At 50.2% G+C, this 57,671-nt stretch carries 49 protein-coding genes and 1 tRNA gene (2 of these 50 cut by a window edge); 38 read left to right on the plus strand and 12 right to left on the minus strand.

The window, feature by feature from the left end:
• On the plus strand, positions 1–4 hold the final stretch of the coding sequence (locus tag BZG77_RS04225) for an MlaA family lipoprotein (protein WP_077646321.1). Its footprint begins 755 nt before the window's first position; only the last 4 of its 759 coding nucleotides appear in the window; its start codon lies beyond the left edge, outside the window; the stop codon is at positions 2–4.
• Positions 5–114: 110 nt separating this feature from the next.
• Here BZG77_RS04225 and BZG77_RS04230 read toward each other — a convergent pair whose 3' ends face one another.
• From BZG77_RS04230 to BZG77_RS04240, 3 genes are all read right to left on the minus strand, one after another.
• The gene (locus BZG77_RS04230; RefSeq protein ID WP_077646322.1) at positions 115–1,422 is read right to left on the minus strand and encodes an outer membrane protein transport protein; all 1,308 of its coding nucleotides are present in this window, start codon (positions 1,420–1,422) and stop codon (positions 115–117) included.
• Positions 1,423–1,714: 292 nt separating this feature from the next.
• Entirely contained in the window at positions 1,715–2,413 is a 699-nt protein-coding gene (locus tag BZG77_RS04235; protein ID WP_077646323.1) for a DUF3379 family protein, read from the minus strand.
• On the minus strand, positions 2,400–2,915 hold the full coding sequence (locus BZG77_RS04240) for a sigma-70 family RNA polymerase sigma factor (RefSeq protein ID WP_077646324.1): 516 nt from the start codon (positions 2,913–2,915) through the stop codon (positions 2,400–2,402). The genes BZG77_RS04235 and BZG77_RS04240 overlap by 14 nt, the downstream gene beginning before the upstream one ends.
• A gap of 482 nt (positions 2,916–3,397) precedes the next feature.
• Between BZG77_RS04240 and fadI the strand changes: the two genes are divergently transcribed.
• Entirely contained in the window at positions 3,398–4,708 is a 1,311-nt protein-coding gene (gene fadI, locus BZG77_RS04245) for an acetyl-CoA C-acyltransferase FadI (protein ID WP_077646325.1), read from the plus strand.
• Positions 4,708–6,846: a fatty acid oxidation complex subunit alpha FadJ gene (fadJ, locus tag BZG77_RS04250; protein ID WP_077646326.1), complete on the plus strand. Its 2,139-nt coding sequence runs from the start codon at positions 4,708–4,710 to the stop codon at positions 6,844–6,846. The genes fadI and fadJ overlap by 1 nt, the downstream gene beginning before the upstream one ends.
• 84 nt (positions 6,847–6,930) lie before the next feature.
• On the opposite strand, the gene BZG77_RS04255 is transcribed toward fadJ, so the two are convergent.
• Positions 6,931–9,708 carry an insulinase family protein gene (locus BZG77_RS04255; RefSeq protein WP_198532385.1) on the minus strand — a complete coding sequence of 926 codons (2,778 nt, stop codon included), beginning with the start codon at positions 9,706–9,708 and terminating at the stop codon, positions 6,931–6,933.
• Positions 9,709–9,850: 142 nt separating this feature from the next.
• Here BZG77_RS04255 and sixA point away from each other — a divergent pair, with 142 nt between their 5' ends.
• The gene (sixA, locus tag BZG77_RS04260; protein ID WP_077646327.1) at positions 9,851–10,336 is read left to right on the plus strand and encodes a phosphohistidine phosphatase SixA; all 486 of its coding nucleotides are present in this window, start codon (positions 9,851–9,853) and stop codon (positions 10,334–10,336) included.
• On the opposite strand, the gene smrB is transcribed toward sixA, so the two are convergent.
• Positions 10,333–10,863, minus strand: coding sequence for an endonuclease SmrB (gene smrB, locus BZG77_RS04265; protein WP_021023101.1), 531 nt, complete (start codon positions 10,861–10,863; stop codon positions 10,333–10,335). The genes sixA and smrB overlap by 4 nt on opposite strands.
• 121 nt (positions 10,864–10,984) lie before the next feature.
• On the opposite strand from smrB, the gene prmB reads away from it, so the two are divergent.
• The 4 genes from prmB to BZG77_RS04285 all read left to right on the plus strand — a co-directional run bounded on the left by prmB (position 10,985) and on the right by BZG77_RS04285 (position 14,071).
• Positions 10,985–11,917, plus strand: a complete 933-nt coding sequence (gene prmB / locus BZG77_RS04270; RefSeq protein ID WP_077646423.1) for a 50S ribosomal protein L3 N(5)-glutamine methyltransferase — start codon at positions 10,985–10,987, stop codon at positions 11,915–11,917.
• 161 nt (positions 11,918–12,078) lie between these two features.
• The gene (aroC, locus tag BZG77_RS04275) at positions 12,079–13,140 is read left to right on the plus strand and encodes a chorismate synthase (protein ID WP_021023103.1); all 1,062 of its coding nucleotides are present in this window, start codon (positions 12,079–12,081) and stop codon (positions 13,138–13,140) included.
• Positions 13,141–13,236: 96 nt separating this feature from the next.
• Positions 13,237–13,782, plus strand: coding sequence for an elongation factor P hydroxylase (locus BZG77_RS04280; protein ID WP_077460331.1), 546 nt, complete (start codon positions 13,237–13,239; stop codon positions 13,780–13,782).
• Positions 13,783–13,792: 10 nt separating this feature from the next.
• Positions 13,793–14,071: a YfcL family protein gene (locus BZG77_RS04285; protein ID WP_021023105.1), complete on the plus strand. Its 279-nt coding sequence runs from the start codon at positions 13,793–13,795 to the stop codon at positions 14,069–14,071.
• Between the two features lie 145 nt (positions 14,072–14,216).
• On the opposite strand, the gene mnmC is transcribed toward BZG77_RS04285, so the two are convergent.
• Positions 14,217–16,217 (minus strand): bifunctional tRNA (5-methylaminomethyl-2-thiouridine)(34)-methyltransferase MnmD/FAD-dependent 5-carboxymethylaminomethyl-2-thiouridine(34) oxidoreductase MnmC, encoded by a 2,001-nt coding sequence (gene mnmC, locus BZG77_RS04290; RefSeq protein ID WP_077646328.1) that lies wholly within the window; start codon positions 16,215–16,217, stop codon positions 14,217–14,219.
• A gap of 119 nt (positions 16,218–16,336) precedes the next feature.
• On the opposite strand from mnmC, the gene fabB reads away from it, so the two are divergent.
• From fabB to purF, 11 genes are all read left to right on the plus strand, one after another.
• On the plus strand, positions 16,337–17,551 hold the full coding sequence (gene fabB, locus BZG77_RS04295) for a beta-ketoacyl-ACP synthase I (protein ID WP_021023107.1): 1,215 nt from the start codon (positions 16,337–16,339) through the stop codon (positions 17,549–17,551).
• Positions 17,552–17,719: 168 nt separating this feature from the next.
• Positions 17,720–18,874 (plus strand): 4-phosphoerythronate dehydrogenase, encoded by a 1,155-nt coding sequence (locus BZG77_RS04300; RefSeq protein WP_077646329.1) that lies wholly within the window; start codon positions 17,720–17,722, stop codon positions 18,872–18,874.
• Positions 18,871–19,884 (plus strand): aspartate-semialdehyde dehydrogenase, encoded by a 1,014-nt coding sequence (locus BZG77_RS04305; protein WP_077646330.1) that lies wholly within the window; start codon positions 18,871–18,873, stop codon positions 19,882–19,884. The genes BZG77_RS04300 and BZG77_RS04305 overlap by 4 nt, the downstream gene beginning before the upstream one ends.
• A gap of 280 nt (positions 19,885–20,164) precedes the next feature.
• Entirely contained in the window at positions 20,165–22,735 is a 2,571-nt protein-coding gene (locus BZG77_RS04310) for a FimV/HubP family polar landmark protein (RefSeq protein WP_131826132.1), read from the plus strand.
• Between the two features lie 32 nt (positions 22,736–22,767).
• Positions 22,768–23,325: a FimV/HubP family polar landmark protein gene (locus BZG77_RS14680; protein WP_108743939.1), complete on the plus strand. Its 558-nt coding sequence runs from the start codon at positions 22,768–22,770 to the stop codon at positions 23,323–23,325.
• Positions 23,326–23,462: 137 nt separating this feature from the next.
• Positions 23,463–24,299, plus strand: a complete 837-nt coding sequence (truA, locus tag BZG77_RS04315) for a tRNA pseudouridine(38-40) synthase TruA (protein WP_077460335.1) — start codon at positions 23,463–23,465, stop codon at positions 24,297–24,299.
• 116 nt (positions 24,300–24,415) lie between these two features.
• Positions 24,416–25,348, plus strand: a complete 933-nt coding sequence (gene accD, locus BZG77_RS04320) for an acetyl-CoA carboxylase, carboxyltransferase subunit beta (RefSeq protein WP_077646331.1) — start codon at positions 24,416–24,418, stop codon at positions 25,346–25,348.
• Positions 25,349–25,413: 65 nt separating this feature from the next.
• Positions 25,414–26,664 carry a bifunctional tetrahydrofolate synthase/dihydrofolate synthase gene (gene folC, locus BZG77_RS04325; protein ID WP_077646332.1) on the plus strand — a complete coding sequence of 417 codons (1,251 nt, stop codon included), beginning with the start codon at positions 25,414–25,416 and terminating at the stop codon, positions 26,662–26,664.
• A 12-nt stretch (positions 26,665–26,676) separates the two neighbouring features.
• Positions 26,677–27,234: an SPOR domain-containing protein gene (locus BZG77_RS04330; RefSeq protein WP_077646333.1), complete on the plus strand. Its 558-nt coding sequence runs from the start codon at positions 26,677–26,679 to the stop codon at positions 27,232–27,234.
• A gap of 61 nt (positions 27,235–27,295) precedes the next feature.
• Complete coding sequence (locus BZG77_RS04335) at positions 27,296–27,793, plus strand: CvpA family protein (protein ID WP_021022877.1); 498 nt, start codon at positions 27,296–27,298, stop codon at positions 27,791–27,793.
• A gap of 31 nt (positions 27,794–27,824) precedes the next feature.
• Entirely contained in the window at positions 27,825–29,339 is a 1,515-nt protein-coding gene (purF, locus tag BZG77_RS04340) for an amidophosphoribosyltransferase (protein ID WP_077646334.1), read from the plus strand.
• 55 nt (positions 29,340–29,394) lie between these two features.
• Here the strand turns inward: purF and BZG77_RS04345 are convergent, their stop codons facing one another.
• The gene (locus BZG77_RS04345) at positions 29,395–29,994 is read right to left on the minus strand and encodes a Yip1 family protein (RefSeq protein ID WP_077646335.1); all 600 of its coding nucleotides are present in this window, start codon (positions 29,992–29,994) and stop codon (positions 29,395–29,397) included.
• 508 nt (positions 29,995–30,502) lie between these two features.
• On the opposite strand from BZG77_RS04345, the gene BZG77_RS04350 reads away from it, so the two are divergent.
• Positions 30,503–31,558 (plus strand): response regulator, encoded by a 1,056-nt coding sequence (locus BZG77_RS04350; protein ID WP_077646336.1) that lies wholly within the window; start codon positions 30,503–30,505, stop codon positions 31,556–31,558.
• Positions 31,559–31,718: 160 nt separating this feature from the next.
• Positions 31,719–32,219, plus strand: a complete 501-nt coding sequence (gene rfaH / locus BZG77_RS04355; protein WP_077646337.1) for a transcription/translation regulatory transformer protein RfaH — start codon at positions 31,719–31,721, stop codon at positions 32,217–32,219.
• Between the two features lie 109 nt (positions 32,220–32,328).
• On the opposite strand, the gene folD is transcribed toward rfaH, so the two are convergent.
• Entirely contained in the window at positions 32,329–33,189 is an 861-nt protein-coding gene (folD, locus tag BZG77_RS04360) for a bifunctional methylenetetrahydrofolate dehydrogenase/methenyltetrahydrofolate cyclohydrolase FolD (protein WP_077646338.1), read from the minus strand.
• 298 nt (positions 33,190–33,487) lie between these two features.
• Between folD and BZG77_RS04365 the strand changes: the two genes are divergently transcribed.
• The 10 genes from BZG77_RS04365 to BZG77_RS04410 all read left to right on the plus strand — a co-directional run bounded on the left by BZG77_RS04365 (position 33,488) and on the right by BZG77_RS04410 (position 45,137).
• Positions 33,488–33,564: transfer RNA gene (locus tag BZG77_RS04365), tRNA-Arg, on the plus strand.
• Positions 33,565–33,904: 340 nt separating this feature from the next.
• Complete coding sequence (gene tig / locus BZG77_RS04370; protein WP_077646339.1) at positions 33,905–35,209, plus strand: trigger factor; 1,305 nt, start codon at positions 33,905–33,907, stop codon at positions 35,207–35,209.
• A gap of 277 nt (positions 35,210–35,486) precedes the next feature.
• Positions 35,487–36,110, plus strand: coding sequence for an ATP-dependent Clp endopeptidase proteolytic subunit ClpP (clpP, locus tag BZG77_RS04375; protein ID WP_021022248.1), 624 nt, complete (start codon positions 35,487–35,489; stop codon positions 36,108–36,110).
• Between the two features lie 144 nt (positions 36,111–36,254).
• Positions 36,255–37,532, plus strand: coding sequence for an ATP-dependent protease ATP-binding subunit ClpX (gene clpX / locus BZG77_RS04380; protein ID WP_077646340.1), 1,278 nt, complete (start codon positions 36,255–36,257; stop codon positions 37,530–37,532).
• A 138-nt stretch (positions 37,533–37,670) separates the two neighbouring features.
• Positions 37,671–40,043 carry an endopeptidase La gene (lon, locus tag BZG77_RS04385; protein ID WP_077460345.1) on the plus strand — a complete coding sequence of 791 codons (2,373 nt, stop codon included), beginning with the start codon at positions 37,671–37,673 and terminating at the stop codon, positions 40,041–40,043.
• Between the two features lie 186 nt (positions 40,044–40,229).
• The gene (gene hupB / locus BZG77_RS04390; protein WP_077646341.1) at positions 40,230–40,505 is read left to right on the plus strand and encodes a nucleoid-associated protein HU-beta; all 276 of its coding nucleotides are present in this window, start codon (positions 40,230–40,232) and stop codon (positions 40,503–40,505) included.
• A 169-nt stretch (positions 40,506–40,674) separates the two neighbouring features.
• Entirely contained in the window at positions 40,675–42,558 is a 1,884-nt protein-coding gene (gene ppiD, locus BZG77_RS04395) for a peptidylprolyl isomerase (protein ID WP_077646342.1), read from the plus strand.
• A 212-nt stretch (positions 42,559–42,770) separates the two neighbouring features.
• Positions 42,771–43,079, plus strand: a complete 309-nt coding sequence (locus BZG77_RS04400) for a ComEA family DNA-binding protein (RefSeq protein ID WP_077646343.1) — start codon at positions 42,771–42,773, stop codon at positions 43,077–43,079.
• 110 nt (positions 43,080–43,189) lie between these two features.
• Complete coding sequence (gene yfbR / locus BZG77_RS04405; RefSeq protein ID WP_021022254.1) at positions 43,190–43,792, plus strand: 5'-deoxynucleotidase; 603 nt, start codon at positions 43,190–43,192, stop codon at positions 43,790–43,792.
• Positions 43,782–45,137, plus strand: coding sequence for an anti-phage deoxyguanosine triphosphatase (locus tag BZG77_RS04410; protein ID WP_077646344.1), 1,356 nt, complete (start codon positions 43,782–43,784; stop codon positions 45,135–45,137). The genes yfbR and BZG77_RS04410 overlap by 11 nt, the downstream gene beginning before the upstream one ends.
• On the opposite strand, the gene BZG77_RS04415 is transcribed toward BZG77_RS04410, so the two are convergent.
• Positions 45,127–45,756, minus strand: a complete 630-nt coding sequence (locus BZG77_RS04415; RefSeq protein WP_077646345.1) for a tRNA-uridine aminocarboxypropyltransferase — start codon at positions 45,754–45,756, stop codon at positions 45,127–45,129. The genes BZG77_RS04410 and BZG77_RS04415 overlap by 11 nt on opposite strands.
• A 76-nt stretch (positions 45,757–45,832) precedes the next feature.
• Positions 45,833–47,053, minus strand: a complete 1,221-nt coding sequence (locus BZG77_RS04420) for a pyridoxal phosphate-dependent aminotransferase (protein WP_077646346.1) — start codon at positions 47,051–47,053, stop codon at positions 45,833–45,835.
• 292 nt (positions 47,054–47,345) lie between these two features.
• Here BZG77_RS04420 and BZG77_RS04425 point away from each other — a divergent pair, with 292 nt between their 5' ends.
• Genes BZG77_RS04425 through BZG77_RS04450 form a run of 6 tightly spaced genes read left to right on the plus strand, consistent with a single transcriptional unit; the run spans position 47,346 to position 54,547 of the window.
• The gene (locus BZG77_RS04425) at positions 47,346–48,644 is read left to right on the plus strand and encodes an isochorismate synthase (RefSeq protein WP_158011413.1); all 1,299 of its coding nucleotides are present in this window, start codon (positions 47,346–47,348) and stop codon (positions 48,642–48,644) included.
• A complete protein-coding gene (menD, locus tag BZG77_RS04430) occupies positions 48,644–50,413 on the plus strand; it encodes a 2-succinyl-5-enolpyruvyl-6-hydroxy-3-cyclohexene-1-carboxylic-acid synthase (RefSeq protein ID WP_077646347.1) in 1,770 nt (589 codons plus the stop codon). Before BZG77_RS04425 ends, menD begins: the two co-directional genes overlap by 1 nt.
• Positions 50,413–51,195: a 2-succinyl-6-hydroxy-2,4-cyclohexadiene-1-carboxylate synthase gene (gene menH, locus BZG77_RS04435; RefSeq protein WP_077646348.1), complete on the plus strand. Its 783-nt coding sequence runs from the start codon at positions 50,413–50,415 to the stop codon at positions 51,193–51,195. Before menD ends, menH begins: the two co-directional genes overlap by 1 nt.
• Positions 51,196–51,255: 60 nt before the next feature.
• A complete protein-coding gene (gene menB / locus BZG77_RS04440; RefSeq protein WP_077576286.1) occupies positions 51,256–52,122 on the plus strand; it encodes a 1,4-dihydroxy-2-naphthoyl-CoA synthase in 867 nt (288 codons plus the stop codon).
• A gap of 8 nt (positions 52,123–52,130) precedes the next feature.
• A complete protein-coding gene (gene menC / locus BZG77_RS04445) occupies positions 52,131–53,165 on the plus strand; it encodes an o-succinylbenzoate synthase (RefSeq protein WP_077646349.1) in 1,035 nt (344 codons plus the stop codon).
• Complete coding sequence (locus BZG77_RS04450; protein ID WP_077646350.1) at positions 53,162–54,547, plus strand: AMP-binding protein; 1,386 nt, start codon at positions 53,162–53,164, stop codon at positions 54,545–54,547. Before menC ends, BZG77_RS04450 begins: the two co-directional genes overlap by 4 nt.
• On the opposite strand, the gene BZG77_RS04455 is transcribed toward BZG77_RS04450, so the two are convergent.
• Both BZG77_RS04455 and BZG77_RS04460 read right to left on the minus strand, forming a co-directional pair.
• Positions 54,544–56,406: an MFS transporter gene (locus BZG77_RS04455; RefSeq protein ID WP_077646351.1), complete on the minus strand. Its 1,863-nt coding sequence runs from the start codon at positions 56,404–56,406 to the stop codon at positions 54,544–54,546. The two genes, BZG77_RS04450 and BZG77_RS04455, sit on opposite strands and share 4 nt — an antisense overlap.
• A gap of 115 nt (positions 56,407–56,521) precedes the next feature.
• Positions 56,522–56,917, minus strand: coding sequence for an NINE protein (locus tag BZG77_RS04460; RefSeq protein WP_021022265.1), 396 nt, complete (start codon positions 56,915–56,917; stop codon positions 56,522–56,524).
• Between the two features lie 188 nt (positions 56,918–57,105).
• Between BZG77_RS04460 and BZG77_RS04465 the strand changes: the two genes are divergently transcribed.
• Positions 57,106–57,671, plus strand: the 5' portion of a protein-coding gene (locus BZG77_RS04465; protein WP_077646352.1) for a Tim44 domain-containing protein. It continues 304 nt past the right edge of the window; only the first 566 of its 870 coding nucleotides appear in the window; the start codon lies at positions 57,106–57,108; the stop codon falls past the right edge of the window.

Genomic DNA, 57,671 nt, shown 5'->3' on the forward strand with positions numbered 1-57,671 from the left:
GTAAGTTAACGTGAGCTCGTTGAGGATAAGCGTGATCAAAAAACACCACGGCGACACCGTGGTGTTTTTATTTAATCACTCGCATCGACTGGCGAGCGGTCATTGGTCTAGCACTTAAAAACGATAGCTGGCCTGCACGCCGACTAACCACACATTACCGGTGGTTTCACCCTCAAAGTCACCACCGAAATCAGAGCCATCTTTGTCCGACGTGATCCCGTCACGGGGCTCTTTTACCGAGGCATCTTTGGCAAAGACATAGGTAAAGGCCGCGTCTAGGGTGAGCTGTGGCGTCATCTCATAGCCAGCGCCCAGGCTTAACCAGGTACGATCGGTTTCTGGGATGGTCAAGGTACGGTTTTGATCACTGACTGCCGAGGTGTCATAGGCAATGCCTGAGCGCAGTGTTAGCTGTTGATCCCACTGATACGTGGTGCCGATCGCAAAGCGGTAGTTATCTTCCCAGTTTTCGACTTTAACCATTTGTGGGTCACTAGACAGCGATGGAATATCTGCCTCTAACTTGTCAAAGCTGCTCCACTCGGTCCAGTTAATGCTGGTGTGTACCGCCCACTGCTCAGTCAGCTGATGCAGGGATGATAGTTCGGCGGTGGCGGGGAGAGTAAGATCCATGCTGCCTGACAAATGGCGCTGAGGCTCGATTGGATCATAACTTAACCCTTCGGCATGCCCATCCAGCGTGAGGTTCACTTCGGAACGGTAATTAAAACCAACACGGTGCTTGTCATTGATGTCGTACACGGCACCCAATTGCCAGCCCCAAGCACGGTCATCGCCCTCCATGTATTTGAGGGTCGTATCTTTAGGTATTATCGTTTCGGTTGGACTCATACCTGAGGGTATAGTGATACTGCTTTTCGCCCCAATACTGCCTTCCCCCAGCACATAACGGATACCAGCGCCAATACGCAACTGGTCGGTGGCTTTCCAGGCAAGGTTTGGGTTGATTTCAAAAGTAGTGACCGCCGCTTCGTTACCAAACTGGGTGCCGGTAAAGTCGTTGCCTAAATCGGTTTCCATGCCAAAGTTGGTGGCCAGCGCGATGCCCGCGGTCAAGCGGTCGTCGAGTTGATGCGAAAAGTAAAAGTTAGGGATCACGGCATCATGGGCGACATCATCGGTTGATGTGGGGCCAGTTAAAGAGTTTTGTCCATCAATATCGACATTGGGATTGACGTAGATGCCACCCGCTGATACCTGGGTGTCCATCAAATAGCTGAGCAGGGCAGGGTTGCGAAATTGCGCACTGGCGTTATCGGCCATTGCGGCTTCACCGGCAAAGGCACGGCCCAGGCCGGTTGCTGAGGTTTCTGCTAACTGAAAACCCGCGCTGTGGGCGGTGGTGGAAAGCGAGCCGAGTGCGGTGGCAACGGCGAGATAAACGATCTTATTATTTTTCATCTGCTTACTTGTTCGCGGTTTAAAAGGGGGTCTAGAGTAAAAGCTCGTGCGCGCAAATCAATTTAGCGCTGCCAAAATGGCTTATAATACAATAATAAGGAATAATCTGATGAGTTGATGGAATTCGCATCAGGTGAAAGGCAACTCAGCGAACAGCTGTAACGAAAGAGAGGGGAGTTAGCGGGTTGGCTAACGTCGATAATGGGAATCGTCGCTAAAAACAGGCACCTGGTTGTCCAGGAGCCTGCCTGTTAACAGCATAAGCTGTCGCTGATTAATCCGCAGCTTGATACTAGATTGCAGTGGGCATGAGTTGTTGCTGTAGTTGCTCAGCCAGTGGAGCGGTCTGGCCGCTGGTCTTGCCCACCACAATGACATTGGCCGATTGTACCGGCAGGCTGACCGAGTGCATTGTGCCATCGCTTTTCTCGGCTGGCGCTTGGCTGGCCGATGGCACCACAAACACCGTATAGGTCTGCCCGCTGGCTCGCATCACCATATGCAGTGCGTGTTGGCCACCAAAGCTGCAATGATTAATATAGGTGATCTCGCCTGGCAACTTACTGAAGGCTTTGCCAAAAGGTTGCAATTTGGCGTTCACTTGCTCAACCGTCGCGGCTTCGTTGATGCCCGCAATAAATGTCTGTTCATGATAATAGTGATCCAGTGCAGTACGATTTAGATCCGGCGTCGTAATGCCCCAATTTAACTGGCCGAGTGTCAGTCCAAACACAAACGCAATGGATGCTGCCATAGCAAGGTACCCGCGAGTTCGGCGCTCGGGTTGCTCGGTATCGTTGGTTTGTGAAAATAGAATTTTATCGGCTAAGTCCTCAGGCACATCAACGCGAAGCGCTTGGTCTATTTTGCTATCGAGATTGGCGACATCCTCGGCATAGCGTTGATGACGGGGAGAGGCCGCCTTCGATGCCTGTAGCTCGGGATCAGACGGGTCGGCCAAAAGACGGCGTCGAAATTCAAGATCGTCCATACTGTTGCCCTCCTGCCGTTGGATTATCAAGCGCTTCTTTGAGTTGTGCACGGGCCCTAAATAAGCGTGTCATCACGGTGTTTTTATTTAAATCTAACAGTTGCGCAATTTCCTCACCGCTAAAGCCGACAATCACTTGGAGCACCAATGGTTCGCGATATTCCGGGGCGAGGGCGGCAATTTGTCGATGTAACCAGCGCTGTTCCATTGAAGCTTCTTGGCTGGGACGGGTTTTATCTTCCCATTCTCCGTCTTGTATATCGACATGATCGTGCTGTTTGCGTTCAAAACGTCGTGCGTTTTCTCGGCGCAAAATAGTGATCAACCAGGCTTTCGCTGCCTTCTCGTCGTGCAAACTGTCCAAGGATCGCCAGGCACGCAGGCACGTCTCTTGAACTAAGTCTTCGGCGATATGTGGATCTTTGGCCAGCCAATAGGCATACCGGTAGAGATCACGGTGCCAAGCGCGTACCAATGCCTCGTAGCGGGCTTGTCGAGTCATGCAGGATGAACCTTTTTTATCGATGCGTCTGTCTATAGACCGAGTGATTTGTCATTTAATTTCAGCTTAGGTGAAAAATCGGCACAAGTTTGATCTGTTTCAATATTGAATCCCTGCAAATCGGTAAAGTTAACCCTGTCGTTATCGGCCATGTGTCGACACTCGTGAGGTTGAGTGAACGGCGTTTCCTTTTTGAATGATATGACTTTCTGTTCGGATCTGGGTGCGGGAAAAGCACTGCACACTTCCCAGATTATCGTTTTGCTTTCCAATCTTTTTTGGGGCTCACGCTAGCGTGTAGCCCCTTTTTTTTATGCCGTAGTTTCTTTTCAATCTGCTGTTATTAAATCACTCTCGGTACAGGGTACACGGAACTGTGCGCTTGTTGGCAATCTTACCAATCAATTAAAACGGGTGTTTTAAGCTAGTAACAACTTGGTTACAATCCTGGTCGGACCTGTAGAACATCCTAAGGAGCAGTGATGACGTCTCAGCAACATCTTAAAACCGGCAATGGCGATCGTATTGCCATTGTGTCTGGGCTGCGTACGCCATTTGCGCGCCAATCAACCGCGTTCACTGATGTGCCAGCGGTTGATTTGGGCAAAATGGTGGTACAAGAACTGCTGAACCGCAGCAGTATTTCCCCAAAAGACATTGAGCAAGTGGTGTTTGGGCAGGTAGTGCAAATGCCTGAAGCCCCCAACATTGCGCGAGAAATTGTATTGGGTACGGGGATGGACATTCACACCGATGCCTACAGTGTCACCCGTGCCTGTGCGACCAGCTTTCAAGCCGTTGCCAATGTGGCAGAAAGCATGATTGCAGGCAATATCCAAGTGGGAATTGCCGGGGGCGCGGATTCATCATCGGTCTTGCCGATTGGCGTAAGCAAAAAGCTCGCCCGTACCTTGTTAGATTTAAGCAAAGCGAAAACCATGAGTAAACGCTTAAAGCTGCTCAGTAAGCTATCGGTTAAAGATTTAGCCCCTGTACCACCGGCTGTCGCCGAATACTCAACCGGCCTCAGCATGGGGCAGACCGCTGAGCAAATGGCGAAGTCACATCAAATTTCACGAGGCGATCAAGACGCACTCGCGCTTCGCTCTCATCAGCTTGCCAGTAAAGCGTGGGATGAAGGCTTGCTCAGTGATGAAGTCATGACGGCGTACCCTGAGCCATACAAAGCGTGGATTGGACAAGATAATAACTTGCGTCCCCATTCCACCCTGGAAGATTATGCCAAATTACGCCCTGCATTTGACCGTAAACATGGCTCTGTGACCGCGGCAAACAGTACGCCGCTTACTGATGGTGCGGCGGCAGTATTAATGATGCCAGAAAGCCGTGCTAAAGCGCTTGGGCTCGAGGTCTTAGGCTATATACGTTCCTACGCGTTTTCGGCGATTGGCGTACAAAAAGATATGTTGATGGGCCCTTCGTATGCGACCCCGATGGCGTTAGACCGAGCGGGGATCACGTTGGCGGATCTCACCTTAATTGATATGCACGAAGCGTTTGCCGCGCAAACCCTATCGAATGTGAAAATGTTTGCCTCTGATACCTTTGCCCGTGAGCACCTCAATCGTGATCGCGCCATTGGTGAAATTGATATGGACAAATTCAACGTGCTGGGCGGCTCGCTTGCTTACGGTCATCCCTTTGCTGCTACAGGCGCGCGCATGATCACTCAAACACTGCGTGAGCTTAAACGTCGTGGTGGAGGATTAGCGCTTAACACCGCGTGTGCGGCCGGTGGGCTAGGTGCTGCAATGATCTTGGAGGCAGAATAATGACAACCGATAATACGCAAGCCTTTACGCTAACGATTGCTGATAATCACATTGCTTGGCTGACCATTGATGTGCCTGGCGAGAGCATGAACACCTTGCAAGCGAGTTTTGTCGAGGGCGTTTCAGCGGTGCTGGATCAACTTGAGGGCAATCAGTCGATTAAAGGACTGGTGATTCACTCTGGCAAACCGGACAACTTTGTCGCAGGCGCTGACGTGCGCATGCTAGAGGCGTGTGAAAGTGCCGAACAAGCGAGTGAGATAGCGGGACAAGGACAAGCCTTATTCTCACGCATTGAAAAACTGCCTTTTCATGTGGTGGCTGCGATTCATGGTCCTTGTTTAGGCGGTGGGTTAGAGTTAGCTCTTGCCTGTCACAGTCGGGTTGCTACTGATTGGGATAAAACGCGACTGGGCTTGCCGGAGGTGCAACTTGGTCTGCTTCCCGGATCGGGCGGTACGCAGCGTTTACCGCGCTTAATAGGCGTCCCCGATGCATTGGACATGATGCTAACCGGTAAGCAGCTTCGGGCGAAGAAAGCGAAAAAACTCGGCGTGATTGATGATTGTGTTCCGAATACGGTTCTGCTTGATGTCGCCGAAGCGTTGGCGCAAAAGTCCAAGCCGAAACGCAGCCGGACATGGCAAAGCTGGATGTTAAGCGGAAATTCGGTAGGGCGTAACCTCGTCTTTGATCAAGCGGGTAAAAAAGCGCGTGCCAAAACGCGGGGTAATTATCCGGCAGCGGATGCTATCTTAGCGGTGGTCAAAAAAGGTCTAGATAAAGGACTAAAAACAGGTTTCGCGGAAGAAGCTCGACAGTTTGGCGAGCTGGTGATGACGCCTGAGTCAAAGTCATTACGCAGTCTCTTCTTTGCAACGACCGCGATGAAAAAAGAAAATGGCGCGGACGCTGAGCCAGGTCAGGTTGAACGAGTCGGTGTTCTCGGTGGTGGCTTGATGGGGGCGGGCATCGCCCATGTCTCCGTTGCCAAAGCCGGTTACCCCGTGCGAGTGAAAGATGTCAGTGAAGACGGCATTTTAAACGCGCTTCGCTACAGTTACGCATTGCTCAACAAAAAGCGGAAACGCAAGCAAATCAGTAAAGCTGAGTTGCAAGCGACCATGATGCAACTGTCTGGTGACACACAAGCCACGACCTTGTCGAATGCTGACGTGGTGGTTGAAGCGGTGTTTGAAGATTTATCGCTAAAACACCGTATGGTGCAAGAGATGGAGTCGATAACAAGTAAAGACGCTATTTTTGCCACCAATACCTCTTCATTGCCTATCCACCAAATTGCCGAAGGCAGCCAGCGGCCAGAGAAGGTTGTTGGCTTGCATTACTTCAGCCCGGTGGAAAAAATGCCTTTAGTCGAGGTAATTCCACATCAAGGGACCAGTGATAAGACGATATCTACCGTGGTCGAGCTTGCTCGCAAACAGGGGAAAACACCGATTGTGGTGGGGGATAGCGCTGGATTCTATGTGAACCGAATTCTCGCCCCATATATGAACGAGGCGGCGCGTGTGTTATTGGCTGGCGAAACGATTGAGCATATCGATAATGCATTGCTCGACTTTGGTTTYCCGGTCGGTCCTATTACGTTGCTTGACGAAGTGGGGATTGATATTGGGGCTAAAATTGCGCCAATTCTCACCCAAGAGCTGGGTAAGCGCTTTGAAGCGCCAGATGTCTTTGATGTGCTGTTAAATGATGACCGTAAAGGGCGTAAAACCGGTAAAGGCTTTTATCGCTACGATGCCAGTAAAAAAGGCAGTAAAGGTAAGCAGGTTGATAAAAAGATCTATAGCTTATTGAATATTAAACTCAATGCGAGTTTATCTGGTCATGAAGTGGCCCAGCGTTGCGCGCTGATGATGCTGAATGAGGCGGCACGTTGCCTCGACGAGGGCGTCATTCGCTCCGCACGAGATGGCGATATTGGTGCGATCTTTGGCATTGGCTTCCCGCCATTTTTGGGCGGACCGTTCCGCTACATGGATCATATTGGTATCGAACGTGTGGTGAGCTTGCTCCAAGCGCATCAAAATCGTTACGGTGACCGGTTTGCGCCTTGTGAACGTCTGTTGGCAATGGCGAAAGAAGGCGATGTCTTCTATCCAGATACCGAATAAGCGCGTCGCTTAAAAAAGAGCGAGCGCCAAGCAAAAAACAGGGCCATAAAGCGCGGCCCTGTTTTTTTATATTTTAACGGTAGGTTAGTCTTCACTGCGCCGACATCGTGCACGGAAAGCCTCAATATCGGTAATAGGGTGAGCGCCGTCTAGGGTGGCATCGTCTTGGTGGTCAATGCCACAGCTGTGCATCACAAGTCTATCGGCGGTTCTTGGTTTTAAGGTATTGACCACAAAGCGTACCATATCAGCGCGTGTGAGCTCAGCCATGGCGTCGGCCACTTGCTCGCGACGTTGATAGTGATAATCTTTGTTGCCAATACTGATCCAGTAACGTTGCGCACGCGCGCGTAAATTATTATCTGGCTCTCGCACCTGGGCGAGTAGGCTCTGTTTGCTGCTCTGCCAACGCGATTCGCTCATCTCCAAGAGCACCATAAAAAACGCATTCAAAAAATCGTCAATCGCCCCCATTAATAACTCAGGGCCTGCCAACGGCGATTGCACGTAAAAAATCAATCCAGGGTGACGATTGAGGGGTAAATTGTTCGCGCCAACCATATAACCAAGTTGTTGTTTAGTCCGTAATTCGTTAAAAAAAGCGGACGACATGAGATGGTTCGCGAGGGTATAGGTCGCCACCGCCTCCGGGTCGGTAGATGCGCTTTGATAATATACCAAGAGTGCGGACTCCGCGTGTCCAAGTGTGCGCTCATAACTGACGGTGCCCACACCGTCGAGCAAGGTCAGCGGTCGTACTGATTCTTGATAGGCTTGCCCTTCTACGCGTAGCGCATCTTTCACGGTGTTGGCCAGTGCTTGCGTATGGTTTAGATGCCAATTGCCATAAACAAACATATCGACGTGGAGGGTAGCGAGCATTGCCTCGACAAATTCAGGCAGATCGCGCAACGTCACCGTCTCTAAAGCGCTTAAAAGGGCATGATACGGTGGGTTATTGGGTTGTAGTAAGCCAGTCATGCTGTTGTATAGTTGACTGAGTGGTTTATTCTTCTCGGCATTTTCCCAGCTTCGTTTTAGCTGCGCTTTGATCGTTTCAAAGCGTTCGGGATTAAAACTGCGCTGAGAAAATCGTTGTAAAATCAGCTTGAGTAATAAAGGTTGCTTATCGTTAAAGCCACTGAGGGTTAAGGTCACGCCGCCTTGGTGCGCATACAAATTGTAATTCATGCCCGCAATTTCGGCCTGATACGCTTGCTCATTCAGTGCTTCTAATAACATCTCAACGCTAAGCCGGGTCATGACAATATTTTTAACCGTCGCGACCGCATGTGGGCTATCAATGGCAATATAGACATGCCCTTTCGGCACGCGGAAGTGTGGCTCTTGGCCATGCCAGAGACGAAAGCCTGGCAACGTCTCTATTAAGTGCGGGGTGTCACTTTGGTCGGGCTCAACGGGGAGCGGGTGCAGTGCATCGGCAATGTAGGGGTTTGGATCCGGTAGGGCGAGCGCTGGCGATATCGAGTCTGTTTTCCATTGTGCGATTTGCTTAGCAGAAAACCGTTTGATGGAATAAGGCGTTTGATACCAGTCTGCTTGCTGATCATGGCTAAAGCCTTTTGCCACCAGCATCACTCGAACGTTATCGACGCTCATATGCTGCAACATGGTTTGAATTTGAGTGTGATCGAAGCCGGCCATCATATAATCCCCATACAAGAGATCGGCCGGTGCGTAATGGTGCATATTCATGACCAACTGACTCACGGTATCAATAGGGCGAAGTGCGTCTTGATAGTGAAAAGCTAACTCTTGCACTTGCCGCTTTTCCTGATAGCGCCAAGCTTGGACACCGTTCTGTCGAATCAATGCGATCGCTTCAAAAACATGGGTGATGATATCGTCGATGTGGCTTAAGCCCAATTCGGTGAGCGCAAAGCCAAGTGTAAACTCGCGAAAGTCTCGCCCACTGATCCCGCCGCCTGCTGAGAGTGTGTTGATATAGCCTTTATTTTTTAATAAAGACATCAGGCTACCCGGGCCTTCATAACCGAGCAGATGGGCAATGTAAGATAAAGGCTTGGTACGATATTGATCAGGGCTTTCTGGCACAGAGAAAGCGAGGGTGAGTTTGCGCACCTCTTTAAGCGGCGCAATGGTGACCCATTGATGGCGCTCGGCCTTGGTCACTAGCGGTGCGTCAACGGTAAGCACGGGATAATCATGATTAGCAATCGCGGCAAAATATTGCTGGGCCAGCGCCTCAAGATCATCGAGCGATTGTGGTCCGGTGAGCGCAACCGTCATCAAATTCGCGCTGTAATTGGCGTGATAAAATGCGATCAAATCATCGCGCACTGATTGATCCGGACGGTCGGCCAATGTTTCTACACTACCGACGGAGAATTTGGCAAACGGATGCTGAGGATTAATGGTTTCTTTGTGAACTTGATAGATACGTCGCACATCATCATTGAGCTTCATGCGATATTCAGCGTCAACTGATTGACGTTCTTTATCCACGGCATCTGCGTCGAAGCGCGGTGAAATAAAGAAAGCGCTGAAGCGATCTAAGGCGGGGGCGAACTGATTGGGACGAATATCGAAAAAGAAGGTGGTATTTTCTGTCCCCGTCCAGGCGTTGTTATGGCCACCATGTTGGCTGATAAATCGCTGAAAATCGCCAATCACTGGATAAGACTCAGTGCCTAAAAATAGCATGTGCTCGAGAAAGTGAGCGAGCCCTTGTCGGTCTACCGGATCATGAAAGTGCCCCACATTGACCGACAAGGCCGCGGCGCTGCGATGCGCCTGTGGATCGTTGATCAGTAAAACACGCAATGCATTAGGCAGCGTGATATAACGGTAGTGTTTGTTGTCGTTTGGGCTGACGTACACAAGCAACTCACTTTTAAAGTAAATAAGTTAAGGTTAAGTATGACTACCACTGACCAGAGTCGCAAACCACTTATTTGGTCTTTGGTGTTTTACCTTGGTAGCATGCAGCAAATCTCAGTATAGAAGTGTGGGTATTAACGCGATGAAATTGATCATAATGCGTCATGGCGAAGCACAAGCGTTCGCGGCCAGTGATAGTGAACGCGGATTGACCGCGCATGGCGAGCAACAAAGCCAACAAATGGCAACCTGGCTCCAGCAGCAGCTTAACGGGCAGGCCATTGATAAAGTACTCGTCAGTCCGTATTTACGCGCGCAACAGACATGGCAAGCATGTGCGCCTCTATTGCCTGCCGCTGGCGAAGTACTCACTGAAGAGGGTATTACGCCGTATGGAAACAGCGATCAGGTCCATACGTATCTAAGCGCGATGATAGAGGTAGATAATCCCGGTGTGATTTTGTTGATCTCACATTTACCGCTGGTTGGCTACTTGACCAATGAATGGATAAAAGAGGGCCAACCGCCAATGTTTGCCACCTCGGCAATGGCGATCATTGACGTTGACACAGCGACGCAACAGGCGTCACTGGCTACCCTGATGTCGCCACGTCAGCTCGGACGCTAACGCTCAGGCACTTCGATTAATACCAAGAGGGCAGCATCGCCACCAAACTCGCGTGGCGCTTGATGAAACGCCATCACGCTGGGATGCTGGGCGAGCCAGAGGGGGATTTTTTCTTTGAGGATGCCTTTACCAATACCGTGCATCACGCTGGCACAGCCGGTCCCCTCTTTGACGCACTCGGCGAGCATCGCCCCGAGCTCTCGCTTTGCCTCGGTTTGGGTCATGCCATGTAAATCTAAATAGATATCGGGCACATAGACGCCACGACGAAGCCGTTTGACTTCGTACTTAGAGACGTCTTGCCGCGCATAGTGCATGGGCCCTGACTCCGTTAAAAGTGGCTCAAACTGATCGGAGAAATAAAAGGCATGGTCGCTACTTTGCCGCTCAAACTGGCGTTGTTTACGTGGTTTGCTCATCTGGCGTTGTGGCGGGTTTATGGTATCCTGCTCCAACTTTTTTGCGCCTTTGACGGCATCACGGAATAGTGCTAACTCCTCTTCCGTCATCGATGGTTTTTTGCTCATAAAAAAACTGTCTCCGAGGTAATAGGCTCATTGTACAATCAGCCAGCTCAAAATGCTGCTTATTGTACTGACCTAGCGTCAAAGGGCGACCCCAAATTGCATGAAGCCGATGGAGGCCAATGTGGATACGATTTTTACTGAAGAAGTGGTCAGTGAGTTACATACGCTGCAAGACATGCTGCGCTGGACAGTCAGTCGTTTCAATGCGGCAGGGTTATTTTACGGCCATGGCACTGACAATGCTTGGGATGAAGCGGTTCAGCTGGTACTCCCGACCTTATATCTTCCTATTGATGTCCCGTCTGAAACCCGTTTTTCTCGCCTAACAACCAGTGAAAAGCATCGTATTGTTGAGCGTGTGATTGCGCGTATTAACGATAAAACGCCGGTCGCGTATTTGACCAATAAGGCCTATTTCTGTGGTTTAGAGTTCTTTGTCGACGAACGGGTATTGGTGCCTCGCTCTCCGATAGGTGAGCTCATCCAACAAGAGTTTGCCGGTATTTTGCCGCATGCACCGAACCGAATAATGGATCTGTGTACCGGCAGTGGCTGTATCGCGATTGCCTGTGCTTACGCCTTCCCCGATGCCGAGATAGACGCGGTTGATATTTCCACCGATGCGCTCGATGTTGCCGAAATCAATATTCAGGATCACGGCTTGGAAGAGCAAGTGATCCCAATCCGTTCCGATTTGCTTAAAGAAGTGCCACAAGACAAATACGATTTAATTGTGAGCAACCCGCCTTATGTCGATGCAGAAGACATGGACGACTTACCGGATGAGTTCCGTCATGAGCCGGTACTGGGCCTCGCCGCGGGGACGGATGGATTGAAGTTAGTGCGTCGAATGCTTGCCAATGCGCCGGATTATCTTAGCGAAGACGGTGTGTTGATCTGTGAAGTGGGCAACTCCATGGTGCATATGCAAGAGCAGTATGGACATTTGCCCTTGCATTGGCTTGAATTCGAGCAGGGAGGCCATGGTGTCTTTATGATCACGCGTCGCGATTTAGTCGCCTGTGCCGATGAATTTGCCCTTTATCGCGATTAATGCGTGCCTTTGCTCGTGTTACTTAGCCAGCCCTTGTGCTGGCTTTTTTCTATTTAGGGGGCGAGTCAGCGGATTTTTTTGCGTCTTTGGTTGCTTTATGGTTAATTGCTAACAAAGTATGCAAAAACACAACAATRCCCATCAGGCAAACAGAGGAAGGCATGGCAGGCAATACGATTGGACAAATTTTTCGCGTCACCACCTTTGGAGAAAGTCATGGCGTGGCGTTAGGCGCTATTATTGATGGCTGCCCACCGGGGTTAGCGCTGACGGAAGCAGACATGCAACAGGATCTGGACCGTCGCCGGCCGGGCACGTCTAAGTACACCACGCAGCGCCGTGAGCCCGATGCGGTCAAAATTCTCTCTGGTGTGTTTGAGGGACAAACCACCGGCACATCGATTGGGTTGATGATTGAAAACACGGATCAACGCTCAAAAGATTATTCCAAAATCAAAGATGTGTTTCGTCCAGGCCATGCTGATTTCACCTATCACCATAAATATGGCGTCCGTGATTATCGTGGCGGCGGTCGTTCGTCGGCGCGTGAGACAGCCATGCGCGTGGCAGCCGGTGCGGTGGCTAAAAAGTACCTTGCGCAAGAGCACGGCATTCAAGTGCGCGCTTATCTGGCGCAAATGGGCGAGGTCACTATCGATACCGTCGACTGGGCGCAAGTTGAGCAAAACCCTTTCTTTTGCCCAGATGTGAATAAACTTGAGGAATTGGATGCGTTGATCCGTCAACTGAAAAAAGACGGAGATTCAATCGGTGCCAAGCTCACCGTGGTGGCAGAAAACCTTCCTGTCGGCCTTGGCGAGCCGGTGTTTGACCGTTTAGATGCCGATATTGCCCATGCATTGATGGGGATTAACGCGGTGAAAGGGGTCGAAATCGGAGATGGGTTTGACGTGGTGAATCAGCGTGGCAGTGAGCATCGTGATGAAATCCACCCGGACGGGTTTGCCTCGAACCATGCGGGAGGCATTCTTGGCGGTATCTCTTCAGGGCAGCCACTGGTCGCGCACTTGGCATTAAAGCCCACCTCTAGCATCACAGTGCCGGGTAAGAGTATTGATGTTCATGGTGACGCTGCCGATGTGGTGACCCGAGGCCGTCATGATCCTTGTGTGGGGATCCGCGCGGTGCCGATTGCCGAAGCCATGGTGGCAATCGTACTGATGGACCATTTGCTCCGTCATCGTGGGCAAGTTGGCCGTTAAAAGCCGGCCCGCCAATTCACACACACCTCATGTATCTTGTTATTTGTTGACGCTCCCCCGCCATTCGTTGGCGGGGCATGTTTGTAACTTTCCCCTATGACTCATAACTATCACGATTTAATTCAACTGTTTAACCAAACCTTTCTCGCGACTTTTAACACCGAGCTGTTACTGGGCGGCGATGAGCCTATTTATCTGCCGGCGAATTCAAATCATCCGCATCACCGCGTGATCTTTGCGCGTGGTTTTTTTGCCTCAGCGCTACACGAAATCGCACACTGGACCATTGCCGGTGAGAAACGCCGTCAACTGGAAGATTATGGCTATTGGTATCACCCCGATGGCCGCGATGCTGACACGCAAGCCGCGTTTGAAGCGGTAGAAGTTAAGCCTCAAGCGATTGAGTGGATCCTTGCGGCAAGCTGTGGCTTTCGTTTTCAAGTCAGCTGCGACAACTTAAGTGGTGTAGAGCCCGATCGCCATGCCTTTGCGGGCAAAGTCCGTCATCAAGTCATTGATTATTTATCTGACGCAGAGGCAAGCCCGGCGTTGCCCGTGCGCGCTAAGCAGTTTTCTGATACCTTGCGAGACTTTTACGGTGTCTCTGCTCTGGGGCCCGATGACTTTACGTTGCCCAGCTAAGGTTAATAAGATGAAAGTTCAAGATTATGAAGCACGCATTTTGGCATTAATCGATGAGATGGTAGACACTGCCTCAGACGATGAATTATTTGCGAGTGGCTATTTACGCGGCCACGTCTCGCTGGCGGCTGCGGATTGTGAGTTAGAGGGCATGGATGAAGTGGCGTCATTAAAAGCGCGCGTGGACACTAGCTTGTCGAAAAATGCGAGTGAACTCTCACCGGGCGATCAACGCTTGGTCGGGGCGCTTTGGGATCTGCTTCAGCAACAAGTCGAAAAATCGGCGTAACACTGCAATACTGCGTTTCTCAATAACTGCGCTTTTCAACGCCTGTTCTGCGGTATCCAGTGATTATCAAGCCATCGCCTCGACGATGGCTTGGTTGTTTTCCCCCACACGTGCTTGTTTTTATTGATATATAACTAATGATTCGCTACACCGCTTTACCTTTTAGCAGTTTGCGGATCCACATGCGTCCCGGGTGCAGGGTATCGAGTACTGACTGTGGCAAAGGCAAGGGCTCATCACATAACTGAGCGACGAGGATTTCTGCGGCGAGAGGGGCGGAGGTAAGACCGCGAGAGCCCAGCCCCAGAAGGCAATATAGCCCAGGGTAAACCGGGACGGAACCGGCTTTTTCCTTGTCTTTTTGCAGGGTTTGGTAGGCTAAAAGCAGTGCGTCGTAATCACACACATTGCCGATAAATGGCAAATGATCGCGACTGGCACAGCGCACACCAACGCGTCCTGTTTTGGCAACAGGCACATGGTGTGCCCAATCAGTGTTAATACAGCCGGTTAAGCGCTGCTGGTTTTCAACCTGATCGGCCGATTGAAATTCAAGGTCGGCATTATTGCGTGCATAGCTTGCGCCTAAGCAATGCTCACCAGCCTGATTTGCCGGTGTTAAATAGCCCTCAAAACATAACACCGTGTTCAGTGCGCGGAGGTCAGCATTGGTGGGAACGTGGCTCACTTGGCCGCGCACGGGGTAAACCGGAATAGGCGCCGTTTGATTAAAGTTATCCGCTTGGTGCCCATTGGCGATAATCACGTTCTGGTGACACAGCTCACCGTTGGCGGTACTCAGGGTCCAACCATTGTCCGTTTGTGTTAACGCATTGATGTGACAATCAAAATGCGCGCTTAGCTGTCCGCGGGTGATAGCGGCACCAATCACGCCTGCGGTAAACTGTTGCGGACTGAGCCAGCCGCCCAGCGGGTAAAACACACCGGCATGCCCAGTTTCTACCCCCACTTTTTCTGTCACTGCGTCTTGGCTTACGCGCATGACCAGTGCCTCAGGAAATGCGCCATGAAGCATTTTTTCGAGCTTAGAGGCGCTTTTCTCGTCATAGCCTAGTTGGGTAACACCACACCAGTCATGTTCAAAGGCGATGCCTTGTTCAGCCTGTTGGCGAATAAACTGCCGAGCAAATAAAAAAGCGGGCGCAAAAAACTGACTCAAGTTGTCGTTGTTACCATTAAGGAGTGGATAAACCGCTCCTTGCTGATTGCCGGATGCGCCTGCCGCTGGCTGCGGGTCTTGGCAATAAAGCGTGACTTGCTTGCCTCGCTGAAGTAATGCGCTAATCAAGGCTGCACTGGCAATACCACCACCAATAATGGCAATGTCATCCGCTGTTGCGGCGGATGTGCGCGCATACCAAGGTGGATGGCTGGCAGTGGCTTGGCGAGCAGGTAAAGCACCCGCTAACATTTCTCGCTTGTGACCAAAGCCTTTTACCTTTTTCATCTCAAAGCCGGCGTCAATCAGTCCACGGCGGACAAAGCCGGCCGCGGTGAACGTCGCGCAGGTACACTGCTCTCGCGCAAGTCTTGCCATGCCATTAAATAAATCCTGGTTCCACATTTCAGGGTTTTTGCTTGGGGCAAAACCATCTAAATACCAGGCATCAACAATCCCTTCCTGACCTGTCGGTACTTGTGGTAACCAATCTTTAATATCCCCAAACCATAAATCGAGTGTAATCTGACCATCAGCTAATACAATACGTTGACAACCCGCTAACGGTACGGGGTAATGGGCGCGGAGTTGCTCAGCATAGTTTGCAAGCTCGGGCCAAGCTTGATGGGCACGCGCGAGATCTTCTACGGTCAAAGGGTACTTTTCAAAACTGATAAAGTGGAGGTGCGTGACGGTGCTATCAAGGTTAGCATGGCGAAATTGGTCAAAGGCATGCCAGGTGGCGAGAAAGTTTAGCCCGGTCCCAAATCCGGTTTCTGCAATCACAAAGCGTGACTGGGATGCCGTATGCCAACGTTCGGGCAGCTGGTTTTGCGCCAAGAACACGTAGCGGGTCTCCGCTAAGCCGTCGTGATTGGAAAAGTAGACGTCGTCGAACTGATCAGCAACAGGCGTACCTGTATCATTCCAGCTGATTTTTGCATGGTCGATTGAGGGAGTGCTCACAAATGCCTCGTACACAGGAAAGAGAAGATGGAAATTGTACTGATAGAAAGGAAAGCTGACCACTTATCAGCTTTAAAAACGCTATCATCCACTGCGAAATTAACGTCTAGGAAAGAATCATGAAACGAGCTGTCATTACAGGCATGGGGATTGTTTCCAGTATTGGTAACAACGTCAAAGAAGTGCTGGAGTCGCTCAAAGCGGGGAAATCTGGCATTAACTTCTCTCAGCAGTTTGCAGATATGAAGCTGCGCAGCAACGTTTGGGGGGATCTCAAACTTAACCCAGCCGACCACATTGATCGTAAAAAAATGCGCTTTATGGGGGACGCGGCTGGCTTCGCCTATTTAGCCATGGAGCAGGCGATTGAAGACTCAGGCTTAGCCCCTGAGCAAGTTTCTAATCCGAGAACGGGCCTAGTTGCCGGTTCTGGGGGCGCATCATCGGTCAACCAAGTCACGGCGGTTGATACCTTACGCGAGAAAGGTGTAAAACGCGTCGGCCCTTATATGGTGCCACGTACTATGTCATCCACGGTCTCAGCGTGCTTGGCGACCCCGTTTCAAATTAAAGGGGTCAACTACACCATGAGCTCGGCCTGTGCGACATCGGCACACTGTATTGGCCATGCGCTTGAGCTGATTCAATTGGGTAAACAAGACGTCGTGTTTGCTGGTGGCGGCGAAGAGCTTGATTGGTCACTCACCATGATGTTTGACGCCATGGGCGCACTTTCAACCAAATACAATGATGATCCACAAAAAGCGTCACGTACCTATGATGCCGATCGCGATGGTTTCGTGATTTCTGGCGGCGGCGGTATGCTGGTGGTTGAAGAGCTTGAGCATGCGCTGGCGCGTGGTGCCACCATTTATGGTGAAATTGTCGGCTATGGGGCAACGTCTGACGGCTATGATATGGTCGCGCCATCCGGCGAAGGGGCGGTGCGCTGTATGAATATGGCGATGCAAGATGTTGATGGCGAAGTGGATTATATCAACACCCATGGCACGTCAACGCCAGTGGGTGATGTCAAAGAGCTTGGTGCCATCCAAGAAGTCTTTGGTGGTAAGAGCCCTGCTATTTCCGCGACCAAGTCGATGACAGGCCATGCACTCGGTGCTGCTGGGGCGCATGAAGCCATTTACTCGACGCTAATGCTGGCGCACGGCTTTGTCGCCCCGAGTATCAATGTTGATAACTTGGATCCGGCCGCTGATGGGCTAGATATTGTGACACAACCACGTGAGCAAGCACTCACTCGTGTTATGTCAAACAGCTTCGGATTTGGCGGAACGAACGCCACCTTGGTGATTGAAAAGTATCGCGGCTAATATCGCGCTTATTTTCAGGTTCTCAATGGACCCGGCCACGGCCGGGTTTTTTATTATTGGCCCGACGTGGGGGCATGCTTTTTGGCGGATGTTTTCTTGCAGGTAGGGCGATACAATGGGCGTTATTTTTCAGCGCTCGTACGCGACGTTAAAAACAGGATGCTGACCGTGAAAATAGTTGTAGATGAAAACATGCCCTACGCCCAGGCATTGTTTAGCCAATTAGGTGAAGTCGTTGCCTTACCTGGTCGGGCGATCGGTGCGGAAGATATCCAAGATGCCGACGCTTTGTTGGTGCGCAGTGTCACGCATGTTAATCACGCGTTGATTAAAGATGCCAAGCAATTACGCTTTGTCGGCTCGGCTACCGCGGGAGAAGATCACCTTGATTTTGATGCACTGCAAGCACAAGGCGTATATGCCACGGCAGCGCCGGGCTGCAACAAAGTTGGGGTCGCGGAATATGTGATCAGTGCCTTATTGGTGTTGGCGCAACAGCAAGCATTTAAATTGACCGACCGAACCGTCGGTATTGTCGGTGTCGGTCACGTTGGGAGTTACTTAGCTGAGCGTTTAGCTGCACTGGGCATTAAAACCTTGCTCTGCGATCCGCCGCGTCAGGCGCGTGAGAATCGCGCGGATATGGTGGATATTGATACGCTGATTGCACAATCGGATGTGGTGACCTTTCATACGCCTCTGACGTCGACTGGTGAGCACCCTACTCATCATTTGATGAATCACGCTCGTTTAAATGCACTCGCACCGGGAAGCATTTTGATTAATGCCGCACGCGGCCCGATTGTTGATAATCAAGCGCTTAAGACACGGCTGGCACGAGGCGATATGGATGCAGTTTTGGACGTGTATGAGCATGAGCCCGAGGTCGATCTTGCGTTGGTCGAACGGCTAACCTTTGCAACGCCACATATCGCTGGCTATGGATTGGAAGGAAAAGCACGCGGTACCACCATGGTGTTTAATGCCTTATGCCAACATTTATCGTTACCACAGCGCGCTGACGCCACCGATCTATTGCCGAAAGCGCCCATTCCTTCTGTGCAACTAGCCGCGCCTTGGCAGCAGACTGAACTTATGGCGTTAACCCAACTTGTTTATGATATCCGTCGCGACGATAGTGATTTTCGCCGAGCGATGACACAAGCAGGGGAGAACAAACCGGCACAGCGTACAGCCTTTGACCAATTACGAAAAAATTACTGGGATCGACGTGAGTACAGTGCGATCACGGTAGCCGGACACGCTGATTTCGGGTTACAGTCGCTGGCTAAGCTGGGCTTTAGTATTGAGGAGCACGCATGACACAAGCATTTGATGTTGCGGTTTTGGGCGCAACAGGTGCGGTAGGCCGTACCATTATCGACATTTTAGAAGAGCGCGATTTTCCTATTGGCACTCTCCACCTGCTTGCCAGCGAGCGCAGTGCCGGTGAAACCATTACCTTCAAAGGCGAAAGTTTGCGTGTGAAAAACGTCGACACCTTTGATTGGACCCAAGTTCAAATTGGCTTGTTTTCGGCAGGCGCGCAAACCTCCGCACATTGGGCGCCTATTGCCGCAGAAGCAGGAGTCGTGGTGATCGATAATACCTCACAATTCCGCTATGATTTCGATGTGCCCTTGGTGGTGCCGGAAGTTAATCCAGCCGCGATTGGTGATTTTCGTAACCGCAATATTATTGCAAATCCCAATTGCTCAACGATTCAGATGCTGGTCGCATTAAAACCCATTTACGATGCCGTGGGGATCGAACGTATTAACGTCTCTACCTATCAATCGGTGTCAGGATCTGGAAAGTCGGGTATCGACGAACTCGCGGGCCAAACGGTGAAACTGCTCAATAGCCAAGATGCCGAACCTTCGCTCTATAGTAAACAAATTGCTTTCAATTGCTTGCCTCAGATCGATCAATTTATGGATAACGGCTACACCAAAGAAGAAATGAAGATGGTGTGGGAAACGCAAAAGATTTTCGCTGATGAGATGATTGGGGTTAACCCTACTTGTGTGCGTGTGCCTGTTTTTTATGGCCATGCAGAAGCGGTGCATATCGAATGCCGTCAACCCATTGACGCAACAGAGGCGATGGCAATCCTTAGCCAGCACGAGCATATTGAAGTCTTTGAAGGCGAAGAGTATCCAACCCAAGTCAAAGAAGGGACGGGATCAGACAAGGTGCTTGTGGGACGGGTCCGTAACGACATTAGCCATCCAAATGGTTTAAACCTCTGGGTGGTTGCTGACAATGTGCGTAAGGGTGCCGCGACCAATACGGTTCAAATTGCTGAAGTCTTAGTGCGCGATTATCTTTAATCGACAGCGTGTGACGATGACAAGAGCGTGATGGTCCACACATCACCATGTCAGTTTGATTGGTACCCCATCCGTTGATGGGGTATTTTTTTAGGCATTAAATTTGCACAGATGACGATACGAGAAGTGTGGGCATGCTATCATCGAGGCAAAACTGAGGCAGAGCGCCCACAGTTTGATCGCGCAACACACTTTTATATCATCAAACTACAGTTTTTCGCATGGCTTCCGATATAGTTAGATATTTAGTGAGGCCATTTCTGCCATAGGGAGTGCGGGTGTGTCCAACGCACAGCAAAGTGAACAGTCTTCTTCTCAAACGCGATTGACGATAATCTTGCACACAGTGAGGCGGCATCTTCTTGCCGTCGTGGGGTTATTGGCGATCAGTCTCGTCAGTGTGTCTACCTTACCGGTCGAGGCGGCCATTCGTATTCTGGGCCCGCAAGAGGAAATGACGACTGAGTCGTCATCCGCACAACAACCGCCTACGGCGCAATCCGCGCAGCAATATGGCCCAACAGGTGCAAACGAAACCTTGTGGTCGATTGCGACGCAAATGCGTCCCAATACACAAGTCAGTGTTTACCAAACATTGGGCGCGATTTTCCGTCTCAATACCGACGCGTTTGCCAATAATAATATCCATCGCTTGCAGCCAGGTAGCACATTAGTGATGCCAACCTTGGAGCAAATCGAACGAGAAAGTACGCAAGATGTCGTAAATCGTCTTGAAATTGATGACGCACGTAAGCAAGCACAAACGACGACACCATTGAGTGAACAAGTCACTCAGCCTGACGCTCAAGCATCAGAGCAAGTCGAACCCGAGCAAGCTGAACCAGAATCGCAACAAAGCGCCTCAGAAACAGAGCAGGCGCAGTACACTGAAGCGAGTGAGCCTGAGACACCACAACCTGAAGTGGTGGAAATGTTGCAATCGCAGCTACAAAACTCAGATCAAGAAATGACCCGCTTGGTTGAGAGTAATCATGTGCTCAAAGTGCGCTTATCCGAAGTTCAGTACGAACTGAATGCGCTGAAAGAAAAAATGAGCAGTGATGACGAGTTGAATCAGGAAATACGTGCTTTCCTAGAACAACAACGTCAGCAGCAGGCGAAACAAGAGACGCAGCCCCCCTCCGCGGTCGACTCTTTATTGGATAATCCACTCCTGCTCGCCATGTTCGCGATCATTCCTGGCGCGTTAATTGTCGGTGGGGTTTTCTTCTTCTTGGCGCGTCGCAAGAAACAAGACGAAGAGCATGACGAGCCCGCCTCACTCGACCATGATGAGCTAGATGATATGCCGGTTATCATGGTGCCCGATCCTGAAGATGAGCAGGAAGGGAAGAGTCACCAAGCTCAATCTGACGATGAGTTAGAGATCACTGAGGATGGTGATAGTGATGAAGACGTGGCATTTGGTGATGACACGGACCTTGATGATCTCAATCTTGACGATGAACTGGACGACATGTCTGGTAACGAATCGAGCGTTGCGCCAACCAGTGACGATGCCATTGGACTCGAGGACATGGAGCGTGCGTTAGATGAATTGGCGAATATACCGCCTGCCGATACCGAAACGTCGACCGACAGCGAAAGTGAAACCGACGACGCAGCCCTCCCTGAAGAGGAAATGAGTGCAGACGAGGCGCTTGCAGCAGAGTGGGCGAAAGCGCTAGAAGAAGGTAACGACAGTGGTGCAGATGACATTGATGCCTTGCTCGCCGGGGAATCGGGCACTGAGTCTGCGCCGGAGGACCCCTCTGAGTCCACGCGTGAATCAGAAGCAGACGTAGAGAGTGATACTGAGGCGACATCGGATGATAACCCTGAATCAAGCGAAGCGTCGGAAGAGCAAGCACCGAATGATGCATTATTTGACTCAGCCCTTGCCGATGAGCCAGCGTTAGATCTCAGCCAAGAAATTGATTTATCAGATGATGACGACGAAGACAGCGTTTCGCTCGACAACACGACCGAGCTTCTTGATGAGCTTGTCGGTGATGATGATGACGATAGCTGGTTGAATGATCAAGATGATACGGAGACTGAGTTTGATGAAAGCAGTGATGCTTTACTGGATGAAGTATTAGACAACGATGATCCGCACCTTGAAGACTCTGACGCCTTGTTGGAGGAAGTGTTAGGTGACGACGACGAATCCGATCCACTTGCGGAGGGAGATGATCCTGTACTGTGGGAAGAAGCTGAAGACAGCGATCCTAATGAAGCGGAACTCGAAAAACTGCTTTATGAATCAGAGGGTGAACCAGAGCCTGATCCCCGCAAGGCAGAACAGCCCGCAGAGCCCGCGACTGACGACGACGCACAGGGTGACACGGATGAAGCGCCAGTCGATGACACTGCGGAATCCGAGACTGAGGACGACGCACAGGATGACGTGGACGAAGCGCCAGGCGATGACACTGCAGAGCCCGATACTGAGGACGACGCACAGGATGACACGGACGAAGCGCCAGGCGATGACACCGCAGAGCCCGATACTGACGACGATGCACAAGATGAAGCGGATGAAGCGCCCGTCGCCAACGAGCAGCCAGATCAAGGCGAAAACCTCGATGATATTAAAGAGGAAGATTTACTCGATTTAACCAATCTGCCTGAATATGACGAAGAAGCCGCACTGGCAGATGCAGAACCGGTTGACGAAGAAGAACAAGCTGCACTTGATAGCGTGCCAGAGCCAGAGCCAGAGCCAGAGCCAGAGCCAGAGCCAGAGCCAGAGCCAGAGCCAGAGCCAGAGCTTATCTCAATGAGCAGCAAGACAATGCGCCAACCTCTGAGGCGCCCGAGCGCGATACACGCAATATCAGTGATCTGAATGACGATGATCACCAGGTCGGTGGTCTGAATATGGAGGCCTTGCTATCGGAATCCGATGACGATGAGCCTCTCGATCTTTCCGCTTTATCCGACGAAGAAGCAGCGGTTTGGCAAGCCGATAATGAGCCAGAGCCAGAAGCCGAAAGTGAAGATTGGAGCCAACAACCCGCCATCGATCCGGCCTCGCTTGAAACCTTTGAACTGGAACAGGCCTTGGATGATGATCTTCTCGGTGAGGGTGATGCTGAGAGTGAGCTTATCGGCGAAGAGCAGGAAGATGACGACTACATTAGTATCGAAGAGCTTATGCGCGATGACGGCTCGACGCCAGATATTGATCCCGATAAGGCGGAGATGAACCTTGACGTAGGGTTGGATGAATTCCCTGATGTGTTAGAAGACATTAGTGCGATTGATGTTGATGGCGACACCGCCAGCACAGAGGCATCGACCAATCTCGACTTGGCGAAAGCTTACTTGGAAATGAATGATATGGATGGCGCGATTTCCTTATTAGAAAAAGTGATCCAGTCAGGTAACAAGGCCTTGCAGCAAGAGGCTCGGCAACTGCTTGAACAACTTAGGTAACACCACAATCAGGTAGCACAGGCTACCTGATTGCTTATTAGGCCTCAGAATAGACAGTCGATGTTAAGACCTGCAACAGGCCGGCTTTATGGGTATAATGCTGCGCCTTGTTGAGCAGTAACTAAAAAGGCACAGGCATGAGATTCGCGTTAGGCATTGAATATGACGGCGCCCAGTTTTACGGTTGGCAAAGGCAACGAGAAGTCACCAGTGTCCAAGAACACTTGGAAAAGGCCTTGTCGACCGTCGCTAATCACCCTGTGGCAGTACAATGTGCGGGGCGTACCGATTCGGGGGTCCACGGCACCGGACAGGTGGTGCATTTTGATAGCGATAGCCAACGGCCATTAAAAGCCTGGACGATGGGAGTGAATGCAAACTTGCCTGATGCGATTGCCGTACGTTGGGCCACGCCTGTTCCAGACGATTTTCATGCGCGATTCAGTGCGACAGCACGCCGCTATCGCTATGTGATATACAACCACTCTTTGCGCCCAGCGATACTGGGTAAAGGTGTCAGTCACTATCATAGCGAGTTGGATGAAACCTTAATGGCGCGAGCGGGTCAGTACTTACTCGGTGAGAATGATTTCTCGTCATTTCGTGCGGCACAATGTCAATCTCACTCGCCATGGCGGAATGTGATGCATTTATCTGTCACGCGTCAGGGGCGGTTTATCGTGATCGATATAAAAGCGAATGCCTTTGTGCATCACATGGTGCGCAATATCGCGGGCAGCCTCATGGCTGTCGGTCGTAAAGAACAGCCGCCAGAGTGGATCGCATGGCTACTGGCACAGAAAGATCGCACCTTGGCGGCCGCGACGGCCAAAGCGGAAGGTTTGTATTTGGTCGAGGTGGATTATCCGGATCAATATGGCTTACCACGCCCGCCGATAGGGCCTTTGTTTTTGCCCGATCAGGTGATGGAATCCGAGAGCATACTCGGCGCAAAGCGTACGGAGACAGAATAGGTAGTACCAGTTTTTTATCCCAAGTCTGGCAGACTTGTGATTTAATTCGGTTTAATTTGTTACGAATCCAAGATGGTTGTCTAATTGTGATAGCCATGACTAAGTAAAGGTTGTCCATGAGCTGGCTAGAGAAAATATTAACCAAAAGTAATATTGGTTCATCACGCAAGGCGTCGATCCCTGAAGGGGTTTGGACCAAGTGTACGTCGTGTGATCAAGTACTTTATCACGCTGATGTCGAACGTAATTTGGAAGTTTGTCCCAAGTGTGACCACCATATGCGTATGCCAGCACGCCGTCGTCTGGATGTCTTTTTGGATCCTGAAGGACGTGAAGAGATTGCCGGTGAACTGGAGCCTAAAGACGTATTAAAATTTCGTGATTCGAAAAAGTATAAAGATCGCTTGTCAGCCGCGCAAAAGTCCAGTGGGGAAAAAGATGCACTCGTGGTCATGAAAGGCAGTGTGCTAGACGTGCCCGTGATTGCTTGTGCGTTTGAATTTAAGTTCATGGGCGGTTCGATGGGCGCAGTCGTCGGCGCACGGTTTGTTAAAGCGGTCGAGCACGCGATCGAAAACCATTGTGGCCTGGTGTGTTTTTCGGCCAGTGGTGGGGCGCGCATGCAAGAAGCCTTGATGTCATTGATGCAAATGGCGAAAACCAGTGCGGCACTTGAGCGTTTGTCACGTCACAACTTGCCATTCATTTCGGTACTCACTGATCCAACGTACGGTGGGGTGACCGCGAGCTTTGCTATGCTCGGAGACATTAATGTCGCAGAGCCAAAAGCGATTATCGGTTTTGCTGGCCGTCGCGTCATTGAGCAAACCGTACGCGAGAATCTGCCAGACGATTTCCAAACCAGTGAGTTCTTGCTTGAGCATGGTGCGATCGACATGATTGTTGATCGTCGTGAGATGCGTCAGCGTTTGGCGGGCCTATTGGCGAAGCTGGGTAACATTAAGTCGCCATTAGTCGTCGATGTTGAGCAAGATAAACCTCAACCTCTAGAAGAGCCTGAAGTGGCACCTTCCTCTCAAGAGCAATAATTGACCGTGTTCCATGGCGTTATCCTTGGTATCATTTGCCCATCATCGAGTAACTGACCAAGTCAATGTCTGAACTACAGCATCCAACAGCCACATCCTCAATGGATACGTGGCTGTCTTATCTAGAAAATATCCATACCAGTGCCATCGATCTTGGCCTTGAACGCGTCGCGGCAGTTGCGGAGCACGCCCAATTGACCAAGCCTGCGCCTAAAGTGATTACCGTTGCAGGGACCAATGGCAAGGGGACCACCTGCGCCTTATTAGAGGCAATATTACAGCACGCGGGTTACCGTACGGGGGTTTACAGCTCACCGCATCTTATTCATTACAATGAGCGGGTCCGTATCAATGGCGACGTGCTGGTTGATAGTGAGCATACTCAAGCGTTTGAGGTAATTAACCAGGCACGCGGCCAAACCAGTCTGAGCTTTTTTGAATTTGGTACCTTAGCCGCGTTACAGCTATTTAAACAGCATGCGCTTGATGTCGTGATCCTCGAAGTGGGTCTCGGTGGCCGTTTAGATGCCACCAATGTGGTGGGTCATGACGTATCTGTGATCACCAGTCTCGCACTCGATCATTGTGATTGGCTGGGCAATGACATTAATCAGATTGGTTATGAAAAAGCAGGCATATTCCGGAAAGATAAACCGGCGATATGTGGTCAGCCTGCACCACCGGCGAGTGTTGCTGCGCATGCTGATGCGATTGGCGCGCAATTAAATCAGTTAGGCTATCAGTACCACTATGCCATGACAGGAGATACGTGGCGTTGGGCGGCCGGTGCTTTTGAACTGACAGATCTACCTATTCCGGCTATTCCGCTACAAAATGCGGCAACGGCTTTAATGGCGCTGGGCGTTGCTGACCTCGACATTGCTGATACACACATTACTGAGGGATTAGCGTCTGTCGCGGTTACCGGTCGGATGCAAGTTATTGCTGACGCCCCTTACACGATTTTTGACGTCGCCCATAATCCGCATGCTGCCGCTTACCTAGCAAAGAAACTCGCTGAGCAAAAAGCGAGATTGACAGGACGCGTGCATGCTGTGGTGGCGATGTTAGCAGACAAAGATATAGAGGGTACCTTAGCCTGTTTTGATCGCATTGTGGATTGCTGGTACCCCGCTTCTTTAGCCGTACCTCGTGGCGCGTCAGCCGATAAATTGCCGGTGGTGGCATCAATGCAATTCAGCTCACCGAGTGACGCCTATCAACATGCGTTGAGTCAGGCTGAACCTGAGCGAGACTGTGTGGTCGTATTTGGGTCGTTCCATACCGTTGGGCAGGTGATGGAAACGCTTAATTAAAACGGAGTCATTGTGGCCAGTAAGTTACAAAAAAGAGTGGTCGGCACCCTAGTGTTAGTCTCTATCGGTGTGATAGTGCTACCTGATGTGCTCGATGGCCAAAAAGAGCATTACCAAGAAAACTATCAAAGCATCCCCCTGCGGGATGACTTTGATGGCACAGTGAGCCAAATGCCGGTTGAAGAACCCGAGGTGATTGAGGTGACAGCGCCCGATACCCAGGTAAACGATACGCCTTCAGCTGACACAAATGCGCAGGCTGAGACGGAAAAAAGTGATCCAACGCCCACGGCATCAAGTGTAGCGTCAGTCAAGGACGGAGACAGCGCATGGATGATCCGTTTGGGGACCTTCCGTAACCAAGAGAATGCTCGTCGCTTGGTTAAGCAATTACGTGACAAAGGATATCAAGCACATATCTTACCCAGAGACATTCAACCCGGTGACTTAGCGAAAGTGGTCGTCGGGCCACATGTTTCTAAAACCACACTCGAATCGCAACTGACTGATCTGCAATCGCTGACAGGATTGAAAGGACAGTTGCGCAAATTTGACCCACTTACCCAATAAGAAAACGTTTGCGTGAGCATTTTTTCTGTTAGAATGCGCACGTCTCGAGCAAGTGAATACGATGAATTGGATTGATTATCTTATTATTGGCGTCATTGGTTTTTCGGCGTTAGTGAGCGTGATTCGAGGCTTTGTAAAAGAAGCCTTGTCATTAGTGATTTGGTTTGGGGCGTTTTTTATTGCCAGCCAATTCTACACGCAGCTAGCGGTGTATTTGACCAATATCCAAGATGCGGTTATCCGTAATGGTAGTGCTATCGCCTTGTTGTTTATTGCCACCTTATTGGTCGGCGCAGTAGTCAATTATGTGATTGCCCAGTTAGTAGAAAAAACGGGATTGTCTGGCACGGATAGAGTGCTTGGTATGGTGTTTGGCAGTGTGCGCGGCGTGTTAATCATCGCGGCGGTGCTTTTCTTCCTCGATGCCTTTACATCGGTCGCCAACAACCAAGCGTGGGGACAATCGCAACTTATTCCTAACTTTGCGGTAGTGATCGAATGGTTCTTCCACTATCTCGAGAACAGTTCCAGTTTCTTACCTGAGATCGCAGGATCTTAGGCTGATATTCGCGTAACAAGGAATCGCTGACATGTGTGGTATTGTTGGAATCGTTGGTAACACTCCGGTCAATCAGTCCATTTACGATGCACTGACTGTGCTTCAACATCGAGGACAAGATGCAGCCGGCATTGTCACCATCGATGACAATCGTTTTCGGCTTCGAAAAGCCAATGGGTTAGTCCAGGATGTGTTTCAACTGAAGCATATGCAGCGCTTACAAGGCCAGGTTGGAATAGGACATGTAAGGTATCCTACAGCGGGCAGCTCTAGTGCATCAGAAGCGCAGCCTTTCTATGTCAACTCCCCGTACGGGATTACTCTCGCCCACAATGGTAACTTGACCAATGCTGAGGCGTTGCGCCAATCTTTATTTGAAAAAGATCGTCGTCACCTTAATACAACGTCTGACTCTGAAATTCTCCTCAATGTCCTTGCCCATCAACTGTCGACTGCGACTTCTCATCCTCTTACTGTTGATGATATGTTTACCGCGGTGAAAGCGGTCCATCGACAAGTCTCCGGCGCTTATGCCGTTGTGGCAATGGTGATTGGGCATGGCGTTATCGCTTTTCGTGATCCTAAAGGCATTCGCCCGCTTTGTTTGGGGAAGCGCGATACGCAAACAGGTACCGAGTATATGGTTGCGTCTGAAACCGTTGCATTGGATGCCGTGGGTTTCGATTTCGTGCGTGATGTCTCACCCGGAGAGGCGGTTTATATCACCTTAGAGGGACAACTTCATACCTGTCAGTGTGCGGACTCACCGAGTCTTAACCCTTGCATCTTTGAGTTCGTTTACTTTTCTCGTCCCGACTCATTTATCGATAAAGTGTCTGTTTATGGGGCCCGTATTCGTATGGGTCAAAAGCTTGGCGCTAAAATTCAGCGCGAGTGGGAAGACGTGGATATTGATGTCGTCATTCCTATCCCTGAGACATCTTGTGATATCGCGTTAGAGATTGCGCAAGTGCTAGGTAAACCCTACCGCCAAGGCTTTGTTAAAAATCGCTATGTAGGTCGTACGTTTATTATGCCGGGGCAGCAGATGCGTCGAAAATCCGTACGTCGTAAACTCAATGCCATCCGTTCAGAGTTTAAAGACAAGCGCGTACTCTTGGTCGATGATTCGATCGTGCGAGGCACAACCTCAGAGCAGATCATCGAAATGGCACGTGAAGCAGGCGCCAAAGAAGTCTATATGGCCTCCGCGGCCCCCGAAGTACGCTTCCCCAATGTCTATGGCATTGATATGCCGAGTGCCAACGAGTTGATTGCTCATGGTCGCGAAGTGGATGAAATTGGCCAATTAATTGGTGCTGATGGCTTGGTTTATCAAGATCTGCCGGATCTCGTCGACGCTGTTGGTGAGGCTAACCCAGCGATTGAGCGCTTCGAAACATCGGTGTTTAGTGGCGAATATGTCACCCAAGATGTGGATCAGGGGTACCTCGATAATTTGCAAAGCTTACGTAGTGATGATGCTAAAACTGTACGAGAGCAGCAACAAGAGCTTGCGAACTTAGAGATACATAACGAAGATTAAACAAATACGCCGCGAGATTATCGCGGCGTATTTGTCTTTTTAGCGAGCGAAGGCCCTAGTGTGTGAAAACAGGCCCCATCCCGACATTCCACAGAATCACGGAGGTGGCAAGGATAGCGACCAACAGGACTAAGCCGCAGGTGACGACGGAGCTTGCATAAATAAAACCGCGCTCTTCAGGGATCTCCATGAGTATCGGCACGCCGGTATACAGCAGATAAACGGAATAAGCGACACCGATCAAGCCGACAATCATGACAAACCATACCACCGGATAGAGCGTTGCAAGCCCGACCATAAAAATCGGCGTCGCCGTGTAAGCGGCCAGCTCAAGGCATTGCGTATAGTTAGGCGCAGAGCCAAATGTTCGACTCATCCACAAGGTTAGATAGGCAAGGGCAGCAACCCCACCGAGTAACGCTAAATACATAGCACTGGCAATAAAAAGCGCGCTTTGTGGCGTCATGAAAATGGACTCTCCCGCGCCGATTTGCCAGCCGATATTGACACTTGCGTAGTAAGCACACACGGGAGGGATCAACGCTAACAAGAGCGCATGTCCGATGCTGCTTGAAACGCCCTCGTGTCGTTCGCCAATTGTCTTCCATTCTTTTTTGGGATGGGTATATAACCCGACTAAGTGACCTAAAATCATAGTAACCCCGCTCGTTATTCCCTAAATATAAACAAAGATGCAATGGTCGGCGCACGACAGCTGGGTAACGGCTAGCTCGGCTGTGCGAAGACAGATGCCCAAATCTTCTTTCCTTACCTAACGAATAGCTCTTGACATCATAATTGGCAAGTTTTGTGCGCTATAACAACCTTCCTCACGAGGCAAAGGGCGAAGCCGCTCGGAAATAAAGCAAGGAGAACATACATTATGTGATGATTGTCATGTATTAATTGTTGAACATCTCACTTTTAATACAGAGTGGCGTACCCTGGAGTGTTGCTGATTTTTAGGTGTTTTTTATCGTACTCCTTGTTGTACGTTAAGATGCATGTGAGTTTATATTGATAAAATTATTATTTTAAACAGCTGTTTATTGTTCGCTATCAAATTAAATATCATAAGCAGGCACGGGGTGTCTGAGTTCAGCTACGATTAGTACAGAGCGATTTAAAACAGCCGCTGCTTTGCAGTCCGGGAGGAGAGCGTCGTGTTGCACAGTAAAGATATTTTAATTGTTGAAGATGATCCCGTCTTTAGTCGAATGATTGCCTCGTTTCTTGAAAGAGAAGGTGCGACGGTCCGTGAAGTAGAAAATGGGCTAGAAGGGCTACAAGCATTGAGGCAATCGATCCCTGATTTACTGATCAGCGATCTTTCTATGCCGGTCATGACGGGGCTTGAGTTCGTTGAGGAAGTCAGTCTCGAATACCCGATGCTGCCCATGATTGTGATTTCAGGTACCGGAGGCATGGCTGACGTTGCTCAGGCGCTTCGCTTTGGAGTAAAGGATTTTTTACTCAAGCCCATTGAAGACATCAAATCGGTTAAAAAAGCCATTGAAGCGGTGATTGATGATGCCAACGATGATGTGCATGCCAGTGATGACTTTAGTCAACAGTGGTTTAAAGTGAATGAAGATGCGGACAAAGGCGCCTCAGAAAGCGAACTAAAATGGCACCTTGATGCGCTACGTCATAATCCTGGTAGTGCGCGAGAGTTGCTGATGGGGTTGATGCCTGAGCCAGACTCACAACAAGGCGCGTGGCGTTTGTCATATCACTCGCTGCAATCGGCAGACGCCAACCCTATTGTGCTCGATTATGCTTGGCTGCTCGGCGGGAAAATGGCGTTCTATGTGGTCGACTCAGCGTCAGCTGAAGAAGATGGGACGGCAACGACTTTGATGATTCGGGCCTTTTTTAATGATTTTGTCCGCTCAAGTGATGTGAATGAACGTGGATTCCTGACGCTGGTAAAACGGATTGAAGATGCGATTCGTGCATCGGCTTATACATCACCGGTTCGTGCCATGTTTGGTGTCTTAAACATGGTTGATAACCAACTCGATATTCTGCCAGCAGGTTTAAAAGCCACGATTGATAGTAGCGGAACCACGAAATTAGTTCGTAGTGAGCATTGGCTAGGTCGCGATGCCTTTAGCAGTGAATTCCAAACTGTGGATATGCAATCAGGCGATGCGCGTGTGTCTTTAAATGAAGTCGGCTTGAATAGCTTTAGTGTTGATATTCAAAAGATTGCCTAATATAGGCCATCAATGATTGTGGTGTCCCGTCATCTCCATATCACCAGTTCAAGCGATGCACGTCCCGCTCTGCTTGCTGGTGATAATTTTCATCCGTATACTCACGTCGCTCTGGATGGGTTGTTACCTTACCTTCGATAGATATCAGGGACAGATCGGCATGAAACATTGGTATTTACTTTATTGTAAACGCACAGAACAACAACGTGCGGAACAAAACTTGAAGCGGCAAGGCGTGGACTGTTACTACCCGATAGTCACAGTCGAAAAGTTGCGTCGAGGCAAATACCGGCAAGTTGAAGAACCGCTCTTTCCGAATTACATCTTTGCTTGTTTTGATCCTGAATCGGTTCAATACACGTCTGTTCGCTCTACACGTGGCGTTGTTGATTTTGTTCGCCAAGGTGCGAAGCCGATCCACGTCGATATTCAATTAATTCAACACTTGATGATGATGGAAGACAGTGATGAGCAACGAGAATTACTGTATCAAGGCTTCAAGCCTGGTCAAAAAGTAACCGTTGAGAGTGGCCAGTTTGCCGGTGCTGAAGCGATTTTTAAAGAAAAAGACGGCGAAAAACGCTGTATCCTTTTAATCAAAATACTCAATCAACAAACCGAGTTACGGATCAATAACTCAGATATAAAAGCGTCATGCTAAGCGACTTACGCGTCGTAGAACGTGCCGATAGGTCGTTGTATCAGGCCAAAAAAGATGGGCGAAATCAATGTGTGAAAGCCAATCAAATTGACTTCGCCACCTTGTGATGCTAGCCAACGTCGTGATACTGCTCGCACGCCATGAGTGTGTTTTCAATCAAGGTGGCGACTGTCATAGGGCCAACCCCGCCAGGTACAGGGGTGATATGACTGGCTCTTTCATACGCGACATCGTACTCAATATCCCCGATTAATTTACCGTCATCCATGCGGTTGATGCCCACATCAATCACGATTGCCCCGGGTTTTATCCAATCGCCAGGGATGAACTTAGGTTTACCGACCGCAACCACGAGCACATCGGCTTGTCGAACATGCGTTTCTAAATCTTGGGTAAATCGATGGCAGGTGGTGGTGGTGCATCCGGCGAGTAACAGCTCCAACGTCATCGGGCGACCAACAATATTGGATGCTCCCACAACCACAGCATGTTTACCACGTAGCGGTACATTATAACGATCGAGAAGAGTAATAATTCCTTTCGGCGTGCACGAGCGTAGTGTTGGCATACGTTGGCACAAGCGGCCCACATTAAAAGGATGAAAACCATCTACATCTTTATCTGGGCGGATTCGCTCCAATACGGACGTGGCATCAATCCCTGCCGGCAACGGCAGTTGAACGAGAATGCCATCAATACAGCCATCGTCATTCAAAGTGTCAATCAACGAGAGGAGCTCATGCTGTGAGCAAGAGGCTGGGAGGTCATAGGAGCGTGATACAAATCCGACTTCGTCACAGACTCGGCGTTTACTCCCCACGTAAACTTGTGATGCAGGGTCCGAGCCGACCAAAATAACGGCTAAACCAGGTGCGCGGCGACCTGCTTCTGTGCGAGCGGCGACGCGTGCAGCGACCTCACGACGCACCGTTTGCGCGATCAGCTTTCCATCAATCAATTGTGCGGCCATAACTATCCTTTGGCTAAAGCAATATTCGTCAGTATTGTGACAAAAATCGCGGCTAAAAGCTATTGCGCAAACGTTTGCTTTGGTTTTGATAGCGGAATATGCCAGATATCCTATTGAGAGAAAATATCACGTCATTGTCTAGCCCTTCGCGTCATTAGGTTGGCAAAGTGGTCCCAAAAAGCGATAGGTGGTGATTGACAATAAACTGGCGCGGTTTTGAGCAACTAGGTCAACATTTTAGGGAAAAGCGTTGACGGGACCTAACGTCGCTTTATAATCCACGCTGCATATCGTTATTGCGCCCTTAGCTCAGTTGGATAGAGCAACGGCCTTCTAAGCCGTGGGTCACAGGTTCGAATCCTGTAGGGCGCGCCATTTTTATGCGTCTCCCCGTATTTGCCTTGTCTGAGTGCTCTGAAAACAATCAATCGCGCACAAAACAGTAAAATCTGTGATCTTACGCGGTTGAATTGTGAGATATCACCCCAATTTCGATATTGAAACGCCATCGGTTGCCCCTTGTCTCGACTCAGTTGACGGGTGCCGCTATAATAGCGCGTCTTAATTTTCAGTCTCGGATGAGATAGCTCGATACGCCAATTGCGTGTATCCGGATTCGCAGGGGCTATGACGGACTCATAGCTCGGATGATGCCACCAGTCAAACTGGTAAACATCACTCAGTACCCCTGAGTAAATTTGAGGTTAAATTTATAATGCAAGTTACCGTTGAAACCACCGAAGGCCTTAAGCGCCAAATGACCATCACAGTGCCTGCTGCCAATATCGATGATGCAGTCACTAAAGAGCTACGCAATATCGCTAAGAATCGTCGTTTTGATGGTTTCCGTAAAGGTAAAGCGCCATTGAAAATGGTGTCACGTATGTACGGTGCTACCGTGCGTCAAGACGTGCTGGGCGAAGTGATGCAGCGTCACTTTATTGAAGCGATGATCCAAGAAAAAGTGAACCCAGCGGGCGCACCAACCTTTACCCCTGTAGAGAACGAAGCAGGAAAAGATCTGGTATTTAAAGCTGACTTTGAAGTGTATCCAGAGGTTGAGCTACAAGGCCTAGACGCGATCAGCGTCGAAAAGCCAAAAGCGGACGTGCAAGAAAGCGACGTTGAAGAAATGCTCACCACCTTGCGCAAGCAACAAGCGAGCTGGGTAGAAGCAGAAGGCGAAGCGAAAGATAACAGCCGTGTGACGCTGGACTTCGTCGGCACCATCGACGGTGAAGAATTTGAAGGCGGAAAAGCCGAAGGCTTCCAGCTAGAAATGGGTCAGGGTCGCATGATCCCAGGCTTTGAAGACGGTCTTGTTGGCAAAAAAGCGGGCGAAGAATTCACTATCGACGTGAACTTCCCTGAAGACTACCATGCTGAAAACTTGAAAGGAAAAGCGGCTCAGTTCGCGATTAAACTGCATCAAGTTGAAGAGCAAGAGCTGCCTGAGCTAACAGAAGAATTCGTTCAGCGCTTCGGCATTGCAGATGGCAGTGTTGAAGGCCTGAAAGCGGAAGTACGCAAAAACATGGATCGCGAACTCAAGCAAGCGATCAAAAACAAGGTAAAAGAACAAGTACTGGACGGTCTGGTTGAGCAAAACCAAATCGACGTACCGTCAGCCTTGATTGACCAAGAAATTGGCACATTGCGTCAGCAAGCGGCACAACGTTTTGGTGGCAACATGGATAGCGCTTCTCAGCTACCGCGTGAGCTATTTGAAGAGCAAGCGAAGCGTCGTGTTAGCGTCGGCCTACTGCTTGGCGAAGTGATCAAGTCTGAAGAGCTTAAAGCCGATGATGAGCGCGTTAAAGCACTGATCGAAGAAATGGCATCTGCGTATGAAGACCCATCAGAAGTTATCGCTTACTATGAAAAAGACGAGAAGCTGATGGAAAATATGCGTAACGTTGCGCTTGAAGAGCAAGCGATCGATGCGTTATTAGCAAAAGCAACCGTTACTGAAGCTGAAGTCGGTTTCAGTGATCTAATGAACGCTTCTCAGCAAGCGTAATTCGGATTAAAAAACGTCTGTGTTTTATTGACACTGCGTAAACGTATCTGCTTACAATGGCCCTAATGACTTGTCATTCGGGCCATTTTTTCCATCTATTGGTCGCAATGGTGATGAAGCCAATCGACGTTAGAGAGCCTTGTTTTTAAGTAAAAACTCTCGATGGATCATCAAGCTGCATACACCGATATAAGATTTTAGTGACCTGTTACAGCATTTTGTGCTAAACCTTGGTTAAGGCAAGAGTGATAACAAATTCGATTAGGGATATTACGTTATGAGCCATCAAGATAGAAATGCCATGCCACCCATTACGGACGCCCTTGTCCCTATGGTGGTGGAACAAACCTCGCGCGGTGAGCGCTCTTACGATATTTACTCTCGCCTACTCAAAGAACGCATTATCTTCCTGACAGGGCAAGTGGAAGACCAAATGGCGAACTTGATTGTGGCGCAGATGCTGTTCTTGGAATCTGAGAACCCAGAAAAAGACATTTATCTGTATATTAACTCACCAGGCGGCGTGGTGACTGCGGGGATGGCGATTTATGACACCATGCAGTTTATTAAACCGGACGTGAGCACCTTATGTACAGGCCAAGCCTGTTCGATGGGCTCTTTCCTGCTTGCGGGTGGCGCCAAAGGTAAGCGTTATTGTTTACCAAACTCGCGCGTGATGATTCACCAGCCGCTAGGGGGCTTCCAAGGCCAGGCGTCTGATATTGAAATTCATGCGCAGGAAATGATCAAAACGAAGCACCGTCTCAACACTATATTGGCTGAACATACTGGCCAGCCGATGGAAGTGATCGAGCGCGATACTGACCGTGATAATTTCATGGCGGCGCAAGAAGCGGTGGACTATGGCTTAGTTGACGCCGTATTGAGTCAACGAGACTAAACCCAATTCGCCGCAGAGCGTTGAAATGAGACAAACTTCGCTCATTAGCCAAGGCTTGATGGTTGTTGGGTCGGAAAAAGTGGCCGATTTGTTGTAAACTCAACATAAGGCAACGACGGGCAAGTGCCCCAAAGAGGTTAGCGAATGACAGACAAGCGAAAAGACGGTGGAAGCGGAAAGCTGCTTTACTGCTCATTCTGTGGTAAGAGCCAACACGAAGTTCGCAAGTTAATTGCTGGGCCATCGGTCTACATTTGTGACGAATGTGTTGACCTATGTAATGACATTATCCGTGAAGAGATCAAAGAAGTGATGCCGAAGCGTGAAGGTGATTCTTTGCCTGCGCCAAGCGAAATTCGCGAGCATCTGGACGATTATGTCATTGGCCAAGAGCAAGCCAAAAAAGTGCTTTCGGTTGCGGTATACAACCACTATAAACGCTTGCGAAACGGCGATAAAAGCGCCGAGGGCGTGGAGCTAGGTAAGAGTAATATCCTGCTGATTGGCCCCACAGGGAGTGGTAAAACACTGCTGGCTGAAACCCTCGCCCGCTTCTTGGATGTGCCATTTACGATGGCTGACGCAACGACATTAACCGAAGCCGGTTATGTGGGTGAAGACGTCGAAAATATCATCCAAAAGCTGCTGCAAAAGTGTGACTACGACGTCGCTAAAGCAGAGCGCGGCATCGTGTATATCGATGAAATCGACAAGGTGTCACGTAAATCGGATAATCCATCGATTACCCGTGATGTTTCTGGCGAAGGCGTACAGCAAGCCCTGCTTAAACTGGTCGAGGGAACGGTTGCATCGATCCCGCCACAAGGTGGACGTAAACATCCACAACAAGAGTTTCTCCAGGTTGATACCTCGAAAATTCTATTTATTTGTGGTGGTGCGTTTGCAGGACTAGACAAAGTGATAGAGCAGCGTGTTGATACCGGCTCTGGCATTGGTTTTGGCGCGCAAGTAAAAGGCGCGACTGAACGGTCAGTCGATGAGTTCTTCGGTAAAGTAGAACCAGAAGATATGGTTAAATATGGCCTGATCCCTGAGTTTATCGGCCGTTTGCCAGTGACTGCTGTGCTTAGAGAGCTTGACGAAGACGCACTCGTACAGATTTTGCGTGAGCCAAAAAATGCCATCACCAAACAATACAGTGCGCTGCTTGAGCTGGATGGTGTCGAGCTTGAGTTCCGTGATGACGCCCTACGTGCGATCGCCAAAAAAGCGATGACCCGCAAAACAGGTGCACGAGGTTTGCGTTCGATTGTGGAATCTGTGCTGCTAGATACTATGTATGATCTGCCATCCATGAAAGGGGTGACCAAGGTCGTCATTGATGACTCAGTGATCCGAGGCGAATCCGCACCTCTATTGATATATGAGCACACTGAGAATCAAGCCGCAGGCGGTGAATAACGCTTTCACTTGTTTTATCAGCGATAAAGAAAAAAGGGAGTTATCACTCCCTTTTTTATTTTCTGACGGTTGAGCCGTTGAAACCTGTCCAACAGACCCCATATACTCTTAATCAGATTGAACGGAAGAGAGAAGCATATGAACTTGGAGCGTTCCGAGCGCATTGACATTCCGGTGCTGCCACTTCGGGATGTGGTGGTTTATCCTCACATGGTGATCCCGCTCTTTGTGGGAAGGGAAAAGTCGATACGCTGCCTTGAAGCGGCGATGGACAACGATAAGCAGATTCTATTGGTGGCGCAAAAAGATGCGGCAACCGATGACCCAAGTATCTCAGATTTATATACCGTTGGTACGGTAGCAACCATCCTACAGCTTCTTAAACTTCCAGATGGAACGGTAAAAGTTCTGGTCGAAGGGATGCAGCGTGCAAGTATTGACCAGTTTAGTGAAGACGATTTCTTCACCGCGCAAGCTGATTATCTGACCACGCCAAGTTTGGATGAGCGCGAGCAAGAAGTCCTGGTACGGACGGCGATCAGCCAGTTTGAAGGCTTTATTAAGCTCAATAAAAAGATTCCGCCGGAAGTACTGACGTCGCTAAATGGGATTGAAGAGGCGGCTCGTCTCGCCGATACCATTGCGGCCCATATGCCGCTTAAGCTTGAAGATAAGCAACAAGTTCTTGAGCTTGTTGATATTTCCGAGCGTCTAGAATATCTGATGACGATGATGGAATCTGAGATTGACTTGCTGCAAGTCGAAAAGCGGATCCGTGGTCGCGTCAAAAAACAGATGGAAAAAAGCCAGCGCGAGTATTATCTCAACGAGCAGATGAAAGCCATCCAGAAAGAACTGGGTGAGCTAGACGATGCGCCGGATGAGTTTGAAACACTAAAGCAGAAAATCGAAGAATCAAAAATGCCGCAGGAAGCACGGGAAAAAACCGAGCAAGAACTGCAAAAGCTTAAAATGATGTCGCCGATGTCTGCCGAAGCCACAGTGGTACGCAGTTATATTGACTGGATGATCAGCGTACCTTGGGCGAAACGCTCGAAAGTGAAGAAAGATTTAGCGCGCGCTGAAGAAGTATTGAATGCCGATCATTACGGCCTTGAGCGTGTCAAAGACCGGATTTTGGAGTATCTTGCGGTTCAAAACCGGATGAAAAAACTAAAAGGTCCGATTCTTTGTTTAGTCGGCCCTCCGGGTGTCGGTAAAACGTCTTTGGGGCAATCTATCGCTCGGGCAACGGGACGTAAATATACCCGTATGGCACTGGGCGGGGTTCGCGATGAAGCGGAAATCCGAGGTCATCGTCGTACCTACATCGGTTCGTTGCCCGGTAAATTGATCCAGAAAATGTCAAAAGTTGGCGTGCGTAATCCACTATTTTTGTTGGATGAGATTGATAAGGTCTCCTCTGACATGCGTGGCGACCCTTCCTCTGCGTTGTTAGAAGTCTTGGATCCCGAACAAAATAACGCCTTCAACGATCATTACTTAGAAGTGGACTATGACCTTTCTGATGTAATGTTTGTAGCAACATCGAACTCGATGAATATCCCTGGCCCATTGTTGGATCGGATGGAAGTGATTCGTTTATCGGGTTACACCGAAGATGAAAAACTGAATATTGCCAAGCGACATTTAGTGGATAAACAAGTTTCACGGAATGGTTTGAAGCCGCACGAGATCACTATCGAAGACTCGGCGATTATCGGCATTATTCGTTACTACACTCGTGAAGCGGGCGTGCGTAATCTAGAGCGTGAAATTTCTAAGCTGTGCCGTAAAACGGTTAAAGAAATTTTGCTCGATAAAGACCTAACGCAAGTCACGGTCACCAATGACAATTTATCCGACTATTTGGGTGTGCGTCGCTTCGATTACGGTAAAGCCGATGAGCAAAATCGTATCGGTCAAGTCACCGGTCTCGCTTGGACCGAAGTGGGCGGTGATCTGTTAACGATTGAAACCGAGTCCATGCCCGGTAAAGGTAAACTGACGCATACCGGCTCATTGGGTGATGTGATGCAAGAATCGGTGCAAGCGGCCATGACAGTGGTGCGTAGCCGAGCCGATAAGTTGGGGATTAATAGTGACTTCTATGAAAAGCGTGACATCCATGTGCACGTTCCAGAAGGCGCGACACCGAAAGACGGCCCCAGCGCGGGCATCGCGATGTGTACAGCTTTGGTCTCAAGCCTCACGGGTAACTCAGTGCGCTCCGACGTGGCGATGACTGGCGAAATCACGCTGCGCGGCGAAGTCCTTCCGATTGGTGGATTGAAAGAGAAGCTTCTAGCGGCACGGCGCGGTGGGATCAAAACGGTGGTGATTCCAAAAGAAAATGAGCGTGACTTGGAAGACATTCCAGCCAATGTGAAAGAAGAATTATCGATTCATCCAGTACGATGGATTGATGACGTGTTAACCATCGCATTAGTGAATAATCCGCTTGGGATTGAGCTGGTTGACGCTGAAAAGAGTGACATGCAGCAAAATTAAACAACGTAAAACGCTGACAGACCGCAAAAGGCTTGTCAGCGTTTTTTTTGCTCGCTAACGTTGTTCTTGTGTACTGTCTGCATGGGGCAGGTAGTTGCTTACAACGTCTTGCGTCGACAAAGCGTCTGTTATTGAAACCGCAATGCGCATAGGGTTTGCGGAGAAGTTATTTAAGGGGATGAAAAAGTGAACAAGTCGGAACTGATTGATCATATTGCAGAGAGTGCTGATATTTCTAAAGCCTCGGCGGGGCGAGCACTGGATGCGTTCGTAGACTCTGTCTCTGACACACTCAAGTCAGGTGATCAAGTCGCACTCGTCGGTTTTGGTACCTTCTCAGTGCGCGAACGTGCCGCCCGTAAGGGACGAAATCCGCAAACCGGTGCTGAAATTGAGATTGCCGCTGCAAAAGTACCGGGCTTTAAAGCCGGTAAAGCGTTAAAAGACGCGGTAAACGAGTAATTATCACGTGAGGTCGTGCCGAATTATTCGCGTTTGACAGGGTGTTGGAGCTGCAAAGCCACTAACAACCGCGTATAATTCGGTACACAAGAGCGTAAAGGCGCATCAAAAGATGCGCCTTTTTAGTTGAAAAACAACCAGTCCAAACCAGTTGGAGTACCGGCCCGTTATGATGGAACGTATACGCGAAGGCACCAATAGTCTTCCGGTTAAGATCATTTTAAGCCTTATTATCTTTTCCTTTGCTTTTGCCGGTGTCGGTAGTTATCTGGCCGGTGGATCCACACCGCCTGCTGCAACCGTCGGTGATAAAGAAATTAGCCGAGCGGAACTGGATCGCGCGTATCAGAATGAGCGTGCACGTATGCAGCAACAAGCGGGCGAGCAATTCAATCAGCTTCTCGGTAACCCCGAATACGTGAAACGTTTTCGCCAAAATATTCTTGATCGTATGGTGAATGACTTGCTTTTAGAGCACGAAGCCAGTGAATTAGGATTACGCGTCAGTGACGCACAAGTGAAAGCGGCGATCCGTGCCATGCCTCAATTCCGTCAGGCGGGTCAGTTTAATAACGAGCGTTATCAAGCGGCATTGCGTCAAACTGGCATGAGTGCAGATGAGTTTGCTAACTATATGCGCACGGATTTAATGCGCCAGCAGTTAGTCAATGGCTTACAAACAACCGCATTCGTATTACCTAGCGAACTAGAAAGCTTATACCGTCTCGAAGCACAGAGCCGCGAAGTGCGCACTTTAACCTTGCCAGTTGAGGACTTTGCCAACCAGGTGTCGTTAACGGATGAGGAGCTGGAAGCGTATTACCAAGCGAATCGTGATGATTATATTCAGCCACATATGGTGAAAGTCGCGTATGTGGAATTAACTGGTGAAGGGCTAGCCAGTGACATTCAAGTCACGGATGAAGACATCGCCACTTACTACCAAGACAACCAGTCTCAGTATGGCTCACAAGAGCGCCGTAAGGTTAGCCACATCTTAATTGAAGGAACAGGAGACGACGCCAAAGCTCGTGCTCAACAAACGTTAGATCGCATCAATCAAGGTGAAGCGTTTGCGACCTTGGTCAAGGAAGCCTCTGATGACACCTTTAGTGCCGAGCAAAACGGATCATTGGATTGGATTGAACCCGGTGTGATGGATCCTGCGTTTGAAAAAGCCGCTTACGCACTGGCGCAAAAAGGCGATATTAGTGGCTTAGTTAAATCTGATTTCGGCTATCATATCATTCGCTTAGATGATATTGACCCAGCCGATGTTACGCCATTGTCTGACGTAAAAGACGACATTCGTCTTGCTCTGCAACAAGAGCAAGCGGCGGATCGTTTCTATGCACAGTCAACGCAACTGGCTGAAGTGGCGTTTGAGGAGGCGAATGGCCTTGAGCCAGCCGCAGAGGCGGTGAATGCGAAGGTGCAGTTTACGGATTACTTTGCGCTCGATAATGCCCAAGGCTTAATGGCGCGCCCTCAAATCCAGCAAGCGCTTGATAGCTATGATGTGCGTGAAAATGCCCTTAACTCTGAGCTGATTGAGCTGTCAGGTGAGCACGCGATTGTGGTGCGTCTCGACGACGTGAAGCCTGAAAAGCAATTGAGTTTTGCTGAAGTAAAAGACCAAGTGCAGGCGACGCTCGCGGCAGAAAAAGGCCGCCAGCAGGCGCAAGAAAAAGCGGACCAATTGGTAGCGCAACTTGAGCAGACCGGTACGCTAGATCAGCGTGATTATGTGTTCAGTGATGCGCAAGTGATCAATCGTGTTTCTCAGCAGCAAGCGGTGTCGGAGCTCGCTTTCTCGTTGCCTCAGCCTAACGAAACAGGCGCAAGTTATGGGGTGACGCAGAACCGTCAGGGCGATATTGTGGTGGTTGCGCTGGATAACGTGATTAACCCTGCGATGCCAGACATTAGCCCACAAAGCCAAATGGCCGATCGCGTTGCACGTGCGATGAGCAATATGTCTTTGTCTGCCACACTCGAAGCGCTGCGTGAGCAAGTGGATGTGACTTATGCAGAGGTTGACGCACAACAATAAGCGAGTGTAGTGAGCGTTTAAACGCGAGAAAGCGCTCAGCGTGAGCGCTTAACAGGATCGCAGAGAGTTAGACGTCTCTCGCATTCGTTTGTGTGAAAATAGAAAAACGACGCTAGGATTTTGTCCTGCGTCGTTTTTCTGTTTGCGGGGACATGAAAAGGCGCAAGCAGTGATTTACCGTGTCGGCGATATTGATGACATGGAGATCAAAAATGAAACACCTACTATCCAGTATTCTATTTGTGTTGGCACTAGTGACTGCACCCACTGTGCTAAGCGCCAGTCAAGATGCGTCTCAGTCCTCTGAACAGGTTGAGACGCGCTCGGTGGATATTAACACTGCCAGTGTACAAATCCTCTCAGAGCAGCTCCGCGGTATTGGCCCTGCCAAAGCGAAAGCCATCGTCGACTATCGCCAGAAACACGGAAAGTTCGCCTCACCAGACGATTTAGTCGAAGTAAAAGGCATTGGCGCATTGACATTGGAGAAAAACCGCGACCGGATTAACGTGTCGTCATAGTGATGGAGAGTTCAGCGCAAAGACGTCACCGTCTTTGCGCGAATAATCCTTGTGTCTGCCGGCCGGAATGCACACAATGAAATCTGGTTGTAGGAACGTAGCAGGACGCAATGACTCACAAACAAAGTCACTTTTTTGCTCATCTTGCCCGGATGAAGCTGATTTACCGTTGGCCTTTGATGCGCAATGTTTCCGTCGAAAATATATCTGAACACAGTTTACAAGTCGCGTTTGTCGCCCACGCCTTAGCGCTTATTCACAATAAACGTTTTGAAGGGCAGTACCAGCCAGAACGTATTGCGGTGCTGGCGATGTTTCATGACTGTAGCGAGGTCATCACAGGCGATTTACCCACCCCGGTCAAATACTTTAATCCGTCGATTGCCGCTGAATATAAAAAAATCGAGAAAATGGCGGAGAAAAAGTTGATCGCCATGCTGCCGCCAGAGCTGCAGGATGAATACAGCGGGTTGATTGATTCAGACCATATTGATCCAGATGATTATTTGTTGGTGAAACAAGCGGATATTTTATGTGCTTACTTAAAGTGTCTGGAAGAAATCGCTGCCGGTAATCATGAATTTGAGCAAGCTAAGAAGCGACTTGAAGCATCACTAGAAAAGCGTCGTTCGCCAGCCACCGATTACTTTATGGCCACCTTCGTGGATAGCTTCACCTTATCGCTGGATGAGATCAGTGACGATGGATTTTGAACTGCCAGATACCTGGCAAACACGCCAGATGAGCAATGAGAACAAGAAGCGCCGTCATGATAAGCGTACCGTTTATCAGCGTGACCGTGCGCGTATTTTACATTCAGCCGCATTTCGCCGCTTACAAGCCAAAACACAGGTGTTGGGGGCTGAGCATAGCGACTTTTATCGCACCCGTTTAACCCACTCGCTCGAGGTGTCACAAATTGGCACCGGCATTGTTGCGCAGCTTAAAGAAAGACAGCCTGAGTTTCGGCCACTTTTACCGTCCACTGGGCTGATGGAAAGCTTATGTCTTGCTCATGATATTGGCCACCCGCCATACGGGCACGGTGGTGAAGTGGCATTAAATTATATGATGCGAAACGACGGTGGCTTCGAAGGCAATGCCCAGACATTTCGGATCGTGACGCTGCTTGAACCTTATACCCAACATCATGGCATGAACTTGGCGCGTCGCACTTTGCTGGGCGTAATGAAATACCCCGCGTTTATCAGCGCCGCACACAATGGTTCACAGCCAACGCCTGTCAGCGATTTTCGTCATCTCAAAGCGCGTGATTGGCAACCTGCTAAAGGTATTTATGATCATGACAGTGTACGCCGAAACTGGGTACTTGAGCCGTTCAGTGCCGCCGATCGGGCGTTATTTTTGACGTTCAGAGACAACACGCCTGCTGACCAGCATCGCAAGACGCGTTATAAGTCGTTGGATTGCTCCATTATGGAGTTAGCGGATGACATCGCTTATGGCGTCCATGATCTTGAAGATGCGATTGTGATGGGATTGGTCACCCGCGAACAATGGCAAGAGGCTGTGGCAAGTTATATCGCTGAATGCGGTGATCCTTGGTTAGAAGCCAATATTGGTGAACTGAGCGAACAAATGTTCGGTCCTCCGTATGAGCGCAAGGATGCGATCGGGGCCTTGGTCAACACCTTATTAACCTCCGTCGAGTTGGCCCCGACGGTTCAAGATGCCACCTACCGCTTTACGTCTCCTTTGTTAGCCTGGAACGCCTATCTAACCGAGGTGATGGCTGGCGTGCTTGAGGTACTGAAGCGATTTGTCAGTGAATTTGTAGTGAAGCAGCCTGAGCTTCAGGTGGTTGAGTATAAAGGTCAGCAATTGGTGATGGAGTTGTTTGACGCCTTTGCCTCTGATCCCGAGCGCCTGTTGCCTAAAGACTATCGACAAGATTGGTTAACAGCACAAACCGCAGGAGAGTCGGGTATGCGCGTGATTGCCGATTACTTATCGTCGATGACAGACAGTTTTGCCCAGAAACTACACAGCACCATGTTTACCGCCGCGAGTAACGGTCCCCTGTACGCTATTCGCTAGGACGGGGATGATTGGATGATGCCGGCATAAAGGCAAGCTGGCGATCGATCATCGCCTCAAAGCTTGTGAGTAAGGGCTGATAATGTTCACGATCACCACTTAACTCACTCAGTGCAGCAAATCCGGCCTCTAAGGTCGAAAGGGCCCCTGGCTTACCACTTTTGCGGATGGTGTATTGGCTCGGTGGCATGGTGGTAATCTTGACTGTGGGTAAATCATGGAGATTCTTTGATAACTGATACAGTTTGTAAGCTTTTTTCCATGTTCCGTCGAGTAATATGATCCCCCATGGTATCTCGCGGTCGCTTTCTTTGGCTGATGCTAATGGCTTGGTCAGCGATGATAGAGCGATAGCATGCTCGCCCGGATATAACACTGCATAGCGGCGCTGGGACCGTGCAAGCCTTTCATTCAGCGCGCGGTGCTCGCTAAAATCTTCTCCTATCCAACGCTCACAATGCTCTAATGCTAACGCGAGCAAACAAGCACTGTTTTTCGGGTGCGAGACTTCATCGGGATGCTGCAAGATAATCACCGGGATTGTATTGGTGATTGGTGTAATGGCATCGCATACGCAAATGGCTTTCGCTTTATGGCAAGATGAGCAGTATCGAGACATGATGGTCACTGTTTAATAACGGAATCAAGCAGCGCTTTACCGCTGCTTGATAATAAACGCAAGGTCGATTAAGCCGTTAGGTAGCTTGGCTATAACCGCAGAGAAAACGCTCAAAACGACTGATTGCCATTTCCAAATCATCCACCCGCGGGAGCGTGACTAACCGGAAATGGTCCGGCAGTTGCCAGTTAAAGCCGGTGCCGTGCACCATGAGGACTTTTTCTTGCAACAAAAAGTCGAGCATCAGCTTTTCGTCGTTATGGATGCTGTAGCGCTTGGTGTCGATTTTAGGAAACAAATACAATGCTCCCTTGGGTTTTTTACAACTGACCCCCGGGATCTGATTGATCAGCTCATAGGCTTTGTCGCGCTGCTCCAGTAATCGACCGCCCGGCAGGATCAATTCGTTAATGCTTTGATAACCGCCGAGCGCAGTTTGAATCGCATGCTGCATCGGTACGTTGGCACACAGGCGCATCGACGCCAGCATTTCAAGCCCATCGATATAACCACGCGCATGCTGTTTGGGCCCGGTCACGAGCATCCAACCGGCTCGAAAACCACAGACTCGATACGCTTTAGACAAACCGTTAAAGGTCAAACAAAGCACATCGGGAGCCAGGGTAGCGATAGAATAATGCTGCGCCCCGTCATAGAGAATTTTATCGTAAATCTCGTCGGCAAAAATGATCAAATTATGCTGGCGGGCCAGCTCGACAACCTGCAACAAAAAGTCACGGCTATAGACGGCGCCGGTCGGGTTATTGGGGTTAATCAACACCAGTCCGCGAGTCTTTGGCGTAATTTTGCGCTTGATATCGTCTAAATCTGGATACCAATCAGACTCCTCATCACACAGATAGTGGACCGGATTACCGCCTGATAACGATGCTGCGGCTGTCCAAAGTGGATAATCGGGCGAGGGCACGAGTAGCTCATCGCCATTATTCAGTAACGCTTGCATGGCCATGACGATCAGTTCGGAGGCGCCATTGCCCAGGTAGACATCTTCGACATCCAGATCCATCAAGCCGCGCTTTTGGTAGTGCTGTACAACGGCTTTTCGGGCTGAATAAAGGCCTTTCGAATCACAATATCCTTGCGAGGTTGGCAAATTCCGAATCACATCGACGAGGATTTCGTCTGGGGCATCAAAACCAAACGGCGCAGGATTGCCGATATTGAGCTTTAAAATCCGGTGGCCTTCCTCTTCTAGCCGTTTGGCTTCTTTCATCACTGGGCCGCGAATATCATAACAGACATTATCCAGCTTGGCGGACATACCGATTGGTTGCATTACCCTTCCTGTCAATCAAAGGTGAAAATTGTTATTAGGCTTTTTAAGTAACTTACACTATTTCTCACCCTCTTAGAAAGATGGTTGATCGATTTGATCAGTATTGGTTGAATCGAGTGCTGTTTCGCTTGTGTCGGCAAAAAATCGGCCAATTTTAACCGAAGACTGATCTAGCGCATATTTGTCTTATGCCCTCACAGGTTAGACTGACAAGCAAGAATAACGTGCTACATAAATAGCAGCAGGTATAGACTTGCGAATAGGACTGCCGCCTAGGCGGTTGGAGGATGTCGTGACTACCTTGATTCAAGCGGCCAATTACTTGCAAAGCCAGTTGGCGATCAGTCAAGCGCCAACACAGTTGCAAACCGATTTTACTTGGCCAGGAGATTTATCACCGATTGCGTGGCTAGACGCCCAGCCTGTCTACCCGAAAAGCTATTGGCAGTCGCGTGATGGCCGGGAAGAGGTGCTAGTACTGGGCGCCTGTCGTCAGTTTACGCAAATTCAGCAGGCGCAGGCTAGCTTATTACCCGAGCAGCGAATCTGGGGATGTGTTGCGTTTGATGATGCACCAGGCAGTGGTGATTTCTTTCTTCCCGTGGTGGAGCTTATTCGTCGCGATAAGCAATGGCAGCTTTGTGTCAATCTCATCGCTGAAACTGACAGCCAAGCTATTCTTAGCCAAATTATCTGGCAAGGCCGACCCCTCGCGCCGATGGCTGGACGGATCCGTCAAGAAGTACATACCCCAAACCATCATCAATGGTGTCACTCGGTGACGCGTGCATTGTCAAACATGGCCCACACTGAGCTGAAAAAAGTGGTGCTTGCGCGGCAAACCCGTTTAACCTTGGACGGGGCGGTGAGCGGTGGACAGCTTCTTAGCCACAGCCAACAACATAACAGCGAGAGTTTCCATTTTCTGTTCGCAACGGGGCCTGACGATGCTTTTGTCGGGTCGACCCCAGAGCGACTCTATCGGCGTCGAGATTGTCGCGTGACCACAGAAGCGGTCGCGGGCACCGTGCGTCGCGGCGCGAGCTTTAGTGAAGATCATCATCTCGGTGAGTGGTTGCTAAACGACAGTAAAAACGTTCATGAGAATCAGTTGGTCGTTGATGATATTTTTGCCGGCTTACGGCGTCATTCGTTAACGATTACCGTTGATCCTGACCCCCATTTGATTGTGCTCCGTCATCTTCAGCATTTGCGTCGTCGTATTAGTGCCATCGTTGGTCCTGGTGTCGATGACAGTGTGATCTTGGGCGCGCTTCAACCGACTGCTGCGGTGGCGGGACTTCCTCGTGATACGGCCCGTGCGTTTCTCGCCGAACAAGGGATCACACGCGGTCGTTACAGTGGAGCCGTGGGCTATATTTCACAACGTGAAAGCCAATTTTGTGTGGCGATCCGAAGCGCGCAATTGACCGATAATACGGTGGATTTATTTGCGGGGGCAGGAATTGTTCCCGGCTCTGATCCTGAGGCTGAGTGGCAAGAGTTAGATAACAAACTGACGACCATGCGTCAGTGTCTCCCTTATCGTCATGCCCACGAGCACGACGACGCCATTGTTGGAGTGTGTTAATGTCGCTGACACTCACGCATATATGGGCCGAAACCCTTATCGACGAGTTATCGCGCTTGGGCGTCAAACATATTTGTATTGCTCCAGGATCGCGATCGACGCCGCTCACACTGGCCGCCGTGAAACAAAGTCAGCGCCCCCAGCGTCCGGTCACCTTACATTGTCACTTTGATGAACGTGGTCTCGGTTACCTTGCTTTAGGCTTAGCCAAAGCCGAACAGGCACCGGTGGCAGTGATTGTCACTTCCGGAACCGCGGTGGCGAATTGTTTGCCTGCGGTAGTCGAGAGCGGGTTAACCGGTGAGCCATTAATCATTCTGTCTGCAGATCGTCCGTTTGAATTGGTCGATTGCGGGGCGAACCAAGCGATTGTGCAGCGCGATCTGTTTTCGTCCCATGTTACTGCCCAACTGGATTTACCTACGCCAGACGCGGGGATGCCACTGAGTGCTTTATTGACCAAGGTGGATCAGGTGCTTGCCCATCAAGCGGCACGTGGTGGCAGTGTGCATATTAATTGCCCGTTTCGAGAGCCATTCTATGGCGAACGAGATGCAGCGCTTGAGGCTGAGATCCGTGCGCCGATTGCTAACTGGCATCAAAGCCAACAAAGCTATACGCGCCATCATGGACGGTTTTCTACGTCGATGGAGCAAGATAGCCTCCCGCCCAGTTTGCCATCCGATCGCCCCGTAAAAACGGTGATTGTGGCGGGTGCGCTGCCGCACGGATTATCAGCATCGGTTAACCGCTTAGCCACAGCGCTGAATGCGGTGGTATTAGCCGACCCGCAATCGGGCATCACGAGCACGGCACCTGGCTACGATCTTTGGTTAAACCATCCCAACTTGCAGGCGCAGTTGTCTCAGGCGCAATGGGTGATCCAGCTCGGCGGGCGTTTAGTGTCAAAACGCTTGGGACAATGGTTGGCGCAAACCTCGGCGCAATATTGGTTGGTGACGGATAACGCGCAGCCACTTGATCCTCATCATCGGGCGGTTGAACAGTGTGTTGTCGACAAGCGCCACTGGTCGTTATGGCTTGATGCACTGACTGACCAGGTGAGTGCGGCGTGCTCAACGTCTGAAGAGCTCACTGTGTCGGCGGACTCGCCCCTTGTTTGGCAACAAACATTGACGTATGAGGCGCGAGCACAGATGGAGAAAGCGACTGACAGGCTCTCTCCCTCATTGCTGTCAGAGCATCGCTTATTTCAACAATTACCCACGATGCTTCCCGAGGACGTCGATATTTTTATCGGCAACAGCCTAGCGATTCGTTTGGCGGATATTTGGTCGCAACTTGGCGCCTATCCGGTGTTTGCCAATCGCGGTGCGTCAGGCATTGACGGGCTATTTGCCTGCGCTGCAGGCGTTCAGCGATGCCGACGTCAGCCGATGCTGGTGGTGCTTGGCGACACGAGCGCGCTTTACGATCTTAATAGTCTTGCACTATGGCGTGAGACGGCTGCCCCGGCAGCCATGCTTATCCTCAATAACAATGGCGGCGGCATTTTTGATTCCTTGCCAGTCGATCCGCAGCTTTGTGACGCCTATTATCGCATGCCGCACGGTCTGCGCTTTGAGCAGGTTGCCGCGCAATTTTCCTTGAACTATCAACAACCAACCTGCGAATCTGATCTCGCGGCTGCGCTCGTCCAAGCGTTTAATACACCAGGGACTGATGTGATTGAAGTGGTGACGCCCGCGGGTGAAGCGGGGAAAATCTTAACAGAGCAACTTGCCAATATGGCAGCGCAGGAGGGGTGATGCTGGGGTATCAGCAGGGGGGCAAGGTGGACGGTCCCAAGGTGGTTTTTTTGCACGGTTTGCTGGGGAGTCAACAAGATTGGCAAGGTGTTACCTCGCGCTTAAAAGCCTGTCACTGGCTCTGTCTTGATTTACCCGGCCATGGTGACAGTGTTGATTGTCCAAGCGTTGATTTTGCCACTACTGTCGACGCGGTGCGCCAGACCTGTGACCAGGTGTGGGGGAATCAGCCAGCGTATTTAGTGGGGTATTCGCTTGGTGCACGCATCGCGATGCATTTAGCCACCGCGTATCCAGCTCGTTGGCAGGGTGTATTCCTCGAAGCGGGACACCCTGGTTTACTGCATCGCTATGAACGTCATCAACGGTTGGTCCATGATCAAGCCTGGGCTCAGCGCTTTACGCATGAGCCGCTCTCGATGGTATTAAACGATTGGTATCAGCAATCGGTGTTTCAATCCCTTGATGCGACGCAGCGCGTCAAACTGATGACAGTGCGTGGTGACAACCATGGGCCCGCGATTGCCGCTATGCTCGATGCCACATCGCTCGGTCGGCAAGCTGATCTGCGTCCCGCATTAGGTGATGCGTTGCGACAAGGGTTGTCGATTGACTACCTTTGTGGGGAGCAAGATCCTAAGTTTATCTCGTTGGCCCACTCGCTACAGCGCACAACCGGGATCCCCTTCACTTTGATAAAAGGGGCGGGACATAATTGTCATTGGGCCAATCCGTCGTCGTTTGTGCAGGTGCTATCAGATAACGATCGGTTATCAGCGTAACGATTTTTATCTTCCAATTTTCGGGGCCTTGTACCCCATCAACCAATTAAGGGGAAAGCCATGGCTGTAACGCCGGGAATGACCGAACAAGAACTGTATGCACCCATTGACTGGATGCCGACTGAGCTAACGTTTAGCGATATTTTGTATCACAAATCCGCTGATGGTATTGCGCGTATCACCATTAACCGCCCTCAGGTTCGTAATGCGTTTCGTCCGCAAACCGTTAAAGAAATGATGCAAGCGCTCGCCGATGCGCGCTATGACAGCCGAGTAGGCGTGATCATTCTGACCGGTTTAGGCGAAAAAGCGTTTTGCTCTGGGGGCGATCAATCGGTACGTGGTGATTATGGCGGCTATCAAGACGACGAAGGCACTCATCACCTGAATGTGCTCGACTTCCAGCGTCAGATCCGCACCTGTCCCAAACCTGTGATTGCCGCGGTTGCCGGTTATGCTGTCGGTGGTGGTCATGTTCTGCATATGATGTGTGATCTAACCATTGCGGCCGATAACGCCCAATTTGGTCAAACAGGCCCCAAAGTAGGCAGTTTCGACGGCGGCTGGGGTGCCTCTTATATGGCGCGGATTGTGGGGCAGAAAAAAGCGCGTGAAATCTGGTTCCTTTGCCGTTTTTACAATGCGCAAGAAGCGTTGGACATGGGACTGGTCAATACAGTGGTGCCCTTGGACGAGCTCGAGCGAGAGACCGTACGCTGGTGTCGCGAGGTGCTGCAGCATAGCCCAATGGCATTGCGGTGTTTAAAAGCGGCACTCAATGCCGATTGCGATGGTCAAGCAGGGCTTCAAGAATTAGCCGGCAACGCCACCATGATGTTTTACATGACCGACGAAGGGCAAGAAGGGCGAAATGCCTTTAACGAGAAACGTCGGCCAGAGTTTGATCGTTTCCCACGCAACCCATAGAGGTCTTTATGAGACAGGCACGGATATATCAATACACCTTGCCGGTCACTGCCGGTCTATTTTTACGTGACCAGCGTTTAACCCAGCGTGAAGGCTTGGTGGTGGAATTAAGCGAAGGCGCACAACGCGGGTGGGGCGAAATTGCCCCTTTGCCTGGATTTAGTCAGGAAACCTTCGCCGAAGCACGGCACGCTCTGATTGCCGCGACTGCTGTTTGGTGTGATCACCGTAATATCGCCATGCCCCAATTGCCACCTTCGGTTGCATGGGGGTTAAGCATTGCCCAAGCGGAATTGGATCAACGCTTGCCGACCCCGTCCTCGTTTCAGACGGTGCCCGTGTGTACCGGCGATCCGGACGCGCTATTCGCCGCACTGGGACATGTGTCGGGTGGCCCGCACTCGGGTGGCCCGCATTCGGGTGGCCCGCACTCGGATGATCCATCCGATGAAGCCAAAGTTAAAGTGGGTGAGTATGAAGTGGCGCGTGATCGCTTAATGGTGACCACATTGCTCGATGCCATTCCTCACCTTAGGTTGCGTCTTGATGCCAATCGCCGTTGGCGGCCTGAACAACTTGCGGCCTTTTGGTGTGGTCTGAGTCAGGCGCATCAAGCGCGAATAAGCTGGATTGAAGAGCCCTGTCGTGATCCTTATCAGTCTCTTGCTCAAGCAGAGGCATTAGGGGTGCCATTAGCATGGGATGAAACCTTGCGAGATAGCGACGACACAGGGTTAAAAGAAAGTGATCGTGTAAGGACTTGGGTGATCAAACCAACAATGATGGGTGATTTTGCGCAGGTGAGTCAATCCGTTACACGCGCACACGCACTCGGTAAAATAGCCGTCATTAGCTCATCACTTGAAACCAGCTTGGGACTGACGCAACTATCGCGCGTTGCCAGCTCGCTCACCCCGAATGTTGTGCCTGGGCTCGATACCTTGGGCGTGTTTGAACAACAGCTAGATCGAACATGGCCTGGCGCCAATCAGCCTTTGATTCCACTCGATGATCAGCCGTTAATTTGGGTCAACACCTTGTGACGTCGCACTGCTTTGCTTTTAACACCTGGCCGTGGCGTTACTGGGCGGCTGACGCGCCTGATGCCATCGCGATAGATAGCGAGACCCCCCTCACATGGCAGGCGTTGCGTGCTTTAGTCGATGCCCAGCAGCGGAGGTTCAATGATGCGCCAATGGTGGTATTAAATAGCCACGATGCCCTGCAGTCTTTGGTGGTCACCTTGTTGGCTGCTTGGCAAGCCGGTAAACAAACCTTGGTATTAAATCAGGCATTAAGTGCGGATGTACAAACGGCAGTGCTCGATAATCTAGGTCCTTTTCAATGGGCCCACGCTCACCAATCGGTGCCTGACGCGCAATCGGCACGCAATATCGCGCCTTGGCATATCGACATGCCGTTAACCCTTACCTTGACGTCAGGATCGACTGGCGCGCCCAAAGCGGTGGTACACGGCGCGCGTCAGCATCTTGCCAGTGCTGCCGGTCTGATCAAGCGGCTACCGTTTACAGGCGTCCGTGCCTCTCAAACGCCGGATCGTTGGTTGCTTTCTTTACCGCTTTATCACGTCTCTGGTCTTGCCATTGTGTGGCGTTGGTTGTTAGCCGGGGGGGAGCTTGGCATTTATCCGTGTCGAGGCGAGCACTTAGTCAATGCGTTAAAACGGGTGACCCATGCATCTCTAGTCCCAACCCAGCTCTATCGCGTCTTGCCCGCATTGAAGGACGAGGCCGAACCACGGCGTTTGGCCCATGTATTATTAGGCGGTGCGGCGATCCCCACCGCTTTAACCCAAGACGCCGAAGCGATGGGCATTGCCTGCTGGTGCGGCTATGGTATGACGGAAACGGCATCAACCGTGACGTTAAAGCGTGCCGATGGTCAAGATGATGTCGGCGCGCCGCTGCCTTTTCGTGATGTGCAGATACGTGACGATGGTGAGATTATCCATCGTGGTGAGACGTTAGCTTTGGGATATTGGCAAGCGGGCCAGCTACACCGCTTAGATGCCGAGCAAGGCCTTGCGTCGCGGGATCTCGGCCGTTGGCAGGCCCAGCAGGCGGTGTCGGTACTACGCATTGTCGGACGTCTAGATAATCAATTTATTTGCGGCGGCGAGAATGTTCAACCTGAAGCGATCGAAGCGCATTTACAGCGGTTGAAAGGCGTGACGCAAGCGATGGTTGTCCCGATTGTCGATCGCGAATTCGGTCATCGCCCACTAGCCATTGTGCAGAGCGCGAGCCCTTTTTCGCCCCGAGTGTTGGCCGATCATTGTGCCTCACTGGCGCCGTATCAGCGCCCGGCTCATTACCTTTGTTGGCCTGAGACGCAACAAGACGGCCAAATCAAACCGTCTCGTCACGCTTTGGCCCAATGGGCGCAAGCTTATATGAAGAGTTAAGCGTTATCTTCTTGGAGGCGAATCACTTCGTCACGCAAATAGTCAGCATTTGCTTGCTCAGGTTCAACCGCTGGCCCGGCGGCAACCGTCACCTTAGACCAAAACCGTTTTGGAAGCTTTAACATCGCTTTGCCGCCATGGCGGCTGAAGTAACTGCCCCACAATCCTTGCAATGCAAGGGGCACAACGGGGACCGGTGAGCGTTGCAATATCATGTCCATACCCCGGCGGAACTGATCAACCTCCCCATCATAAGTAAGGTGTCCTTCAGGGAAAATGAGCACGACTTCGCCATTATCCAGCGCACGTTGGATCTCATTCATCGCGGTACGAATTGTGCGGCCACGATGACTAATAGGGATCACTTTTGAGGTGCGGAAAAACCAATGAAGAACCGGGATCTTGTATAAGTCTTCAAACATCACAAAGCGTATAGGGCGATGACAGGCGCCGGCGAGTAAAGGGGCATCCATGTAACTGACATGATTACAAATCAGCAGTGCGCCCCCTTTGTCGGGAATATGGTGCAGATCTTTGTGCGTCACACGGTATAAGGTGTGCGTGATCATCCAGGTAAAAAAGCGTAGAGCAAAAATAGGCACGAGCTTACTGACGTAAAGCGCGACCACCAGATTGAGTAAAGTGAGCAACAGGAAAAATTCCGCAATCGAGAGCTCAACGACCACCAACATGGTGATCCCCAGTATGGCACTGGCCACCATAAACAAGGCATTAAAGATATTGTTCGCGGCAATCACACGCGCACGTGCGGCTTTATCGGCGCGTTGTTGCATCAAGCTATACAGGGGCACAATAAATATGCCACCAAAAACGCCGATCATCAGCAGATCAATAAACACCCAAGTTAACGCCGGGTCGGTGACAAAAGCGAGCAAATCAGCGTGAGGTGTTGGGTTGGCCGGAGTAGCAAAAAATAGATGCAGTCCAAACACCGTTAAACCAATGCTGCCCAATGGCACAATCCCAGGTTCGATACGATGGCCAGAGAGCTTGTCGCACAATAATGCGCCGACCGCGATCCCGATCGAAAATAGCGTCAATAAAAACGAGACACCCGTTTCACCGCCCCCGAGCAGTGCCGTGTATTTCGGAAATTGTGTGAGATAACTTGCGCCTAAAAACCAAAACCAGCTTATGCCTAGTATCGCTTGCAGGGTTACCTTATCTTTACGCGCAAAGCGCAAGGTTTGCCGCATCAGTGATACGGGTTTGTAGCGTAAGTTGAGTCCGGGGTTACCTGCTGGCGCGGGGGGAATAGCATGAGCGGAGAGCACCCCCAGTAAAGCAAAGACGAGTACCGCAATCCCCGCAATAAGATTGGAATCAGGATGATGGGCGATAAAGCCCGCTAATAATGTCCCGAGCAGAATGGATAAAAATGTCCCCGTTTCTACCAACGCATTGCCAGAGACCAGCTCTTTATCACTCAAGGTTTGCGGTAACAGTGCATATTTCACCGGACCAAAAAAGGCCGATTGAGTGCCCATTAAAAACAAGAGAGCCAAGAGGACGATCCATGCTTGGACATACAGTGCGACGGCTGCACAAGACATAATCAGCACTTCCAGCCACTTTACTCGTCGCATAATCCACGCTTTATCGTGTTTATCGGCAAGCTCACCGGCAAACGCTGAAAACAAGAAAAAGGGAAGAATAAACAGCCCGGCAGCCGCATTGATAAATAAGGTGGCATCCATAGGGAGCTGATCTGCGGAGGCAAACGCGACCATGATCACCAATACGTTTTTATAAACGTTGTCGTTAAAGGCGCCCAGTGCCTGAGTAATAAAATAAGGCAAAAAGCGTCGCTCGCGCAAAAGTTGAAACTGTTGGCTCATGAGTGCATTGGTCCATTTTAGCAAGGCGGTCAGCGCGTTATACTAGCAATGCGAGGCGGAGGCGCAACCCATTAAAGATTGCGCCGTCATAACGTTAGCGGGGGATTAGCGATGATTACGAAAAGGTTTGCATGTTTTTAATCGAGACTTGCTCGTTCAAGGTCCAAAAGTCGTAGAGAATACCTACTAAGAAAAAGCCCCCCGTAAACAAGTAGATAATTCCCGTGATCCACTTTCCCATATACATACGGTGAATGCCTAAGACCCCTAGAAAAGTCAGCAAAAGCCAAGCAATGGTAAAGTCAGTCGAACCGCTACGAAAACGAAGGTCGGCTTCTTTATCCATGGCCGGAATTAAGAACAAATCGACAATCCAACCAATTAAAAACAGCCCTAGAGTAAAAAACCAAATAGTGCCGGTCACCGGTTTACCGTAATAAAAGCGGTGTGAACCAAGAAAACCAAAGATCCAGAGTAGGTAACCGACGACTTTGCTGTGTGTATCATTCATGGTTCGGGCCTGTATGTGTCTTTAAGTTAGATAATGGCTTGGAGTGCAGTGGCGTCAAATGGTTCCTTAACGCGCAAAAACAACGGCGAAGAGGTGATGTTTGGTAACAATTTCTTTATCCCCTTTAATTGACTTCATCGATAAAGACTCTAGCATGAGAAGCGTCTTAAACCACAGATGATGCGATCATGAAAAAATTACTTTCTGTTGCAGCTTTGATGTTTGTCTTTGTTGTCACAGCGCCCTATGCAGAAGCGAAGCGCTTTGGCGGCGGCAAGTCCTTCGGTAAAAGCTTCAAAACGGCGCCAGCGCCAAAAAATAACACCACAAACACTGATACGCTCAAGCAAAATACCACCAACAGCGGCAAAAAAGGGCTCGCGGGTGGTCTGCTGGGTGGCTTGCTTGCTGGTGGCCTGCTCGCTGCCTTCTTTGGCGGCGCCTTTGAGGGGATCCAGTTTATGGACATCCTGATCATGGGTCTGATTGCCTACTTTGCACTGAAGTTTTTACGCGGATTGACGCAAGCGAAGGCGGGTGCCCAAGCACAAGGGCCAGCCTATGCGGGTGAGAGTAAAGGTTATTATCATCAGCAACCTAATGCCTTTCGAAACCATGCGGCTGATAGCTCAAGCGGGGCTGCGACAGGTGGTTTTGGTGCCGACACGCAAAATGATGTGCCGTTTAACTTTCCGCCACAGTTCGATATGCAAAGTTTTTTAAGTGGTGCGCGTGAGCACTATCGTATTTTGCA

It is taken from the genome of Salinivibrio sp. IB643 (genome assembly GCF_001996105.1).
GTDB lineage: Bacteria > Pseudomonadota > Gammaproteobacteria > Enterobacterales > Vibrionaceae > Salinivibrio > Salinivibrio costicola.

Bases quoted from the DNA above. Each gene is read 5' to 3' on its own strand.
- menD (WP_077646347.1), top strand. From the start codon at position 48,644: ATGTCGCTGACACTCACGCATATATGGGCCGAAACCCTTATCGACGAG.
- aroC (WP_021023103.1), top strand. From the start codon at position 12,079: ATGGCAGGCAATACGATTGGACAAATTTTTCGCGTCACCACCTTTGGA.
- accD (WP_077646331.1), top strand. From the start codon at position 24,416: ATGAGCTGGCTAGAGAAAATATTAACCAAAAGTAATATTGGTTCATCA.
- BZG77_RS14680 (WP_108743939.1), top strand. From the start codon at position 22,768: ATGGAGGCCTTGCTATCGGAATCCGATGACGATGAGCCTCTCGATCTT.
- BZG77_RS04230 (WP_077646322.1), bottom strand. From the start codon at position 1,422: ATGAAAAATAATAAGATCGTTTATCTCGCCGTTGCCACCGCACTCGGC.
- menH (WP_077646348.1), top strand. From the start codon at position 50,413: ATGCTGGGGTATCAGCAGGGGGGCAAGGTGGACGGTCCCAAGGTGGTT.
- ppiD (WP_077646342.1), top strand. From the start codon at position 40,675: ATGATGGAACGTATACGCGAAGGCACCAATAGTCTTCCGGTTAAGATC.
- sixA (WP_077646327.1), top strand. From the start codon at position 9,851: ATGAAATTGATCATAATGCGTCATGGCGAAGCACAAGCGTTCGCGGCC.
- BZG77_RS04335 (WP_021022877.1), top strand. From the start codon at position 27,296: ATGAATTGGATTGATTATCTTATTATTGGCGTCATTGGTTTTTCGGCG.
- fadI (WP_077646325.1), top strand. From the start codon at position 3,398: ATGACGTCTCAGCAACATCTTAAAACCGGCAATGGCGATCGTATTGCC.
- BZG77_RS04410 (WP_077646344.1), top strand. From the start codon at position 43,782: ATGGATTTTGAACTGCCAGATACCTGGCAAACACGCCAGATGAGCAAT.
- BZG77_RS04415 (WP_077646345.1), bottom strand. From the start codon at position 45,756: ATGTCTCGATACTGCTCATCTTGCCATAAAGCGAAAGCCATTTGCGTA.
- menC (WP_077646349.1), top strand. From the start codon at position 52,131: ATGAGACAGGCACGGATATATCAATACACCTTGCCGGTCACTGCCGGT.
- menB (WP_077576286.1), top strand. From the start codon at position 51,256: ATGGCTGTAACGCCGGGAATGACCGAACAAGAACTGTATGCACCCATT.
- BZG77_RS04305 (WP_077646330.1), top strand. From the start codon at position 18,871: ATGACACAAGCATTTGATGTTGCGGTTTTGGGCGCAACAGGTGCGGTA.
- BZG77_RS04420 (WP_077646346.1), bottom strand. From the start codon at position 47,053: ATGCAACCAATCGGTATGTCCGCCAAGCTGGATAATGTCTGTTATGAT.
- fabB (WP_021023107.1), top strand. From the start codon at position 16,337: ATGAAACGAGCTGTCATTACAGGCATGGGGATTGTTTCCAGTATTGGT.
- BZG77_RS04345 (WP_077646335.1), bottom strand. From the start codon at position 29,994: ATGATTTTAGGTCACTTAGTCGGGTTATATACCCATCCCAAAAAAGAA.
- clpX (WP_077646340.1), top strand. From the start codon at position 36,255: ATGACAGACAAGCGAAAAGACGGTGGAAGCGGAAAGCTGCTTTACTGC.
- BZG77_RS04460 (WP_021022265.1), bottom strand. From the start codon at position 56,917: ATGAATGATACACACAGCAAAGTCGTCGGTTACCTACTCTGGATCTTT.
- lon (WP_077460345.1), top strand. From the start codon at position 37,671: ATGAACTTGGAGCGTTCCGAGCGCATTGACATTCCGGTGCTGCCACTT.
- BZG77_RS04280 (WP_077460331.1), top strand. From the start codon at position 13,237: ATGACTCATAACTATCACGATTTAATTCAACTGTTTAACCAAACCTTT.
- smrB (WP_021023101.1), bottom strand. From the start codon at position 10,863: ATGAGCAAAAAACCATCGATGACGGAAGAGGAGTTAGCACTATTCCGT.
- folD (WP_077646338.1), bottom strand. From the start codon at position 33,189: ATGGCCGCACAATTGATTGATGGAAAGCTGATCGCGCAAACGGTGCGT.
- BZG77_RS04285 (WP_021023105.1), top strand. From the start codon at position 13,793: ATGAAAGTTCAAGATTATGAAGCACGCATTTTGGCATTAATCGATGAG.
- yfbR (WP_021022254.1), top strand. From the start codon at position 43,190: ATGACTCACAAACAAAGTCACTTTTTTGCTCATCTTGCCCGGATGAAG.
- tig (WP_077646339.1), top strand. From the start codon at position 33,905: ATGCAAGTTACCGTTGAAACCACCGAAGGCCTTAAGCGCCAAATGACC.
- BZG77_RS04235 (WP_077646323.1), bottom strand. From the start codon at position 2,413: ATGGACGATCTTGAATTTCGACGCCGTCTTTTGGCCGACCCGTCTGAT.
- folC (WP_077646332.1), top strand. From the start codon at position 25,414: ATGTCTGAACTACAGCATCCAACAGCCACATCCTCAATGGATACGTGG.
- clpP (WP_021022248.1), top strand. From the start codon at position 35,487: ATGAGCCATCAAGATAGAAATGCCATGCCACCCATTACGGACGCCCTT.
- purF (WP_077646334.1), top strand. From the start codon at position 27,825: ATGTGTGGTATTGTTGGAATCGTTGGTAACACTCCGGTCAATCAGTCC.
- BZG77_RS04455 (WP_077646351.1), bottom strand. From the start codon at position 56,406: ATGAGCCAACAGTTTCAACTTTTGCGCGAGCGACGCTTTTTGCCTTAT.
- BZG77_RS04400 (WP_077646343.1), top strand. From the start codon at position 42,771: ATGAAACACCTACTATCCAGTATTCTATTTGTGTTGGCACTAGTGACT.
- rfaH (WP_077646337.1), top strand. From the start codon at position 31,719: ATGAAACATTGGTATTTACTTTATTGTAAACGCACAGAACAACAACGT.
- truA (WP_077460335.1), top strand. From the start codon at position 23,463: ATGAGATTCGCGTTAGGCATTGAATATGACGGCGCCCAGTTTTACGGT.
- BZG77_RS04240 (WP_077646324.1), bottom strand. From the start codon at position 2,915: ATGACTCGACAAGCCCGCTACGAGGCATTGGTACGCGCTTGGCACCGT.